Source organism: Listeria costaricensis, assembly GCF_900183385.1.
In the GTDB taxonomy this organism is placed as follows: Bacteria; Bacillota; Bacilli; order Lactobacillales; family Listeriaceae; genus Listeria; species Listeria costaricensis.
Genome location: NZ_FXUT01000003.1, coordinates 335 through 58,005, shown reverse-complemented (window position 1 = coordinate 58,005; position 57,671 = coordinate 335). Strand labels below are relative to the sequence as shown.

54 protein-coding genes, 2 tRNA genes, 1 pseudogene and 1 riboswitch (1 of these 58 cut by a window edge) are annotated in these 57,671 nt (G+C 44.0%); of the genes and pseudogenes, 19 read left to right on the top strand and 38 right to left on the bottom strand.

Features of this window, described 5'->3' with window-relative positions; genetic code table 11:
• Positions 1-28 carry the 5' end (the start) of a hypothetical protein gene (locus tag CS921_RS02985; RefSeq protein ID WP_099221572.1) on the bottom strand. Its footprint begins 815 nt before the window's first position, so 28 of the gene's 843 nt are visible here — the first part of the coding sequence; the start codon lies at positions 26-28; its stop codon lies off the left edge, out of view.
• A 133-nt stretch (positions 29-161) separates the two neighbouring features.
• On the opposite strand from CS921_RS02985, the gene CS921_RS02980 reads away from it, so the two are divergent.
• A complete protein-coding gene (locus CS921_RS02980) occupies positions 162-725 on the top strand; it encodes a DUF420 domain-containing protein (RefSeq protein WP_099221571.1) in 564 nt (187 codons plus the stop codon).
• Between the two features lie 85 nt (positions 726-810).
• Here CS921_RS02980 and CS921_RS02975 read toward each other — a convergent pair whose 3' ends face one another.
• From CS921_RS02975 to CS921_RS02965, 3 genes are all read right to left on the bottom strand, one after another.
• Positions 811-1,704, bottom strand: a complete 894-nt coding sequence (locus CS921_RS02975) for an alpha/beta hydrolase (protein ID WP_099221570.1) — start codon at positions 1,702-1,704, stop codon at positions 811-813.
• Positions 1,705-1,804: 100 nt separating this feature from the next.
• A complete protein-coding gene (locus CS921_RS02970) occupies positions 1,805-2,512 on the bottom strand; it encodes a metallophosphoesterase family protein (protein ID WP_099221569.1) in 708 nt (235 codons plus the stop codon).
• A 63-nt stretch (positions 2,513-2,575) separates the two neighbouring features.
• Entirely contained in the window at positions 2,576-2,779 is a 204-nt protein-coding gene (locus CS921_RS02965; protein WP_099221568.1) for an Lmo0654 family protein, read from the bottom strand.
• Between the two features lie 142 nt (positions 2,780-2,921).
• Between CS921_RS02965 and CS921_RS02960 the strand changes: the two genes are divergently transcribed.
• The 3 genes and pseudogenes from CS921_RS02960 (at position 2,922) to CS921_RS02950 (ending at position 5,393) form a co-directional block, all read left to right on the top strand.
• Positions 2,922-3,665, top strand: coding sequence for a hypothetical protein (locus CS921_RS02960; protein ID WP_162921673.1), 744 nt, complete (start codon positions 2,922-2,924; stop codon positions 3,663-3,665).
• A gap of 97 nt (positions 3,666-3,762) precedes the next feature.
• A pseudogene (locus CS921_RS02955) lies at positions 3,763-4,819 on the top strand (DUF975 family protein).
• Positions 4,820-4,865: 46 nt separating this feature from the next.
• Positions 4,866-5,393, top strand: a complete 528-nt coding sequence (locus CS921_RS02950; RefSeq protein ID WP_099221566.1) for a GNAT family N-acetyltransferase — start codon at positions 4,866-4,868, stop codon at positions 5,391-5,393.
• Between the two features lie 85 nt (positions 5,394-5,478).
• On the opposite strand, the gene CS921_RS02945 is transcribed toward CS921_RS02950, so the two are convergent.
• The 3 genes from CS921_RS02945 to CS921_RS02935 form a co-directional block, all read right to left on the bottom strand.
• Positions 5,479-6,135: a GntR family transcriptional regulator gene (locus tag CS921_RS02945; protein ID WP_099221565.1), complete on the bottom strand. Its 657-nt coding sequence runs from the start codon at positions 6,133-6,135 to the stop codon at positions 5,479-5,481.
• A gap of 389 nt (positions 6,136-6,524) precedes the next feature.
• Positions 6,525-7,169, bottom strand: a complete 645-nt coding sequence (locus tag CS921_RS02940; protein ID WP_099221564.1) for a GntR family transcriptional regulator — start codon at positions 7,167-7,169, stop codon at positions 6,525-6,527.
• 21 nt (positions 7,170-7,190) lie between these two features.
• Positions 7,191-8,144 (bottom strand): magnesium transporter CorA family protein, encoded by a 954-nt coding sequence (locus tag CS921_RS02935; protein WP_240422290.1) that lies wholly within the window; start codon positions 8,142-8,144, stop codon positions 7,191-7,193.
• A 106-nt stretch (positions 8,145-8,250) separates the two neighbouring features.
• Between CS921_RS02935 and CS921_RS02930 the strand changes: the two genes are divergently transcribed.
• On the top strand, positions 8,251-8,535 hold the full coding sequence (locus CS921_RS02930) for a hypothetical protein (RefSeq protein WP_099221563.1): 285 nt from the start codon (positions 8,251-8,253) through the stop codon (positions 8,533-8,535).
• Positions 8,536-8,886: 351 nt separating this feature from the next.
• Here CS921_RS02930 and CS921_RS02925 read toward each other — a convergent pair whose 3' ends face one another.
• Positions 8,887-10,587: a molecular chaperone HscC gene (locus CS921_RS02925; protein WP_099221562.1), complete on the bottom strand. Its 1,701-nt coding sequence runs from the start codon at positions 10,585-10,587 to the stop codon at positions 8,887-8,889.
• A gap of 180 nt (positions 10,588-10,767) precedes the next feature.
• On the opposite strand from CS921_RS02925, the gene CS921_RS02920 reads away from it, so the two are divergent.
• The gene (locus CS921_RS02920; RefSeq protein ID WP_099221561.1) at positions 10,768-11,421 is read left to right on the top strand and encodes a LysR family transcriptional regulator substrate-binding protein; all 654 of its coding nucleotides are present in this window, start codon (positions 10,768-10,770) and stop codon (positions 11,419-11,421) included.
• A gap of 140 nt (positions 11,422-11,561) precedes the next feature.
• On the opposite strand, the gene CS921_RS02915 is transcribed toward CS921_RS02920, so the two are convergent.
• Positions 11,562-12,953, bottom strand: coding sequence for a branched-chain amino acid transporter BcaP (locus tag CS921_RS02915; RefSeq protein WP_099221602.1), 1,392 nt, complete (start codon positions 12,951-12,953; stop codon positions 11,562-11,564).
• A gap of 200 nt (positions 12,954-13,153) precedes the next feature.
• On the opposite strand from CS921_RS02915, the gene CS921_RS02910 reads away from it, so the two are divergent.
• A complete protein-coding gene (locus tag CS921_RS02910; RefSeq protein ID WP_240422289.1) occupies positions 13,154-14,977 on the top strand; it encodes an LTA synthase family protein in 1,824 nt (607 codons plus the stop codon).
• A 61-nt stretch (positions 14,978-15,038) separates the two neighbouring features.
• On the opposite strand, the gene CS921_RS02905 is transcribed toward CS921_RS02910, so the two are convergent.
• The gene (locus tag CS921_RS02905) at positions 15,039-15,755 is read right to left on the bottom strand and encodes a DUF2238 domain-containing protein (protein ID WP_099221601.1); all 717 of its coding nucleotides are present in this window, start codon (positions 15,753-15,755) and stop codon (positions 15,039-15,041) included.
• 190 nt (positions 15,756-15,945) lie between these two features.
• Positions 15,946-16,590: a redox-sensing transcriptional repressor Rex gene (locus CS921_RS02900; RefSeq protein ID WP_099221600.1), complete on the bottom strand. Its 645-nt coding sequence runs from the start codon at positions 16,588-16,590 to the stop codon at positions 15,946-15,948.
• A 344-nt stretch (positions 16,591-16,934) separates the two neighbouring features.
• On the opposite strand from CS921_RS02900, the gene abc-f reads away from it, so the two are divergent.
• Complete coding sequence (abc-f, locus tag CS921_RS02895; protein WP_099221559.1) at positions 16,935-18,890, top strand: ribosomal protection-like ABC-F family protein; 1,956 nt, start codon at positions 16,935-16,937, stop codon at positions 18,888-18,890.
• A gap of 74 nt (positions 18,891-18,964) precedes the next feature.
• Here the strand turns inward: abc-f and tsaD are convergent, their stop codons facing one another.
• From tsaD to crcB (CS921_RS02850), 10 genes are all read right to left on the bottom strand, one after another.
• On the bottom strand, positions 18,965-19,990 hold the full coding sequence (gene tsaD / locus CS921_RS02890; protein WP_099221558.1) for a tRNA (adenosine(37)-N6)-threonylcarbamoyltransferase complex transferase subunit TsaD: 1,026 nt from the start codon (positions 19,988-19,990) through the stop codon (positions 18,965-18,967).
• Positions 19,987-20,433, bottom strand: coding sequence for a ribosomal protein S18-alanine N-acetyltransferase (rimI, locus tag CS921_RS02885; protein WP_099221557.1), 447 nt, complete (start codon positions 20,431-20,433; stop codon positions 19,987-19,989). The genes tsaD and rimI overlap by 4 nt, the downstream gene beginning before the upstream one ends.
• On the bottom strand, positions 20,430-21,122 hold the full coding sequence (gene tsaB, locus CS921_RS02880) for a tRNA (adenosine(37)-N6)-threonylcarbamoyltransferase complex dimerization subunit type 1 TsaB (protein WP_099221556.1): 693 nt from the start codon (positions 21,120-21,122) through the stop codon (positions 20,430-20,432). The genes rimI and tsaB overlap by 4 nt, the downstream gene beginning before the upstream one ends.
• Positions 21,119-21,580, bottom strand: a complete 462-nt coding sequence (gene tsaE / locus CS921_RS02875) for a tRNA (adenosine(37)-N6)-threonylcarbamoyltransferase complex ATPase subunit type 1 TsaE (protein ID WP_099221555.1) — start codon at positions 21,578-21,580, stop codon at positions 21,119-21,121. The genes tsaB and tsaE overlap by 4 nt, the downstream gene beginning before the upstream one ends.
• A 235-nt stretch (positions 21,581-21,815) precedes the next feature.
• Positions 21,816-22,292 carry a hypothetical protein gene (locus CS921_RS02870; RefSeq protein WP_099221554.1) on the bottom strand — a complete coding sequence of 159 codons (477 nt, stop codon included), beginning with the start codon at positions 22,290-22,292 and terminating at the stop codon, positions 21,816-21,818.
• A gap of 15 nt (positions 22,293-22,307) precedes the next feature.
• The gene (locus CS921_RS15505; protein ID WP_162921672.1) at positions 22,308-22,658 is read right to left on the bottom strand and encodes a hypothetical protein; all 351 of its coding nucleotides are present in this window, start codon (positions 22,656-22,658) and stop codon (positions 22,308-22,310) included.
• A 160-nt stretch (positions 22,659-22,818) separates the two neighbouring features.
• Positions 22,819-23,937 (bottom strand): Lmo2079 family surface lipoprotein, encoded by a 1,119-nt coding sequence (locus tag CS921_RS02865; RefSeq protein WP_099221553.1) that lies wholly within the window; start codon positions 23,935-23,937, stop codon positions 22,819-22,821.
• Between the two features lie 208 nt (positions 23,938-24,145).
• Positions 24,146-24,511, bottom strand: a complete 366-nt coding sequence (locus CS921_RS02860; RefSeq protein ID WP_099221552.1) for a hypothetical protein — start codon at positions 24,509-24,511, stop codon at positions 24,146-24,148.
• 92 nt (positions 24,512-24,603) lie between these two features.
• Positions 24,604-24,963, bottom strand: a complete 360-nt coding sequence (gene crcB / locus CS921_RS02855; protein ID WP_099221551.1) for a fluoride efflux transporter CrcB — start codon at positions 24,961-24,963, stop codon at positions 24,604-24,606.
• Positions 24,960-25,343, bottom strand: a complete 384-nt coding sequence (crcB, locus tag CS921_RS02850) for a fluoride efflux transporter CrcB (RefSeq protein WP_099221550.1) — start codon at positions 25,341-25,343, stop codon at positions 24,960-24,962. Before crcB (CS921_RS02850) ends, crcB (CS921_RS02855) begins: the two co-directional genes overlap by 4 nt.
• A 61-nt stretch (positions 25,344-25,404) precedes the next feature.
• A riboswitch (Fluoride riboswitch) is annotated at positions 25,405-25,466 on the bottom strand.
• A 143-nt stretch (positions 25,467-25,609) separates the two neighbouring features.
• Here crcB (CS921_RS02850) and CS921_RS02845 point away from each other — a divergent pair.
• Positions 25,610-25,693, top strand: a tRNA-Leu gene (locus tag CS921_RS02845).
• Positions 25,694-26,127: 434 nt separating this feature from the next.
• On the opposite strand, the gene CS921_RS02840 is transcribed toward CS921_RS02845, so the two are convergent.
• From CS921_RS02840 to CS921_RS02830, 3 genes are all read right to left on the bottom strand, one after another.
• On the bottom strand, positions 26,128-27,177 hold the full coding sequence (locus CS921_RS02840) for an ankyrin repeat domain-containing protein (protein WP_099221549.1): 1,050 nt from the start codon (positions 27,175-27,177) through the stop codon (positions 26,128-26,130).
• Positions 27,178-27,201: 24 nt separating this feature from the next.
• Positions 27,202-27,951: a chitin disaccharide deacetylase gene (gene chbG, locus CS921_RS02835; RefSeq protein WP_240422288.1), complete on the bottom strand. Its 750-nt coding sequence runs from the start codon at positions 27,949-27,951 to the stop codon at positions 27,202-27,204.
• 117 nt (positions 27,952-28,068) lie between these two features.
• A complete protein-coding gene (locus CS921_RS02830; RefSeq protein WP_099221548.1) occupies positions 28,069-29,052 on the bottom strand; it encodes a helix-turn-helix domain-containing protein in 984 nt (327 codons plus the stop codon).
• Between the two features lie 174 nt (positions 29,053-29,226).
• Between CS921_RS02830 and CS921_RS02825 the strand changes: the two genes are divergently transcribed.
• From CS921_RS02825 to CS921_RS02815, 3 genes are all read left to right on the top strand, one after another.
• A complete protein-coding gene (locus tag CS921_RS02825; RefSeq protein WP_099221547.1) occupies positions 29,227-30,528 on the top strand; it encodes a PTS sugar transporter subunit IIC in 1,302 nt (433 codons plus the stop codon).
• A gap of 36 nt (positions 30,529-30,564) precedes the next feature.
• Entirely contained in the window at positions 30,565-32,826 is a 2,262-nt protein-coding gene (locus CS921_RS02820) for a family 78 glycoside hydrolase catalytic domain (protein ID WP_099221546.1), read from the top strand.
• Positions 32,827-33,181: 355 nt separating this feature from the next.
• A tRNA-Leu gene (locus CS921_RS02815) sits at positions 33,182-33,266 on the top strand.
• Between the two features lie 152 nt (positions 33,267-33,418).
• Here the strand turns inward: CS921_RS02815 and CS921_RS02810 are convergent.
• Together CS921_RS02810 and CS921_RS02805 are read right to left on the bottom strand one after the other, a co-directional pair.
• Positions 33,419-34,006, bottom strand: a complete 588-nt coding sequence (locus CS921_RS02810) for a hypothetical protein (RefSeq protein WP_099221545.1) — start codon at positions 34,004-34,006, stop codon at positions 33,419-33,421.
• 34 nt (positions 34,007-34,040) lie between these two features.
• Positions 34,041-34,559, bottom strand: coding sequence for a hypothetical protein (locus CS921_RS02805; protein WP_099221544.1), 519 nt, complete (start codon positions 34,557-34,559; stop codon positions 34,041-34,043).
• A gap of 218 nt (positions 34,560-34,777) precedes the next feature.
• On the opposite strand from CS921_RS02805, the gene CS921_RS02800 reads away from it, so the two are divergent.
• Both CS921_RS02800 and CS921_RS02795 read left to right on the top strand, forming a co-directional pair.
• Positions 34,778-35,107: an AbrB/MazE/SpoVT family DNA-binding domain-containing protein gene (locus tag CS921_RS02800; protein WP_099221543.1), complete on the top strand. Its 330-nt coding sequence runs from the start codon at positions 34,778-34,780 to the stop codon at positions 35,105-35,107.
• A complete protein-coding gene (locus tag CS921_RS02795; protein ID WP_099221542.1) occupies positions 35,097-35,384 on the top strand; it encodes a type II toxin-antitoxin system RelE/ParE family toxin in 288 nt (95 codons plus the stop codon). The genes CS921_RS02800 and CS921_RS02795 overlap by 11 nt, the downstream gene beginning before the upstream one ends.
• A 166-nt stretch (positions 35,385-35,550) precedes the next feature.
• On the opposite strand, the gene CS921_RS02790 is transcribed toward CS921_RS02795, so the two are convergent.
• Together CS921_RS02790 and CS921_RS02785 are read right to left on the bottom strand one after the other, a co-directional pair.
• On the bottom strand, positions 35,551-38,358 hold the full coding sequence (locus CS921_RS02790) for an alpha-L-rhamnosidase (RefSeq protein WP_099221541.1): 2,808 nt from the start codon (positions 38,356-38,358) through the stop codon (positions 35,551-35,553).
• 18 nt (positions 38,359-38,376) lie between these two features.
• Complete coding sequence (locus tag CS921_RS02785) at positions 38,377-40,083, bottom strand: glycoside hydrolase family 3 protein (RefSeq protein WP_099221540.1); 1,707 nt, start codon at positions 40,081-40,083, stop codon at positions 38,377-38,379.
• 177 nt (positions 40,084-40,260) lie between these two features.
• Here CS921_RS02785 and CS921_RS02780 point away from each other — a divergent pair, with 177 nt between their 5' ends.
• Positions 40,261-41,256: an AraC family transcriptional regulator gene (locus CS921_RS02780; RefSeq protein ID WP_099221539.1), complete on the top strand. Its 996-nt coding sequence runs from the start codon at positions 40,261-40,263 to the stop codon at positions 41,254-41,256.
• 43 nt (positions 41,257-41,299) lie between these two features.
• Here the strand turns inward: CS921_RS02780 and CS921_RS02775 are convergent, their stop codons facing one another.
• Positions 41,300-42,508 carry an MFS transporter gene (locus CS921_RS02775; RefSeq protein WP_099221538.1) on the bottom strand — a complete coding sequence of 403 codons (1,209 nt, stop codon included), beginning with the start codon at positions 42,506-42,508 and terminating at the stop codon, positions 41,300-41,302.
• Between the two features lie 124 nt (positions 42,509-42,632).
• The gene (locus tag CS921_RS02770; protein ID WP_099221537.1) at positions 42,633-45,050 is read right to left on the bottom strand and encodes a glycoside hydrolase family 2 TIM barrel-domain containing protein; all 2,418 of its coding nucleotides are present in this window, start codon (positions 45,048-45,050) and stop codon (positions 42,633-42,635) included.
• A gap of 186 nt (positions 45,051-45,236) precedes the next feature.
• On the opposite strand from CS921_RS02770, the gene CS921_RS02765 reads away from it, so the two are divergent.
• The gene (locus CS921_RS02765; protein WP_162921671.1) at positions 45,237-46,238 is read left to right on the top strand and encodes a helix-turn-helix domain-containing protein; all 1,002 of its coding nucleotides are present in this window, start codon (positions 45,237-45,239) and stop codon (positions 46,236-46,238) included.
• 83 nt (positions 46,239-46,321) lie between these two features.
• Here CS921_RS02765 and CS921_RS02760 read toward each other — a convergent pair whose 3' ends face one another.
• Complete coding sequence (locus CS921_RS02760) at positions 46,322-47,848, bottom strand: flavocytochrome c (protein ID WP_099221535.1); 1,527 nt, start codon at positions 47,846-47,848, stop codon at positions 46,322-46,324.
• A gap of 304 nt (positions 47,849-48,152) precedes the next feature.
• Between CS921_RS02760 and CS921_RS02755 the strand changes: the two genes are divergently transcribed.
• Together CS921_RS02755 and CS921_RS02750 are read left to right on the top strand one after the other, a co-directional pair.
• Complete coding sequence (locus CS921_RS02755; protein WP_162921670.1) at positions 48,153-48,857, top strand: EAL domain-containing protein; 705 nt, start codon at positions 48,153-48,155, stop codon at positions 48,855-48,857.
• Between the two features lie 25 nt (positions 48,858-48,882).
• Positions 48,883-49,968: a GGDEF domain-containing protein gene (locus CS921_RS02750; RefSeq protein ID WP_099221533.1), complete on the top strand. Its 1,086-nt coding sequence runs from the start codon at positions 48,883-48,885 to the stop codon at positions 49,966-49,968.
• Between the two features lie 149 nt (positions 49,969-50,117).
• Here CS921_RS02750 and CS921_RS02745 read toward each other — a convergent pair whose 3' ends face one another.
• The 5 genes from CS921_RS02745 to CS921_RS02725 form a co-directional block, all read right to left on the bottom strand.
• Positions 50,118-51,011 (bottom strand): ROK family protein, encoded by an 894-nt coding sequence (locus CS921_RS02745; protein WP_099221532.1) that lies wholly within the window; start codon positions 51,009-51,011, stop codon positions 50,118-50,120.
• Positions 51,012-51,128: 117 nt separating this feature from the next.
• Entirely contained in the window at positions 51,129-52,379 is a 1,251-nt protein-coding gene (locus CS921_RS02740; RefSeq protein WP_099221531.1) for a hydroxymethylglutaryl-CoA reductase, degradative, read from the bottom strand.
• Between the two features lie 114 nt (positions 52,380-52,493).
• A complete protein-coding gene (locus CS921_RS02735; RefSeq protein ID WP_099221530.1) occupies positions 52,494-53,318 on the bottom strand; it encodes an aldo/keto reductase in 825 nt (274 codons plus the stop codon).
• Between the two features lie 106 nt (positions 53,319-53,424).
• On the bottom strand, positions 53,425-54,099 hold the full coding sequence (locus tag CS921_RS02730; protein ID WP_099221529.1) for a YajG family lipoprotein: 675 nt from the start codon (positions 54,097-54,099) through the stop codon (positions 53,425-53,427).
• Between the two features lie 24 nt (positions 54,100-54,123).
• A complete protein-coding gene (locus CS921_RS02725; RefSeq protein ID WP_099221528.1) occupies positions 54,124-54,810 on the bottom strand; it encodes a YjjG family noncanonical pyrimidine nucleotidase in 687 nt (228 codons plus the stop codon).
• Positions 54,811-54,904: 94 nt separating this feature from the next.
• Here CS921_RS02725 and yeiL point away from each other — a divergent pair, with 94 nt between their 5' ends.
• Positions 54,905-55,531: a transcriptional regulator YeiL gene (gene yeiL, locus CS921_RS02720; RefSeq protein ID WP_099221527.1), complete on the top strand. Its 627-nt coding sequence runs from the start codon at positions 54,905-54,907 to the stop codon at positions 55,529-55,531.
• A gap of 47 nt (positions 55,532-55,578) precedes the next feature.
• On the opposite strand, the gene CS921_RS02715 is transcribed toward yeiL, so the two are convergent.
• Positions 55,579-57,240 (bottom strand): peptide ABC transporter substrate-binding protein, encoded by a 1,662-nt coding sequence (locus CS921_RS02715; RefSeq protein WP_099221526.1) that lies wholly within the window; start codon positions 57,238-57,240, stop codon positions 55,579-55,581.
• 207 nt (positions 57,241-57,447) lie between these two features.
• Positions 57,448-57,671 (bottom strand): signal peptidase I (gene lepB / locus CS921_RS02710; protein ID WP_099221598.1); only part of this gene is annotated, 224 nt, incomplete at its 5' end.

Below are 57,671 nucleotides of genomic sequence, written 5' to 3'. Positions count from 1 at the left end.
CGAGAAAAGGGATACGCCAATTTTTCATTTATATCATCTCCATATCTGCTCTATTCCCGTTTCGTTGCTGGAAAAACACGGTTCAATTTTTCGCTATCGAAAGTCGGCTCATGTATAATGAACGTGAAAGAACCAAAATAGATTTAGGGGGCTATTTTTTCATGGAGCAAAAGAAGGAGAACTTGTCAAAACCTGCAACGGATAAAAACTATTTTTGGCCGATCATGATTTTCTCAGTGGTGGCAGTCGTTATTATCTTGCTGTTATTTTTCTCACCGATTGGCTATCAGGGAGCCGTCCATTTTGACTTGACGATTTTCCCACGCATAAACGCAATCTTTAATAGTTTTACATTTGTCTTTTTATTGATCGCACTTTGGGCCATTATTAAAAAGAAAAACATCAACATGCACCGCGGTTTCATTCTGGCGGCTTTTACATCGACGTTATTTTTCCTCGTGTCCTATTTGACGTTTCATTTCCTCTCTGCTGAAACCAGTACGTTCGGCGGCACGGGCATTGTTCGCCCTATTTACTTTTTCATTCTGATCACACACAGCTTTTTGGCAGCAATCGTAGTCCCGCTGGCATTATTTGCGCTCGTTTGGGGCTGGACGATGCAAGTCGAAAAACATAAAAAAATCGTGCGCTGGACAATGCCAATCTGGCTGTATGTCAGCCTAACGGGCGTACTCGTCTATTTGTTTATGGCGCCTTACTACTAAATAGAATAGAGAGACAAAAAGAGAATCCCCATCAAGCAAAGCCGCCATTTTCATGAGGGCTTTGTCGAGATTTGGGATTCTCTTTTTATTTCGCATGTGGGACTGTTTGGACATTCAGCGCATCGCTGCCATCCTTATCTTCCAGATTCCACAGAAATTGGCTGACGTAATAGTCCACTTTTGTATTTTCATGAAGCCCGCTATGGGTGACATCGGGGCCTGTAATCAATTTTTCCTGATAGCTACCTTTTGGAAAGAATTCCTTTAAAAAGAATACACTGTCCACATTCACCAAGCCGTCTGAATCGGTTCCTGTTTTTTCTCCCGCAATGGCTAGGACTTGCAGATTTTTAGGTAGCTTGTTTTTATTTTTCACAAGCGCCTGAAGGGCATCTGAGCCGGCTTTCAAATCATGTGCCGCTGGATCTTTCTGCAACTGAAAATAATCCGCTTGATCGATTCCGCGAAACGGTGAAGCAATGGCGATAAATTTTTGTGGCACCGGATAATTCGCATCTAGCTCTGTATTCTCCAAATAACTGAGAATCGCAAGGCCGCCCATAGAATGTCCGACTAAGTTGACTGTTTTTATATGCTCATTTTCTCGTAAATACCTCATCACATCTTGGAGCCACACGGTTTGCCGCGCCAAGCTCGCCCGATTATCTTCAAAAACGACTTGAATGGCCGAATCTCCCGGCGTATTAGGATTTAGCGTACCTTGAATACTCAAATTCCCACTTTTCCCTACATAAATTTGCATCGCCGCCTGATTCACATCAAATTGCTCACCTAATCTGTCCAGCATATGTCCAAAAGAATTGGCCGTCCCTTTGTAACCATGAACAAACACCGTCGGAATAATATTTTCTTTCGCCTTGGCCTGTTCCTGCTGGTCGTAATAAGAAAAAATCCAGCCGATTAAAAGAACCGCGATTGTAATGACTGTAAGTACGGAAAAAAGAATCTTCTTCCGCACAGACTCCACTCCTTTTCCCTGACTTTAAAGGTCTATTCTACCAAAGATCTGCCAAAATCGTTATCAGCCGATCGTAACAAATTCCAGCCCGTCAAAAGGCTCATTTCAGAGCGGAAAAGCTTCCGGTAATGGCTTCCTTTTCCACCACCACTGCATTGAGCGTCCCCCCAAACACAGCGCCCCCATCGATATTCAGCTTGGTTCTATCCGGCGCGACCCACAAATGACTCGAACCATCCTTATGTAAATTTTGAACAGGCGTATGCCCAATAATAAAAACCCGACCCGTCCGATTTTTCCCAAACAAGAAGGGCTCCCGAATCCAGTAAAAATCGTGCGGATCTGTATCATGCCAGTCCTCCTTGGTTAAATCAACTCCCGCATGGACAAATACATATTGCTCTGCTTCAAAATAAAGCGGCATTTGCTTGATAAAATCAATTTCCTCCTGATTTTTAAGTAAAATAAGATCCCGCAGTTCTTCCGGTGAAGCAGCATTTTTAAAATCCGGTCCTAGCAACGTCTGAATCGTTTCCATGCCGCCTTGACTGCTATAATAAGACATTCGTCGGGCCGGCTCCTCCAACCAGTCGAGCAGCATAGCTTCATGGTTCCCGCGTACCGCCACAACATCATTTGCTTGGGACAATTCCCGAACGAAGCGAATGACACCGCCGGGATTCTCCCCCCGATCGATCAAGTCACCAACAAAAACTAATTTTTCACGGTCTCGCTGCCAATTTTCAAGCAATTTGATTAACAAACCTAGCTCTCCATGAACATCTCCAACTGCAAAAATCGGTTTCATCCCTGGCGCCCCTTTCTATGTAAAATAAAAACGTCCAAAGATAATCCCGGACGTTTCAATTGTTTATTCTACTTCTTCAAATTTCTTGAGACGTTTCTCAACATCCTTGATTTCTTTTCGGATTGCATCTAGGCGAACTTCAGCTGTATTGATCGGCCCATTTTGGAGTTGCGGATCCTCAAATTCGTATGACTCGGCGAGTACTTCCTGATATTCTCTGCGCAGTTCAATTAAACGTTCTTCTAAATCTTGTCGATCATTAGCCATTCTATGAGCACCTCTTTCTTTAAACTGTTTGTTCTTTTCCCGTTTTTTTCCTTTTTAATCCTCTTTTTATCCAAAAAATCATTTACTCCACTATCTACTCATGGTATCTTAGACCTATTAATCAAAAAAGGAGTCATGCATGATGAATATTGACCAGCTTAGAATGGCTGCAGGAAAATCGCTGAAAGGAAACTGGGGGCTCGCGATTGGTTCACTAATGCTAACCGGAATTATTTACACAGGGGTACACTACCTCTGTTTGTTCATTTTTTCCTTTTCCACCGTTCTGCGTATTTTATTCACCCTTCTGCTTGTTTTCCCGCTGTATGTAGGCTTGTTCTTTCTTTTTCTTGAAATTGCACGTGGCAAGAAGATTGACATTGGCCATCTATTTATAGGATATCGACATTATTTCCGGATTATTTTGACTGGCATTTTAATGATTTTATTGATCGGACTTTGGTCGCTTCTTTTCATTGTACCTGGTGTGATCAAATGTTTCAGCTATTCACAAACTTTTTATTATTTACTGGATGAACCAGATTTGAGTCCACTCCAAGCCATCAAAAAGAGCACGGAATCCATGCAAGGATCGATTTGGTTGCTTTGCCGACTTTCTCTCATTACTTATGGCATCTGGTTTTTAATACCACTCATCTTTTATTTTGGCGGTCTTATCGCGCTCAGTCATCAGTCTGGTTATCTGTATGCTTCGTCAGTTGATCAGCAGCTGTTTTTCATGAGTTTACTAATTTTGATACTTGGCAGCATCGTTCAACTCGTGCTGTACCTGCTTTTATTCCCGCGTTTCTTAACAGCACTCGCTCATTTCCACTTAGAAACGGCTCAAATCCCAGTCCGAGAACCAGCTCCTTCTACAGACTGAAATTTCTACAGTTAACCGGGTTTAACTGTATTCTAGAGTGAAACTATGCTATTTTTATTACAGGGGAAAATTTAAAATAAAGGAGAATGAAAGAATGATGATGACAAATGCTCAAATTCGTCGCACTGCGAAGGATTCATTGCGCGGCAGCTGGGGGCTTGCCATTGGCGTAATCTTACTTAATTATTTATTTAACAACGGTGGTAGGCTCGATTGCTGGCTGGATTCCAGTTGTCGGCTGGATCGCCATTTACTTTGTTGAAGCGCCACTTGCAGTTGGCTTAGTCTGGTTTTTCCTTGCAATAAGCCGGAAAGACAAACCAGATGTCAGCTACTTATTTAGCGGATTCCGCAGCTACTGGCGGACACTTGCAGCTTATGTTTTAGTAGCCATTTTTACCTTCCTATGGTCCCTTTTACTAATTGTTCCAGGTATTATCAAAATGTTCTCTTACTCTCAGACATTTATGATTTTGCGGGATAATCCAAACATCTCCGCACTTGATGCCATTACAGAAAGTCGCCATATGATGGACGGGCGTAAAGGGAAATTTTTTAGTCTCTCTCTTTACTTCTTACTTTGGTATCTCATTCCCGTCGTTGTTTTGATTATTGGGCTGATCATGCTGTTCAGTAGCGTTTTCACTGGTTATGATTACGGTTATAATTACAGCTATAGCATGCATGATGTATCAGCAAGTATGAGTATGATTTCAGGTGGTCTGCTCGCCGGCGGGCTTATCATGGTGCTGCTTGGTGGATTAGCCACTCTTGGCATCTCACTCTATGTACTGCCATACATGATGACGGCTTGCGGGGTCTTCTACGATGATTTAACGAACACCCTTTATACAGAATATGACGATTTTCATGATGACTTTGCACCCACACCAGAAACTACTTCATATGGGGCAACTTCCGACTTTAACGCGGCTGAGGATCCTTTTGAAAATGATCAGCATCCCGATGGTTTTGGCCCGACGAATGAGAAAGATCCATTCGATGAAGCAAACACGACGGCACCGGCTGATGAAGTAGTACAGGAGGAACCAAAACCAGTCATTCCACCTGAATTTACAACACCAGAAGGAGAACCGGAAATCGGTGAGTCCAAAGAAGAAAAACCAGAAGACGATCCTTCTGATAAAAAATGATCGATGAAACGGGGCGCAACTTTGCCTCGTTTTTTTAGGAGGAAATATGCCTGAAGAAATCCTACTTTTAGATCACAAAAAATTTTATATTCGCCAAGCCAGCCCGAAAGATCAGCACTCACTGGAAGAATTACTAACCGCAACCGCTCGCTTTCTTCAAGCAGCCGGGTCGACTCAGTGGCAAGATGTTCTAGCCGGGCAGGATCGGCATGGGCTCTCGCTCAGTATCACCAAGCAAGAAGTCTATCTCTGCCATTCGGAAAAAGGCGCGCTGGCCGCAGCACTCATTATTCGTGAAACGCCTTTAGAATGGGATTCAAACCTTTGGGAGGACAAGATTTCTGATCCAGCTGTATATCTACATCGCTTGATGGTGGCTCGTTCATTTGCCCACCACGGACTAGGGGAAGAAATGCTTCGTTTCGCCTGCCGCTTTGCCTTGCAGAAGAAAATTCCCTATGTGCGGCTTGATTGCTTAGCAGAAAATCCCTTTCTTTGCTCGTTTTATGAAGCAGCCGGTTTTACTTGGATGGGACGGAAAAAAGAGTATGCCCTCTTTGAAATCAACTATTAAAAAAAGACGTTCAAGATGCGGAAATCATCTTGAACGTCTTTTATTTGGTCTTAAGTTTCTTTTTATAAATGATGAACGCTACTGCTTAACGAAATGCGTTTACGACAAATTCGCCGAGTAGTTTTTTTATTTCAGCATTGGCTTCTTGGAAAGCTTGTTTATCAAGCAGATCTACGATTTGATTCAAATGCTTGATCGTACGGTCCCGCATATCCTCATTAATCTGATTAATCGACTCAACCGCAAAGTAAGTAATATTGAAAAATACCTTCTTCGCCATATCTTTATAATACGGATTACCAGAATGAGCAATCAAACGTAAGAAAAATTGATGTTCATTGAATAGATACTCATCTAAGTCTTTCAAATACGAAGCACGGTCCATACTTTGTATACAGTTTCTCAAATCTGTTGTACTAATTTCCGTCTCCATTTGTTCAATTTTTTCCAATGTTGCTTTAACAAAAAGTTCAATTACTTCAAGCAGCTGAACATAACGGGTAGAATCAACAAGCGAATCTTTTACCACTACCCCACTATATGTGCGGTAATCAAGGACACCTTCTGCTACCAAAGCCGTGATTGCTTTGCGGATCGGAGAGCGACTAACTCCAAGCTCTTTGGAGAGCCGTTCCTCGGTAAGATGTTCATTAGGTTTTAATTCACCTGTCTTGATTTTTTCAATGATGCTGAAATAAACAACTTTATCTAAGGTCTTATAATCACGTTTACTTTTTAACATTTTTACGCTCCTTTAGGTGGTGAACTTTTTCATCATTATATCATATGGTACCTTGCAAATATACCTCTTTTTTTATCATAAATGATTATTTTATCGTTTGCTATACAAAAAAGTTTGAGATTTTTATTAATGAAGAATCGCGTATTTTCAAAAAGTAATATTGCTTTTTATTTGTATTTTCTTATGCTGAATCCTTGAAATAACTAGCTTTTCCACAGCAATAATGTGCACAAAAATAAACGTATGAATTCACATTAGAATCACTTTTAACGTAATCTTGTACACATTGTGTATTTTTAATGTATTTTTTGTTTAAGATTTCTTTAAGAAAAATAGCACGGGAGGAGTTTTGCATACATTTTAATCGAAAAAGCGCTGGGATTTCCTGTTTAATAGCGAAAAGTGCGAATAATATAGCGGTTAATTAACATTTCCACAGTCTCTTCTGCAAGCTGATAGTTCTTATTGATCAGAGCGTGATTGATCGTTTCTAAATAATGAATCGTTTCTTCCGCCAAACTGACCGGAATGCTCCGCAACTCTTTTCGTGCTTTGCGATCAAATTCTTGTTCAACAGACAAAACCCACTCAGCCGCATACTGATTTTGCATTAACCGAATCAAAGTAAAAAAATACTTAAATAACTGACTGATAAATTTTTCTTCATCCTGCTCTTTGATGGCATCTTGCATGTACTGCATGATCTGCGTCATCTCTTCAATTGGAAAGGAGCCATTTTTACGTTTGAATTTTTCGATCGTTTTGAGCATTAGGCCCTCACTAAACTCAATCAAATCCAAGTAGCGATCCACGGTCATATCACTTGGAACGACAACCGCCCCTTTATGCGACTGAATTTCGACCAATTGCTCTTTTTCTAGTATTTTTAGTGCATGTCTAACAGGCGTTCGGCTGATACCTAGCTGGGTAGCAATTTTCGCTTCTGGAATGTGCTCGCCAACATGATAATTCCCTTGCAAAATCTGGTCTTTGATAAATTGATACGCACGTTTTTCATAAGTTAGTTTTTTCATATTTATCCCCCGAATTCATCTTTAGAAATAATTTTTCCGCCAAAAAACAATCGTTACACATGCAGTAATTAAAAAGGTAAACAGCATAATTCCATTAAAAGCATGCGCATTATCTGCAAATGGAAGCTTCACATTCATGCCATAAATACTTCCCACAATCGTAGGCAATGACAAAATAATCGTAAAGCTGGTCAAAAATTTCATGACGATATTTAAATTATTGGAAATAACAGACGAAAAAATATCCGACATGCCGCTGATGATTTGCGTATAAGTATCTGTCATCGCAATCGCCTGCTTGTTTTCAATGACTACATCTCGCAATAAATCATGGTTTTCCTGATTCTGCATGAAATGCTCCACATCTTGCATTTTGTCTAGAATTGCTTTGTTGCTTTGGAGCGCTGTTGCAAAGAAAACCAGACTCTTCTGTACAGCCATAAACGCATACAGCTGCTCATTTTTCATCGACTGTTTAATTTTCCCCTCTAACTTGTTTGTGACTCCGATCAACTGATTCAAATATTTCAAATAAAAATAAGAGACTGCATATAGAATTTGTAGTAGGAAGCGTGTATGACTAGCTGTATCATACTGCTCGATCTTAGAAGCAATAATGCTTTCAATGACAGGACTTTCCTTTAATGAAACGGTCACAATGACTTCTTCTGTCAAAATAATCCCAATTGGCATGGTTTCATACATCGGAAAGCCGAGTTCATCCTTCGTTTCAAAGGGACAGTCGACAATAACTAAAGAATGACTCACAGCCTCTGCTGCCCGTTTTAATTCGATTCGCGATCTTTCTTCTGTATCCAGAGCATCACGTATATATCCATGCGGAATGTCAAATTTCTGGCTGATTTCTTCAATTTCTTGTTCAGTCGGAGCTACCACGTTCATCCATGTTCCACTTTCCAATTCTTCCCTTTTCATTATGGTACCGTCTGACATTGACTTATAGTACTCAATCAAATCGTTCCCTGCTTTCTGCTTTTATTATTTCAATCTTTACAATAGATTTCATTTATGTTACAATAAACAAAATCAGAAATATTTTCGTAACAAAGGAGTGAAGAAATTGATTCTATCAACCATGTATGTATCTGGGGTAGGACTAGCCTTATTTTTCTGGCTTGTTTCGTTTATTGTCGCAAAGCTGGGTGGATATTCTCCTTTTTGGGTTGGCTTCATCGCCAATTGCGGTTTGTTCTTATTATTCTTTATAGCAAAATCAGCTTTTCCAGCAGAAGAAGTCGTCGCCCTTCAACAAATTATACTTGGCATTGGAACAATCATTCTTCTTTGTCTCATGTTCTTTTCCAGTCGGTTTTTATTTAAAACAGCTGTCATGAGAAAATCATGATTACTTCTGCTTTTTCCCTTAATTTTCCAATTGAAAACCCGGCTCTTCTGTCGTTGATACAAAAAAGTGGTAGGTAGCCCAAGTGTATTCTATTCAAATTATAACAAAACTTCTTTCGCAAATGGAACACTTTCACGAAATAGTTGCTTTTCTTTTAGATATAAAAAGACTGTAGGCCAGATATTCTCATCCTTGGTCTACAGTCTGAAACCTGACTTTTTGCGAAGTTGGGTTTTTTATTTATCAAGTGAAAATCGTTATCTCGTTTGGAAACCTGATCCACCAAATGTTTCGGCGAACAAATAAGAATACTAGCGAAAAGCTTGATTTACCTAGCTTCCATAATCGTTCTTACCAAAGCATCTGGCTTTCCATGGTATCCAGTTTCTTTTTAAATTCAGCAACCGCTTTTCTGATTTCGCGCTCATCCTGTCGATCTAGGAGCATCTCAAACTCTCTGATCAATTGCCCAATAATCTCTCGTTTCTCTGCCAGAACTCGCTGATAAAGCACTTCTGCTCTGGCCAATAGGTAAAGGTTCTCCTGTTTGTCTCGTGGATGAACTTTGAATGCCGCTAATTTTTCTAACTGTTCATCTAATTCTTTTTGTGATAAATTCGTTGAGCCGTTTTGCAAAACTAATCGTTTAGTTTCACCCAGTAGAGGCAATGTGACAAGCACTTCAAGCACGCCATTTTTATCATATGTATAGCGAACATCAACTGGATAGCCTGCTGGAGATGCTGGTGGCAACTTGACCTCAAGTTCTCCTAATTTCAGATTGCCATCTGTTTTACGGCTTTCCCCCTGAAAGATTTGGATTCGCAAGCATTCTTGATTATTAAATATGCTCACCAATCTTTTTACTTTACTAACTGGTATCGGAGTATTTCGGTCAATAATCGGCAAATAAACATTTTCTTCAAATTTGCCTTGCGATAGTTGCTCTACGACCTCTGTACCAAGAGTGTATGCACAGACATCCGTCATAATAAAGTTTTCCACTGAATGATGACGTTCCTTAAGCGCTATTTGAACGGCTGTCCCCAAACCGACTGCTTGATCTGGATTGATGTACATAAAGGGCACTTTTCCTAAGAAACGACTGGCAAAACTTTTGACCACTTGCATTTTCGTTGCTCCACCTATTAAAATAATCTGATCCAGATCTTGCGGTTTAAAACCGGCATCATTTAATGCCTGAACGATCGGCCCACGCATTTTTGCCAAAAGCGGTTCTGAAATCTCTGCAAACAGTTCTTGTGTCACAACCATTTCATATTCTTTCTTTGCAATTCTAGCTGATATTTTAACTTGTGGCAGCTCTCCTAGTCGTTGCTTGGCCTCTTCAATCTGACGCAAAAGCTGTGCCTTCTCTTCCAGTTCAAGCATAGAATCGCTCAACTGATGATATTTAAGGAAATAATGAAATAGTGCTTTTGTAAAATCTTCCCCACCCAAAAAGTTATCTCCTGAAATGGCCACTACTTGCATAACGCCTTCAAACATTTCAATGATGGATACGTCAAACGTTCCTCCGCCTAAATCAAAGATAGCCAGCACCATATCGAGTTCTTGATCATGAATGCCATAAGCAATAGCCGCTGCGGTAGGTTCACTAATCAATTTATCTACTTTTAATCCCGCCAAATAGGCTGCATCTAATGTTGCCTTTCGTTGCGTGTCATTAAAATAAGCTGGGACACTAATCACAGCATCTTCACAGGGGTGTTCTAGAAAATTTTCTGCATCCTGTTTTAAAGTTTTTAAAATGATCGCCGACAAATCCACAGCTGTGAAAGTATGCTCCCCTAGTAGATAGTTTTTTTGTGTGCCCATTTGCCGTTTAAAAGCAGCTACTGTTTTATCGGGATGCGTTGTTAGCCTCTCTTTAGCAGTTTGTCCGACTAGAATCACGCCATCTTTATCCACTCCAACTACTGATGGCGTCAATACCTCTCCAAACACATTAGGAATCAATACCGGCTGATCCCCGTCCCAATATGCGACCAAACTATTAGATGTTCCTAAATCAATTCCGATTGTTGTCATTATTTTGCTGCCTCCTTGTTGCGTGTTCTATTCAAATTATAGCAAAATTTATTTCACAAATGTACTATTTCAGTAAGAACGCCACTCTTTATTCCTACTAAAAAACCTGACTTCCATATTTCGTGAAAATCAGGCTCATCATTATTCAATTGGTACTAAAGAGCAGCGGAAATTATTGATATGGTTGATAAGACTTCTGCTGAATTCAAATCACTTGATGAAATATCTGGTGGTGATATTAGAATTGGGTGTGCAGAATCTGCTGGTATGAATCATTTTATCAAATCAACTCGAGCCCTCCAAAAAAAGCATCCGAATATTCGGTTTCATTTTTATAGTAGTGCTTCAGATGCCATTACCGAACGGATTGAAAAAGGACTACTTGATCTGGCGGTCATTGTAAAACAAGTTGATTTATTCAAGTATAATTACTTAACGGTGCCGCATTCTGACCGCTGGGGTATTTTAACAAGAGCAGATGACCCACTGGCTACACAAAAATCAGTCACTGTCACGGATTTGCAAAACCTGCCTTTGATCGTTTCACGACAGGGTATGCAGGAAGCACTTCTTGACTGGTTTGGCGAACAGTCCTCCAATCTGCATATTGCTGCCACATATGATTTACTTTTTAACACGACTATTATGGTCAGGGAAAACCTTGGCTACCCTCTGGGATTTGATGGGCTTGTAAATACTGGAACAGACAGTGATTTACGCTTTATTCCACTGGAACCAGCACTTCACTCACCCATGCACATCATTTGGAAAAAGTATCAGGTATTCACTCCTGTAGCAAAGCTCTTACTAGCTGAATTGAAAGAGTGCATGTAACGAGTCTGTATACTTGTAAATTTGGGTTCTAAACTGTACAAAAAAATGTGGAGCGATGATTGGTCGCTCCACATTTTCTATTTATTGGTTATCATTTCATTATTAGGACACATCAGCATAAAAAGCATGCGGACTTCTACTTACTTTTTATTAAGTGTACTATGTCGTCGGCCATAGGTAAAATAAAGAATCAGACCGAAAGCAAACCAGATTGCAGCTGCAATCCAAGTGACAGCAGCCAGTTGTGTGATCATAAAGGCGCACAGCAAGAAGGACACGATTGGAAGCACGGGATAAAATGGTACTTTAAAGCCGTTATGGTTGATTGATTTATTTTTACGTAGTGAAATGACTCCTAGTGAAACGAACATAAAGGCAAGGAGTGTTCCGATATTGACCATTTCTGCCAATTTGTCGAGCGGAATGAAGCCGGCACAAATTGCCACGATGATGGAATAAACCCATGTGTTTTTAATAGGTGTCTTCGTTTTTGGATTTAGTTCGGCCATACTTCTTGGCAACAATCCGTCACGGCCTAGTGCATACACTAGACGAGTGCCCCCATACATCATCACAAGAATGACGGTTACCATTCCGACAACTGCTCCTAGCGATACAAGTCCTGCTGCCCAGTCCTGATGAATGATTTGAAGAGCAAAAGCGACTGGATCGGTCACATTCAATTCTGTATATGACACGATTCCGGTCAATACGATTGAAACGACGACATATAGTAAAGTACAGACAAATAGCGAACCGATGATCCCGATCGGCATATTGCGCTGCGGATTTTTTACTTCCTCAGCTGCCGAGGACACCGCGTCAAACCCTAAGTAAGCGAAGAATACGGTCGCTGCCCCGCTTAGAACACCGCTGAAACCGTATGGCATGAACGGCTGCCAGTTAGAAGGTTTAACATAGAACATTCCCACTAGGATAAAGAGCAGGATGACACTGACTTTCAAGACGACCATGACAGCATTCACTTTTGTCGACTCGTTGACACCTTTTGTCAGTAAAATCGCGATGACAAAGACTATGACAATAGCTGGCAAATTGATGTACGTTCCCGCGTCCGGTTGGAAAGGCCCTGAGAGTGCTTTTGGTATTTCCAAGCCAAAACCGGATAAAAAGGCATTCAGATAAGACGACCAGCCACTGGCAACAGAAGCTACGGCCAGTCCGTATTCTAATAGAAGCGCCCAGCCAAGAATCCAGGCGATTAACTCTCCAAAGATGACATATCCATATGTATAAGCGCTCCCCGCCACTGGAATAGAGGAAGAAAATTCTGAATAACACATGGCTGCAAGGGCGCAGATGATTGCCGCAATGACAAATGATAGCACGATCGCTGGTCCTGATTTCGTCGCTGCAACTGTTCCCGGTAAAATAAAGATCCCTGTCCCAACGATAGCCCCGACACCTAAAAATGTCAGGTTTAGCGGGCCTAGTGTTTTTTCCAGATGCACTTTCCCATTTCCTTGATCCATTAATTCTTCCACAGTCTTTTTGCGAAGAAGTTGTTTCATTGACATATGTATTCCCACTTTCACAAAATGTATGTTCACTATTATACTCTTTATCCCTTTAAAGGTAAATACTTTTAAAGCATAGTATTGAGAATCTACCTCTCATTTGTTTGCAGAATAAGGGGGATTGTTGTAAAATGAGCCATAATGGGAATTTTTTGCTTGCTTCCATTAAATTGTTTGAGAAAGAGGCAAGAATTGTGTTAGTTATTTATTTACTGTTTATTGTTGGCGAATTTGCACTGGCCTATTGGCAGGTTTTCCCTGATCCTAGTATTTTCAGTTTTATTGCGGACCTTCTTTTCGTGCTGATTCCACTTTCGCTTATACATAGTTTTGCACCGAAAAGAGCCCATGTTTACTGGTATGCTGGGCTGACAGCGTTTATCGGCGTGCTGATGCTGGTATTCGTTCTTTATAACCGCTTCTATAATGAGGTGGCTACTTATCACAGTCTTTCTTTGATCGGTGAAGTGGGTGTTGTCAAAGACAGTGCCACAAGTCTTCTACAAGGAAGCGACTGGTTGTTCCTTCTGAATCTGCTGCTTTTCCCACTTGTACTTTTCCTCGATTTGAAAAAAGGCTACCGTCCTAGAACTTTTAAAATCACACGTCAAAAATTGGGTATTATTTTAAGCGTCACGGTTGTTGCACTTGGTTTTTTCACCTATGATATGATGAGCAAAAATATTATCAGTGATGCCAAACGGGCGGAAAAAATGGGCTTCTTTACTTACAATGTTTCTACGGCACTCACTGGAACTGCTCATGTGAAGGCGGCTGACATTACGCCGGCCAATATTCGCGACATTAAGGGTGTTAAAACGAAGAAGCATCCGAAATATTTTGGTGATGCCAAAGGAAAAAATCTGATTGTGATCCAGCTGGAAAGTTTTCAGCGGAATCTGACGGGCTTAGAGATCAACGGGCAAGCTGTCACACCAACGCTCGACAAGTTGGAAAATGAGACGCTTTATTCGGATGATTTTTTCCAAACGGTTTCAAAATCCAATACGGCGGATGCGGAATGGTCGGTTTATACATCCACTTTTCCGAGCGGCTATTATACCAATACGCAAACCTATAGCGACCGAGTGATCCCATCCTTGCCGCGTCTACTAGGGGAAAATGATTATGAAACGGCGACGTTTCATACCAATGATGCTTCCTTTTACAATCGGGACGAATTTTATCCGGCGGTCGGGTTTGATAAGTTCTATGATGCCTCCTTCTTTGGGGATGAGGACAAAATTGGTTTTTCTGCCAGTGATGAGGTTCTGTATGATAAGACTTTCTCTGTGTTGAAAGACCATTATGACAAGGATGAAAAATTTTATGCACAGTTGATTTCTGTCAGCAGTCACATGCCGTTTGAAATTCCAGAAAGTAAACAGTCGCTCACACTGCCGAGCGATCTTGAGGATACGGAGCTTGGTAACTACTTCCAGGCGATCCATTATGCCGATCAGCAGTTGGGTAACTTTATTGAGAAGCTTAAGAAATCTGGAATTTGGGATGATTCGGTGGTTGTAATCTATGGGGATCATCATATTATCGACACGACGGAGCTTCCGGCCAACCAAACGAAATATGTCAATCATGATTCAGAACTAAAAGCTCAGCCGGCCGATGATTACCGGATTCCTTTCTTCATTCACTATCCGGGAATGGAGGATACGGGGAAAATTGATAATATCGGCGGCGAAATCGATGTCATGCCGACTGTCCTCAACTTGCTTGGTATCAAAGCGGATGATCAGATCATGTTTGGTGAAGACATTCTCAATACCAAAACGAACTTCGTGCCGGAACGCTATACCATGCCTGAAGGAAGCTACTTTACCAACAGTTACATGTATGAGCCTGATGAAAGTTTTGAAACGGGGAAAGCCACGAATTATGACGGCACCAGTCATGCTTTATCTGATGATGTGAAGGAAAAATTTGACGCCAGCCGAAAACTGCTCCAGTATTCAGATAGCTATGTGGATAATCTGCCTAAACAAAAAGATGAAGAGAAATAATAAAAAGCCCTTATCAAGAACCGTTTTAAAGCGGCACTTTTGATAAGGGCTTTTCTTGTATCTATTTCTTTTTCCAGTCTTTCCGGTGAAACTCAAATTGCTTCATCCATGGCTTGCCTTTTTTAAGGGCCAGATAGCCAATAATCGCAATGGCGAGCGCGCCGAGAATATCGACAATAATGTCTCCCATCGTATCTTGAAGCACTGCTCGTCCGACAAGCGGCGTTCCTCCTGATGTATCGTAGCGCTGCATGTTTAGACCGAGGAGCCCGTCAAATGTATACTCATACACTTCCCAGAATGCCCCAAGCGTGACGGCAAAGCAGAACGCGAAAACAGCTAGGAAGCCAGGTTTCATTTCTTTGACTACTCTCCCATTGGCATTCAGAATACTGATGAAAGAGAAACCGATCGCCCCGAGCATTGCACCGCTGAAAATATGTAGAATTTTGTCCCAGTGCGGCACAATGGAATAGAATTGCTGAATTGTCCCCAGATAAATCGCGCCATACAGGAAGATGACAAATAAGATATACACAAGTCCCGGTATCTCAAATTTGAACCGTCTGGCAAGGATGGATGGTAAGGCAAGAATCGCCATACCCAAAATAATTTCAAGCAGCAGGAATAGATAATCGCTGCGAAGTGTCACAGATGGTCCTGTGGCTGGTTGCTTGACTGGTGCAGTGAATACTTCAAAAAGTGTATAAAAAAACGAAATTCCCATTGAAACAAAAATAAATAGTGCGATCCACTGCGTCCATTTAAGCCGCTTCAACATTTCCCCTCACTCCTATTCTAATGATGAACTAAAAGCCATTATAACAGAAACTTCTCTTTTTTCTATCAGAATAGGCCATTTTCAGTCCAAAGTATGAGCTTATCTGCCTCTTCCATACCCGAAATTCAGCATGCCCAATCCATAAAAAAAGATCTTTTCTCAAAAAGAGAAAAGATCGAGTGAATGATCAGTTTTTGGACGGATAATTTTCCAAGAAGTAGATCAGTGTTTGCAGCTCTGTTGTCAAATCGATATGGTGAACCCGCACTTGCTTCGGTACGCTGATACGTGCCGGCGTAAAGTTCAAGATTCCCTTGACATCCGCTGCGAGTAGCTTGTCGACGGTTGCCTGCGCTTCATCAGAAGGAACGGTCAAAATGACGACTTCCACATGATTGTCACGCAAAATCTCTTCCATGTCATTCAAATGGTAGATTGGGATTTCCTGCTGAACGCTCCCCACTTTTGCCGGATCGACATCAAATGCAGCGACGATTTTAATATTGTTGTTTTTCATGAAATTGTAATGCAATAGCGCTGTACCAAGGTTACCTACCCCCACGATCGCAACATTGGTTTGTTTATCTTGGCTAAGTGTTTTACTGAAGAAATCCAGTATGTATGACACATTATAGCCGTATCCTTTTTTACCGAGCGCGCCAAAGTATGAAAAATCACGGCGAATCGTTGCAGAATCAACTTTCACTGCTTCGCTAAGTTCGGCAGATGAAACACGTTCTTTTCCCGACTCGTGTAAATATTTCAAATAGCGGTGATAGAGCGGCAAACGCTTGGCTGTAGCTTGTGGAATCTTAGTCGTTTCTTCCATCATAACTCCAATTTCCCTTCTTCCTAAAAAAATAAATTCTTTTGATTGCTTATGGATGCAAGTAATGAAAGCTGTTCTCACATTCACATGCTTGCCTTCTTACTATAAACATTTCACAAGCAATGCACAATCTTTTTGCTCATTGATCAGTTAAAATTTTTGCATAGATGCTACTTAACGTTAGCTATTACAACAATTTTAACTTAAATTCACAAATATTGCTACTAATTTCACATGCTTATTTCACAATCCTGCTCCCGATTTCGTGAATGTGCGATCATTGCAAGCTTCCGGCCTTTACGATACACTTATATATAGAATGAAATGAGGACTAGGAGCTTAAAACGATGATCTTATTGCAGGTTCAACAAATTACAAAATTCTTCGGTGCAGAGCCGATTTTGGAAAATATTAAACTGGAAGTGAAAACGAACGACCGGATTGCACTTGTTGGGCGCAATGGTGCGGGCAAATCGACACTTCTTAAAATTATTGCTGGACAGATGAGCTATGACAGCGGCCTGATTTCAAAGCCAAAGCAGGTTGAGATTGGCTATCTGGCGCAAAATACGGGGCTTGAATCCAGCCGGACGATTTGGAATGAAATGCTGACGGTTTTTGATTCTTTACGGCAGATGGAACGGGAATTGCGGAAGGTGGAGGAGCGTCTGGGTGATCACGCGTTGTATGACTCACCGGAGGCCTATCAGCAAATCCTTACGACGTATGACGAGATGCAGCATCGGTTTAAAGAACTTGGCGGCTATCAGTACGAGGCGGAAATTCGTTCGGTCTTGCATGGCTTGCGGTTCTATCAGGCGGATTTTGATAAGCTGATCGCCTCACTAAGCGGTGGACAGAAGACGCGACTGGCACTGGCCAAGCTACTTCTTTCCAAGCAGGATGTGCTGATTCTCGATGAGCCGACCAACCATTTGGACATTGAGACGCTACGCTGGCTGGAGACCTATTTGCAAAACTATGACGGTGCCCTTTTGATCGTCTCGCATGACCGTTACTTTTTGGACAAGGTGGCCAATCAGGTATATGAAATCAGCCGCCATAAAATTGATCACTATGTGGGCAATTACAGCCGCTTCTTAGAGCAGAAAAAAGCCAAATTGGAGCAGGAATGGAAGGAATTCGATAAGCAACAGACCAAGATTGCCAAACTAGAGGATTTTGTAGCGCGCAACATTGTGCGGGCCTCGACGACCAAGCGGGCTCAAAGCCGGCGGAAGCAGCTCGACAGGATGGAGCGTCTTGACCGACCGCAAGGGGATGAAAAGGCGGCGCGTTTTGGCTTTCGTTTTGAGCGCCCGACTGGGAAGGATGTTCTGGCGGTGCAGGACCTCACGATCGGCTATTCGGACCGGCCGGAAATCGCGACAAATATCCGTTTTTCTATCAGCCGCGGTGACAGTATTGCGCTTGTCGGCCCGAATGGAATTGGCAAATCGACGCTGCTCAAGACGCTGACGGGTGACTTGCCGGTACAGGCGGGCAGTTTTACCTTTGGAACGGGTGTCCAGATTGGCTACTACGATCAGGAGCAGGCCAAATTGACATCGGGGAAAACGGTCTTGCAGGAGCTTTGGGATGATTATCCGGAACGAACGGAGCAGGAAATTCGGACGACGCTTGGCAACTTTCTGTTTTCCGATGATGATGTGCTCAAGATTGTCCACTCGTTAAGCGGCGGTGAAAAAGCCCGGTTGGCACTGGCCAAACTGACCTTACTTGGCGCGAATGTCCTGATTCTTGACGAGCCGACCAACCACCTGGATATTGAAAGTAAGGAGGTCCTCGAAGCGGCGCTGATCGACTTTGAGGGGACGATTCTTTTCGTTTCCCATGACCGCTATTTTATCAACCGAATTGCCACCAAAGTTGTCGAGCTGAGTCAAACGCAAACGACGGTTTACTTGGGTGACTATGATTATTATCAGGAAAAATTGGCGGAAGCGGAGGAGCTAAAACGGCTGGCGGAGCAAGAACAGGAGGCGCTTGGGCTGACTTCTGAAAAGGAGCCTTCCTCGAGCAAAGCGGCCTATAAAGAGAGCAAGGAGGCGCAAAAGCAGGTTCGGAAACTGACGCGGAAATTGGAAGAGTTGGAACTCCAGATGGAAGAAACGGATGCCAAAATCGGCCAGTTGGAAGAACAGTTGACGCTTCCGGAGGTTTTTAATGATCACGAAAAGAGCTATGCGATCACCGAGGAGCTGGATGTTTTGAAGGAGGCTTCTGGCGCGCTGATGGAGGATTGGACGATTGTCAGCGAGGAACTGGAAGAGCTTTCCTGAGAATAAAAAATACCCCATAGATTTGAAGGGCTTGGCCGGACTTGGCAAAAGCGCTCCATCTATGGGGTGTTTTTTTAGATGTCATCGAACAGCAGGCCGGGTTCGGCATTCATGGCGAGGCTCGACCGTTTGCCTTCTTTAAAGGAGGCTGTGCCGGCAGCGGCGATCATGGCCGCGTTGTCACCGCAAAGTGAAAGCGGCGGGATGAGCAGCTCGACATTTGGGAGTTCGGTTTCTGCTTCTTGGATGAGGGCTGCACGGAGTCCTTGATTGGCTGCGACACCGCCTGCTAGAAGGAGCTGCTTCACCTGATACTCTTTAGCGGCACGAATCGTTTTGGTCACGAGGACATCGACGACGCTTGCCTGGAAGCTGGCTGCCATATCGGCGGGATTCGGTTCGAGATTTTTCTGGCGCATATTGTGCAGCTGATTGATAAAGGCTGACTTTAGACCGCTAAAACTGAAATCATAGCTGGGGTCGTCGATCATGGCCCGCGGGAAATGGAACGTGTCCTCCCCTTCTTTCGCCAGCCGATCGATCTGAACGCCGCCAGGATAAGACAGCCCGAGCGACCGTGCCACCTTGTCGTAAGCCTCGCCAGCTGCATCATCACGCGTTTCTCCGATAATTTCAAACTGGTTGTGCCCGCGCATCAATACGAGTTCCGTATGCCCACCGCTGACAACGAGTGCAAGTAGTGGGAAAACCATCTCTTTTTCAAACCGGTTGGCATAGATGTGTCCGGCGATATGATGGACCCCGATAAGCGGTAAATTGTGCGAGAAAGCAAGTGTTTTGGCCGCATTGACACCGATAAGCAGTGCGCCGACGAGTCCTGGACCTTCTGTAACGGCAATGGCATCCAGATCGTCCAGCTCGACTTCTGCCTGCTCTAGTGCTTCTTCAATAACCAGTGTGATTTGTTCGACATGGTGACGCGAGGCAATTTCCGGTACGACACCGCCGAAGCGCTTGTGGCTTTCGATTTGAGAAGCAACCACATTTGATATAATTTCGCGCCCGTTTTTGACAACCGCAGCAGCTGTTTCATCACAGCTGGATTCGATTCCGAGCAGCAAGGTTTGTTTTTTTGTCATGATAAATCCACCCACATTACCAGCGCATCTTCCGCATTATCCGGATAGTACCGTCTGCGGAGCGCTCCATTTTGAAAATTTAATTTGCGATAAAGATTTTGTGCCCTTGTATTGGAAACGCGGACTTCAAGTGTGACGCGTAAAACGCCCTGTTCGGATGCTTCGCGCAACAGTTCTCGTAAAAGCGCTTCGCCAAGATGCTGTCCCTGATAGTCCGGTTTCACGGCGATATTGGTAATATGCCCTTCGTCCAGCACGCGCCAAATGCCTGCATAGCCGACGATTTCGCCGTCACGTTCGAGCAGCAAATAGTGCGCATATTCGTTGGTTTCAAATTCACTTTGAAAGGCCGCTTCTGTCCACGGAGTCGAAAAGACGAGCCGCTCGATTGTGGCAAGTTCCGAAGCATCCGCAAGTCCGGCTTCACGGAAAGAAAAACTCATGATTCTTTCCTCGCTTCAAGCCATTTACTTTCTGCTTCCGCCAGTTTGAGATAGGTCGGTACAAAAGTATGGACTGGAACGCCTGCTTTCTGCTCGGCCAGCCAAGTTAAGGTGCCTGCCCGGGCGTAGGCGTATGGCGGTTCGGACAGAGTCGCCCGTTCACCAAGCGCCGCTATGATTTGTTCACGGAAAGCGGCGGACAATTGCCCGATGAAAAGGACCGGCTGTTTCTTTTCCTCCAAATAAGCAAGAAGTTCTTCAAGCGAAATATGTTGATCTGCGTGGACACTCGCTAGACCGCTCGCTGCTGTTTCATATACGCCGGCATAGACATTTCCTCGACGCGCATCCATCAGCGGAACGATCTTCCCATTAAAATAGCGACCAGATGCAGCCAGCACCTCTAATGACGAGATGCCCACCAGCGGAATGTCCAAATCCCAGGCAAGTGTTTTTGCAGCCGTCACCCCGATTCTCAGTCCAGTATAAGAGCCGGGTCCTTCGCTAACAGCTATTTTTGTTAAATCACGAGGCGTGGCGCCGCATTCTTCCAGTAATGTTTGGATCGCTGGAAGCAGTCGCACACTGTGATTCTTCTTTAGATTCGTTGTGTATTCCCCTAAAATCGTCCCCTCTTGGTAAAGGGCGATCGACATGGTGTCTGTTGAGGTATCAATCCCAAGTATCATTTTTCCAAAACCTCCGTTACGAGTTGGCGATAATGCGCCCCGTGTGCATCAAATTCAAGCTCTCTGGTTGTGTCGCCTGTTCGGCTGATCGTGATTTTCAAGAATTCATCTGGTAAAAGGTCGGCGATAAACTGTGCCCATTCGATCACTGTGACGCCATTCCCGTCGAGATATTCTTCAAAGCCCAGTTCGTCACCGCCCAGTTCTTCCAGTCGGTAAACATCCATATGATAAAGCGGGAGCCTGCCGCGTTTATACTCGCGAACGATGGTAAACGTCGGACTTTTGACCATCTGCTCGATATCCAGCCCTTTAGCGAGTCCTTTTGTAAAAGTGGTTTTCCCTGCCCCAAGATCTCCTTCAAGCAAGATAATATCGCCTGCCTGTAAATGCTGCCCGATTTTTTCGGCAATCGCCGTTGTTTCCTGCTCACCGCTTGTCGCTTTGTTCCACTTCATTTTCTTCACCTATCCATTATTTTCTTCCCATATCATACCATAAAGCGCGGGATAGTTGAATAAAAGCAAGTGCATAAAAAAGCCGAAACCCGTTTATTAGAGATTTTGGCTGGATGGAGGTTTCTTTATTATGGTAAATAAGAAAAGAAAATCTATAGGACGACTTTTCCTTTCTTATTTACCTTCCAAATTATTCTCTTTTAATATAGGAATTTTTCATCTATCTCTAAAGAAATTAACTTCTAAATTCCGAGGGTACCACATAAATACATTTAAGTTTCATATATTCATCTGTTCCACAAAAGATATTTTCATTTACTTTAGTTAATATATCCTGTACATCTAAATCTGTTCCTAATTGGATAATTCCTTTTTCCTCATCATATTTGATAATTAAGGGAGCAAAATATTCTTGTATTTCGGGAATCTTACTTAGAAGATCATACACTTGGTTTTCTTGATACCAATCTATATGGTCTTTTTCCAAATAGAAGCTTCCCTCTTCATAATCCTTCATAAGAATTGTCGTATGAATAGCATTCACAAGCGGTAAAAATCCCTGTATGCTTAGAAGACGTCCATTCTTTTTATCAATTTCTAATTCAAGAGTATCTACCATTAACGAAAAAGTTGGTGTCTCATCTATCTTTCCTTCATAATATAAACTATGATTTTCGAATTCATAAATCATCTTACTTTCTATTTCTTTCACTTTAATTCTCCTTTGTTATTGAGATTTAAATACAAAATGCCAAACCGTATTGCTTTTGGGGTCAATAATTAATTCATATGTTCCTTTGCTCCCATTAAAAGTTCCTTTGACTGTCCAAGATAAAGCACCCGTTCCACGAGGATCTGGCATCGGAACTGTGCTTTCAATAATTTCATTTATAAGTAATTTTGAATCTTGATAGGGTCTACCAGTATGACTCTGAACAGTCTTGCTGAATTTCAAGTTTTCTACATCAATTCCATATGATTTTGCTATATTATATTTTCCATTTATCCCTGATCCAGCTCTTCCTCTCATTGCTGAAAAAGATAGATAAAAGCATGTAAGTAAAATTACTCCACACAAAGACTAATGAATCATCAAAAATTAATCAGCTTACCTTTTCCAAATACGTTAAATCTATTCTCATCTCTCTAGTCAAAAGACAGTCAAACACAAAAAGACACCTACAAAGTGTGTATTACCAGCACTTCTCGGCGTCTTTCTTTTTATGGAGTTGGATGAATCAAATCCCAGTTCCACTGAAATCATATTGGCTTGTGTCAAGATCGCCGCCGTAAATCATTTTGATGACGACTTCCTGTACGATTTGTTGGAATTCATCATTAGACAAAATTTGGTCGTCTTTTGGTAGGTCGGCTACTTTTTGGTAGTCCAGATTTTCAACGCTCATGGTGAATCCGACTGCTAGAGAAGAATCTTTTTTGTCAGAAATGTTCGTTTTGATATTGACTTTCTTGAAGCCCTTATCCTTATCTGGTGTTAGTTCCACTTTGATTTTGGCATTGGTGGATTTGTTTTCTTTGAGTGCTTTGTTCGCTTCTTTCAGGCCATCAATGATATTTTGATACTCGGTATTGAAATCTGTCACTGCCCCTTGTGATTCGAGGATCGTTTTCATATCTTTTTTCACACTGTCTTTGGCAAAAAATTTCTCAAGCTCTTCTGTAAAGGACACTGCATCGGCTTTATTCAGCGTCACGGAAATGACACCATTATCGTCCTCTGTAAAACGATCTTCTTCAAACTTGCCGAAATAGTCCTTCATCATGGTAAGCATTTGTTTGCGTAAATCTTCGCTCGCCTTCAGTACGGAATCCGATACTGGCTCCGTCTCTGTTCCCGATAGACTTGCAAGCTCTGAGCTACTGAGATATTTATTTTTCAGATCGGGATGTTCGGCAATGACTTCTGAATAGGCACCATTTGTTGCTTGGTCAAGCAGTGTCTTCAAATTGTCATCCGGCTCAACCAGATCTTTTAACGCGATATACGCCTCGCCTGTTTTATCATTGGTCAAAACGTCCAGCCCGGCTGTAAACTGAATCAGTCCTTTGGAACCAAGTGATAATTCAGCTTCAGAACGTTCAGCTTTTTTATCTGTCGAAATTTGTGCGCTGAATGACATGTCTTTCAACATATCCGCTGTCGTTTTATCGGAAGCTTCCATACCAGTAAAACCTAATTCGTCCATTTTGAGCGTGACCTTTTGTGTACTTTGATCTGGTAGTTCGTTACTGCTGTCAAAAGCAGCGATAAATTTTTCCTGCGCCGACTCCCCACATGCCGCAAGAATCATCACCAAGCTGAAAAGCATGGCGATTAATAACCCTTTTTTCTTCATCCTGTTCCCTCCTACATGATAAATCGATTCCTCTTAAACCTAGCACATCTCTAAGATAGAAACAATATAGATGCCAAATTGTAAGAAAATGGACACAATTAACCAGTATTTTACTCGTAAAAGAAGAGGTTAGAGCGATAAAAAAAGACCTATCCACATGGCCGCGCCACTTTGAGAAGAATGGCGGACGATACGGATGGGTCTTATTTTATTGAAGCGTCAATGTGAGTGCTGGTGTGGAAAGCGTTCCGGGAGAGGGGGAAATCACTTTGGTATCAGCTGAAAATGTAGCAGTAAAATTTTGATCATTTTTAAGTGCGGTTGATTTGATGGTTTTTCCTGTTTGATCTTTAATCGTCGTACTGGAATCAATGTTGATCGTCAGCGAACGGGTGTCTTTTTCTGCCTCTCCGTTCCAGCTCAGCGTTCCTTCAGCCTGAAAGCTACCAGTATTTTGAAGAGTGGATGCGTCGGTTATTTTTCCGGTAAAAGAGACGGCTGGAACCGTTTCATCATTGCCGCAACCCGTTAGAAGGACGACCAAAATCATCAATGGAATCAGGAGCTTTTTCATGTGTTATTCCTTTCTAGGTTCGTTCTGTTTTTATAAATATAGCACGCGACTTGTTTCGGCTCAACACCTTTTTGACTAATCTTAAATAAATCTTATACAAATTGGCCGAGAAAAAGACCGAGTGCTGCACAACCCAGTCCGAGTCCAAAAGAAAGCAGCAGGTAGCTGGACATGACGGCGGTTTTCTTTTTGAGGTGCAGCTCAATATTTTCTACTTGAAAGGTTGAGAAAGTCGTATAGCCGCCCATAAAGCCCGTTCCAAGCAGGAGCTGCCATGTTTCACTTGCCCCGGATGAAATCAGGAATGCTAGCAAAAATGAACCGGTTAGATTGATGAAAAATGTTGCCACTGGAAAATTGGTCGGCCACTTTCCTTTTATAAATGTAGACAAGCCGTAACGGGTCATCCCGCCAAATGCCGCCCCAAGTCCGACTAATAAAAATGACATCATGCCGCTCGCCTCCTTGCCCGATATTTCGCTGCGACTAGATAGCCAAGCGCTGCCATCAATAGACCGCCAATCAGGCTGATGAGCATGTAACTGATTGCCGTTCCGTAATGACCAGCCATAAGCAACCGAATATTATCGACGCTGAAAGTTGAGAACGTGGTAAAAGCCCCGACAAAGCCGGTTCCCATTCCGGCTACGAGTGCCGCGGGAATTTTTTCATTTTCAGCAAGAATCTGATTGACGATTGCAAGCAAGAAACAGCCGAGCAGATTGACTGTCAGTGTGGCTGCCGGAAAAGTCGCTGCCGGCAAGATCAAGCTAATTGCGTAACGGCTCATACCGCCGAGCGCACTGAAGACGCCCACATATAGGTAGAACATGTTTTTCCCTCCAAACAAAAAACTCCTGTTTAAAAAAGCCTAGTTCATCGTGGCTACGCTTCTTTAAACAGGAGTCATCAGCTAAAAATAGCGGTTATGGCGAACTCCATCGCCTTTCGTTACTATTACTATACACTGGCGCGGGTAAATTTTCAAGATGAAGGCAGATGGGGATTGCGGCGGAAAACTTTTTTTGAAAATTTGACCAAAATCGCTTTACAAGTGGTGTTATTCTTACTATAATAGCAATTGTGAGTATTCATATCGCGGTCGTGGCGGAATCGGCAGACGCGCTAGGTTGAGGGCCTAGTGGGCATTAGCTCGTGGAGGTTCAAGTCCTCTCGGCCGCATTTAGAATGAGAACGGGTTTGGAGATTTGGAAAAATCTTTCAGACGCGTTTTTTTGTTTGGTGGGCAGAGACTGGGCAGGGTTTTTATCTTACGCCTTTTAGAGCCGCTCTTTAATAAAGTTCCGTTTTGTTGTATATTACTTTCAAGGTGTTGGCAGGGATGAATCTAATCACTCTTCTGTAGAAATGAAAATCAAGCTAAAAATGCGTCAGAGATGACGTGTTTTTTATTGCTCATCAGCCTCTTCAAACCTAGCATCTTTTTACTATCAAATTATATTTCATTCTTGAAGCCTGCAATAAAAGACTCTGGCACACTAAAAAAAGGACCTAAAAATCAAGCGGAAAATTCATTTTAAGAAATTGTTCTGCTACTATTTTTAAATCCTCTTTTTTATTAGCATTCCTTTATATATCTATTTCATTTCCCTAGCCTATCTCTGATATTCCACTTTTCCTAGTTGCATCGGTGCTGGATTAGCTAGTACCCAGATAACGGCCAGTTCGCACAGGCGTGTCAGGGATTCATCGGGTATTTGGCTGCCTGCTTTCGTGATTTGTTGGGCTTCTTTTAGCAAACTTTTTTCCAGCGGCTCGCCCATTTGGAAATAGTGAGGCAAGGCGGTGAGCATTTTACGGTAATCGGCGTTCCAATTGGCTCCGCCGTTTCGTTGGAGTTCATCACTGACGCGACCTGTGATGCGGATTGCTTCTCCTTGAACTGTTTGGGCCGGGCCGCTTGAAGGGATTAGTAGCGACCAAAGTGCCTGATATTGCTCGTTCCACTTGCCAGGTGCCACTTCGATTGGCGAATGTCCATCATGAATATTTCTTCGCGGAACTGGTGGGACTTGAAAAAGGTCATATAGTCGCGTGAGTGCCGCATCGGTTTCAGGGAGCAATTCCGTATTGAAGCCTGCGCGGTGGAATTCAAAATTTTGGCCGATCCGCTCGACTGATGCTTTCATTTTTTCTGTGATGGGTGTGCCAGCTTTCAAAAGTAATGCTGAAATCGGGACAAGCTGAGGGATATCAAGATTATTGGCTCTTGCCAGCGCGCGCTCGAGTGGGGTCTCGTTCATTTCATTTTTAGCAAGAGGATTGGCACCAGCATCCAATAACTGCTGAACCATTTGCGCGGAACTTTCTGCAGCCATATGAAGCGGCGTATTTTTGTATCTGTCTTTTGCTTCAATACTAGCGCCCAGTTCAATCAAAAGAGCAAGATCGCCATACCGATATCCGGCATGATGATGCAGCGGGGTTCGCTGATAGTAATCTGGTTTATTGATATCTGCCCCATTTTCTACAAGCCATCTTGTCAGTTCAGCCGGAATTTGAAAAAAGGTCAGCGCAACTTCTTTATTGTAGCCGTTTGTCGCATCCAGTTCGCACTTGTCAAAAACGGCTTTCAGTTTATTCATGTCCCCTTCCGCAAGCATTTCTCGAAAATCTTTCGGCAGGGTTTTTCGTTTTCTAACCATGCTGGTTCCCCCTCTCTCGGTTGTTTAGTGAATATCGCGGTAATTGATCAGTTCAATGTCGGTTTCGGCGATTTTTTGCTTGGTGGCGGTGCTTGTTAATGTGGCAAATTCGACGAGGCGCTCTTCTAGATAGCTGGTCGACTGTTTGAGTTCTGGGTCGATGTAGGCTGGATGACATGGGAGCTCCCCGGTTGTGCCAGTCTTGCTGAATTCTTCCAACAGTGCATGCAGATGGCTTTCTGTGGCCGTTTCTCCGTAAAAGCCGTGCAACAGGTCGTCTGTATGGGCTACTGAATGGTAAGCAGCTGTATTTTTATCCATGGGCAGACGCAGCGGCAGGTCATACTCTTCTGCCAGGCGGACGGCTACTTGGATGATTTTTTCGTGGCCATGAACGTCATGATGCGAGTCAAGGTGGGTTGGTTTTCTGCCTGTATCCATGAATTTTTGGATTTGAGCCTGCCATTCCGTGTAGACTTCGTCCGGGTCGACAAAGCGGGCAAAATCATGCTGCGAATGAAGAATACCTTTTTCATCAACGAGGGTTTTAGTATGTTTTGTAATCGGACGGGCGTTTTTTAGTGTCAGGGTCAAATGCACACCGATACCCAGATTCGGGAAGTCTTGGGCTGCCTGCATAGCATGTTCAAAATGAGGCGATACGGTCAGCGCCGTGGTCGATTGGACGATTCCTTGTGTATGCGCATCCAAAATTCCGTAGGTCACGCCTCGTGTATAGCCGAAATCGTCTGCATTGATAAGTAGTTTACTCATAATCAAAAAGGCCTCCTTGAAAGTATTGTTTTCTTCTTCATTGTAACAAATATTCCTTTTACTTGTCCTATATATATTCATATGGTCTCTCCCGCAGCTTTTGGTCTGACGGACTTCTTACTGTCTCTTTCGATATTCCTGCGGAGTGCACTGCATGTAAGTATAGAAATTTTTATAAAAGCTCGTTAAGTTTTTAAAGCCTACTGTTTCAGCGATTTCATAAATGGGCAGCTCTTTGTTGTTTAGCAAAATCACGGCATTTTTCATTCGTTCCTCATTTACAAGCTGCTTGAAGGTCTTACCAGCATATTTTTTAATGAGCTTGCTTGTATAAGACGGATCGTAGCCAAATTCTCGACACATCACTTGTAAATTTCCCAGCATGTAGTACTTTTTAATATAGTCTAAAATATCATCGAGCAATTTTTGGTTTTTAAAAATGGTTGCGGATAAGTTCGTGTTATATTGAAATTTCCGAACCAGATGTGTCACCAAAATCATAATATAATTGTCAATCAAATCATTGGAGCATATTGTAAAATCATAATGTTCACAAAGGATATTTTGAACACAATTATGAACTAGATGATCCTTTTTCGTATGGAAGACAAGGTAATGTCCGTGCGTCTTCTGCCTGTTCATCAATTCAAACATAAATTGAGACATCAGAGCATCATTCGGTAAATGATTAATAAATTTTTTTGAAAAATAATCCTCTCCTAAAATAATATTAATCCCTAAATCTTGCGCGCCGGTTGCTTCCACACTATGCGGAACGTGCTTATCAAAAATAATAATGTCCCCTTCTTGCAGTTCGACCTCATCACCACCGACTAAAATTGTTAGTTTTCCACTGTAACAATATGTGATGAGAATATAATGAAAAATATGCATGGGCACCTTGCCGTTATTCCTTTGATGAATGTCAATAATGTGATGCCGATTTTGGAATTCTCGGTCATTATGAAAGACAAATAAACAATCATCTTCATATGAGACCCTTTTTTTGCTTTCTAAAAAATACTGATAGATTTCTTGCGTAGTATGGTTGGACAATGTTCGCTCGCTATAAAGCAGTTGTTCTAACTCTTGATAGTTCATCATTTCCCCTCCTTTTTGTGAGTATACATCAAAACTTGCAATGATACATCAAAAAGTCTAATTTTGATAGTCACTAACACAAATAGACGCATTGTTCCCTCAAAATGTAAGCGGTTATAATAAAACTTGTATACAGAGCTCTGTACAAAAAAATACAGATAAGAGGGGTTTAAAATGAAGAGAATTCCATTTCTTGAAAAACTTCAGGAAAAGCTAGGTGCTTTTGCCAGTAAAATCAATAAAAATATTTATGTTCTAGCCATTCGTGATGCCATGATGGCCTATATGCCTTTTACATTTATCGCTTCAATCTTTTTAATTATTGCCTATCCGCCTGTACAAGGAATCGCTGACTTTATTACCAGTGTTATTGGTGTGGAACAAGAAGTTTGGCAAGCAAAATTGTTATATATCAACAGCGTTACCTTAAATATTAGCGGACTTCTCGTTACAATATCTGCTTCTAAAAGCTTGGCAGATCGGTTAAATATTAATGCTATTCAAGTGATCTTGACTTCCGTCGTCTCTTTCTTACTACTAACACCCCAAGTATCTACAGAAACGGGCGATGCAATCGAGATTGTCAAAATTGGCGCTCAGTCGATCTTTCTAGCCTTTGTGGTTTCAATGCTGTCGGCCAAGATTTATCAATTCATTTCAAATAAAGGGTTTAAAATTAAAATGCCATCATCTGTCCCGCCGGCAGTTTCAGCGCCCTTTGAATCCATTATCCCATCATTTTTTGTAATTACTTTATTTTGGATTATTCGCTTATTATGTGAAGGCATCTTCAACAGCAATGCGTTAGATTTGATTAATTATGTATTAGGCATTCCTTTGACAACGTTAGGCGGCTCCTTATTTGGGATCGTCGTTGCTAAAATTTGCGAGCAGCTTCTCTGGTTCTTTGGGATCCATGGCGGTTCCTTGGTTAGCGGTGTTATGACGCCTATTTTACAAGTATTAGAAGATGGCAATAAATCGGCTGTCATTGCGGGCGGAGACCCTGTCAATATCATCTCGAACAGCTTTTTCACTCATTTTGCTGGCATTGGGATTGTGGGGGCAGTGATTGCGATCTTCATAGTTGCCAAGAGTAAACGTTACAAAGAAATGGGGAAAATTGCAGGCGTTCCTTATGTTTTCAATATTGGTGAGCCAGCACTATTTGGGATTCCTTTAATGCTGAATGTTACGTACTTTATTCCATTTGTTTTCGCCTGTGCAGTCAACACGATTATCGCATATATTGCCTTTGCTATCGGCATTGTTCCTCTTCCATCCGGGCTGGTGCAGCTACCATGGACAACGCCCCTCCTTTTAAGCGGATATCTCGTAACAGGAAGCGTGATGGGGGCTATATTGCAGCTTGTCGAGGTCGTCGTAGCAACACTCATCTGGATTCCATTCATCAAAATAGAAGATAGAAAGATCGTGTCAGAGGAACAAGTGGATACTTTTGCAGAAGAAAGCTAATCATTATCTATAAAAGGAAAAGTTGGGAGATTTTGTATGGTTACTGAAAATCAAAATTGGCAATTTAAAGGATGTTGGATACGAAATGAAAAACGTGATTATGGTGAACACGACGCACTGTATTATCAAGATTATCCAAATCCTGTCATCAAAAAAGAATTCGAATTAAGTCGTATAGAGGATCTTACTTTATACATTGGGGCGCTTGGCTACTATATTCTCTATATTAATGGCAAGCGTATAGGAGATGCTGAGCTAAATTGTGATTGGACCACATTTTCGTCAATGGTTTATTATGATGCCTATTCCATCCACGATTATCTCAAGGTTGGCAAAAATCAGCTAATCATTGAGCTCGGTAACGGCATGTACAATCCAGCTCCACTAAAGCTGTTTGGCAAGTATAATTTGCGAGAAACATTATCCGAGATTGGTGAACCGAGTGTGATTGTTGATATTGCTAATAAAGAATGTGTTTTGCTCTCCAGTGATGATACGTGGCTGGTAGGTGAAGGTACGCTGCTTTTCAATAACCTCTATTTGGGAGAAAAAAGGGACTTCACACGCTCCCCTCAAAATTTTCATCCTGTCTGCATCGATTCAAGAAAGCGGCACCTAGTTCCAAGTTGCATTCCTAAAATCAAAAGAATAGCAGACGTAAAGCCCACTGCCATCTATGAGACAGAAGCAGGAATCATCGTTGACTTTGGTGAGATTCTCTCAGGTTTTCTTACGCTTGAAGTGATGGCAGATGAAAAGCAAAAGGTGGTCATTCATTACAGCGAGAGCAAGCGAGATGATCAGCTTCATTATGATAGTAGTCTAGCAGGAAGCGTTGGACTGGAAATTCATGATGTGGTGATTGATGGTGGACCGGGCAGTCCCAAAAAAGCGATTCAAACGGATTTTTTCATTTGTAAATCCGGAAAGAATACATTTACCAATACTTTTACCTATCATTCTTTTCGCTATGCAGTCATTACAGGCATTAAAAAGAACGCCATCCGTAAACTCCATGCCACCTACGTTCATACGGACTTATCTATTACGGGTTCGGTTCAGGTTGACCATTCATACCTGCAGGCACTTTTTCAGATGGCAAGCCGCACGAAACTCAATAATGTGCACGCAGTGTTTGAAGACTGTGCACGTGAGCGGCTCGGCTATGGTGGGGATATTGTCGCTCTGGCAACCTCAAATCTAAACCTTTTCGACTTAGAGCGTTTCTACAAAAAAACAATTATCGATTTCAGATTAACGCAAACGGAGGCTGGCGGCATTGCGGAAACCGCGCCTTATATGGGCATTCAATCTAACGGGACGGCGGATCAGGAAGGACCTCTTTTGTGGCAATTCGTCTATCCCTATCTAACTTACAAGCACTATCAGTATTACGGCGATCGTCAATTGGTTGAAACCGAATATCCCTATCTAAAAAAACAAATGGACTATCTGTTATCCATTGAGTTGGATACTTTGGTACATTGCTGCATAGGTGATCACGGTAGCGTGCTCATTTCTGGACAGTTTAAAAAGCCAACACCAGATAAGCTCTTTGTTGGCTACTGTACCGTTTTGCTATTTTTGCAGTACCATCTTCTGCTAACCGATATTGTATGTCAGGATACTTCCCCTTATCAAGCGAAATACGAAGAACTTAAAGAGCAAGTTATCCGTCGCTTTAAAAATGAAGATGGCTCATTTGGAGATGGTACACAAACGAGCTATGCATTCGCAGTTGCCTTGGCACTAGAGGATCCAGCCCATTTAAGTGCTTCATTAGCTCATAAAATACGAGAAGACGGGCTTTTTACAACTGGTATATTCGGCTCTATGCTCAGCTATGAATATCTAGCCAAATACCATCATGATGATGTCATTGAAAACTGGCTTTTAAAAGAAGACGGGATTTGTTTTAAGCAAATGGTCGATTCTGGAAACGGTGTTTTTGGTGAATTATTTGTCGGCGAACAGGCCTCATTAAATCACGCCATGTTTACAAGTTTTCAGCAGTGGTATTATCAAGGTTTAGCTGGGATTAAAATTTGTGACAATGCATCAGGCTACGACGAGGTACTCTTTGATCCCTATTTTTCAAAAAAAATTCCCGCGTGCAACTGTGCGATTCAAACCAAACATGGTCTCATCCAATCACACTGGAAAAAAGAAGGTTCGTACATTGTCTGGCACTTACAAATCCCTGCTGAAATACAGTATAAGATCTCACTTAGATATAAAGAAGTCAAACGTATAAAAACTAACACTTCTCTGACGATTTATGCAGCTTATGAGGATTAAGCAAAACTGAAACAAATCGTCATTTAAGCAAATAAATAAACCTAAAAGCAAGCTATTGCACCCTTCAAGAAAATAAATTTTGCATGCTTTTAGGTTTATTTTAAATGATAGTCCTAATCTCTTAATTTTAAAAAATGCCTAGTTTGATTCATCACGGTTTTTCGCCTATCGTTTGAAGATTTTCGTTTTTTACAGCTAGACTGCCACTTTTAATTCTTATTTTTTTAGCAGACACATTAATCAATTTTTTGAATTTCCTTAGTAAATATCTTAGTTGTATTTTCTCTAAGATGCTTTCTTTTCTGCTTTGACAAGTGCCAGAAATCGCGCTATAATGATTTTTGTTGGGTGTTTTGCGGTCGTGGCGGAATCGGCAGACGCGCTAGATTCAGGTTCTAGTGGGAGGTAATCCCGTGGAGGTTCAAGTCCTCTCGGCCGCACTTAGAGTAAGAACGGGTTTGGAGATTTTTAATAATCTTTCAAACTCGTTTTTTGTTTACTGGGCAGAGAATGGGCACTATTTTCCACCTACCTTTTAAAATTGCTAAGTTAGCGACTGAAATGAATGTTTCTTGGGACTGATTGCTTGTTTTTATACATTTTCTAAAATAAACGCTTCAACTAACTGCTTAATTTCGGTTTGTCTAAAAAAAGGAATTTCCAAATAAGGTACCTGATGCTCTTTGCACCAAATTCGTCTGAGCTCCATATTTTTAAGAATATTTTTAAATCTTTGAGTGGAGGCCCCTCTTTTAAAGTAATGATGGGTTCCATGATATTCGATAAAATACCATTGATCAGCTATTTGAAATGATACATCAATTCTTAACGGTTTATTGTGAGTGGTTGTTAACCCCCTAAAAGCTCTTTCGCGATAATACTCAATCCCGTTATTTGCTAAGTACTGACAAATAAGTTGTATCTGCCAGCTTGATCGTGAATTGGTCAGAGGCAGCTGCTTGTACAGTTCTTTTGCCTTTGGATGATAGGAGAGTTCCTCCACAAAGACTTTTTTCTTTCGTGTTTCATCCTGAATTGTGGCAACCGTATGGATATGTATCTTGTCCAAATCCTGATAAGGTAAATACCATTTATAAATTTTCCCTTGAGCAAATCCTTTTTTTATAAAGGAGGCATGAATCACATTGAAATTTTCTTTAACAAAAACTAACTCATTCATGAAAAATCTATCCTTTCTAAAGAGTTCTGTTTCCTCAACCCCAGCCAAGTTTCTTCACGCCGTGTTCAAAATCTGCAATAAGACTGGGGATGATTTTTTTGATTGTGGGATAATTTCGTACTTGCTTTTTCAGTGCTTCCGGGAAAAAGCGGATTAATTCGGCGCCCATCATTTTTTTCGCATAGGCAATGTTTACTTCTGGTGTGGGTTTCCGGTCAAATAGGCCATCGTCAGTGTCAGTCATCAAGGTATCCGCCGGGAATTTTTCACTTGTTAAAACGATCGTAATCATGAGCGCTGTATCATTTCTATAATAACCGCCGTGCCGATCTGTTCCCATATTGCGATTAATACGTGCTTGTGTTTGATTGCCGTACTTTTCTGATACCGTATCAAAGCAAAATAAAAAGCCAAAAGGCAGCTCTTTATATTTTTCTCCTAGGTTGTTCAGCTTTTCCAACTCCGGTGCCACTTCACTAACCCCGCTATATATGTCTGCCCGTATCACGACTGCTATAAATTCTTCCTGTTTTTTCTCATTATTCGGCTGCATTCGATTCCCCTCCGCTGATTTTACTTGGCTTGAAATTTCTTTACTGGAAATCTGCTTTTTAAAGCCAGCAACTAAAATTCCAGTTCGCTTTATTATATCATGATTTTTAGTGGGTTCTTATAATAGTAAATAGCACCTGAGTAATTACCTTGTGATTACTCAAAAATAATTGTATAATGTACTTACCAAGTAATTATTTTCAAGGAGAGTGATATAAAATGCTGACAAAGGTTAGGAAACAAGGAAATTCTTTGACCTTGACTGTCCCTAGTAAATTTAAACTTAAAGAGGGTATGTCTATGGAGCCCGAGTTAAAAGCAGAGGGAATTTTTTATAGATTTGTACCAGATAGTACAGATATATTTGATTTTGATAAGGATATTCTGCGCGATTTATTGGCCGAAAACTTGGATCCAGAAACTTTTTTATCTGAATTTGAGCGTAGAAAAAATGAAATCCCTACTATGATCCGACAACTAGCAGATCAGGCTAAAAAGCAAGAAAATGCCATGACTCGAGAGGAGCTGGCAAAAGAAATTGGCCTATGAGATACGCCCATCCTCACATGTAATAAGGTATCTTAAAAAAATCAAAGAAAAAAAGTTGAAAGAAAAAATGCTGGAAGTAATCTACGATGAAATTGCAGTCAATCCATATAACGGCATTCAAAAGAGTGGCGATCTGAATGATATATGGACAATGGGATTTAAATATGCTAAAACTGAATATCGAATTGCTTATATGATAGAAGAAAATCAGGTCATCCCTATTTTCTTGGTTGGGACACATGAGAGTTTCTATAAAGAATTAAAGCGATTACTCTAACGCGATTTCCTGTTTGTCAGCAGTCACGAGCAAGAGTTCTAAAAAGCAGAAAACTGTTCTTCTAGATTTCTGCTCTCTCAATAAAAAAGATACAGGTCAGAAAACTTTTCTATTCTGGCCTGTATTTTTGTGTAGCTGAGAAATTTATGTCCCAGCCCATTTATAGTTAGCTCCGTTCGCTTAAGATTGGGGTTTCTGCTAGGAGTTGGTTGATTTGTGCCAGCTTGTCCGGCTCGATATGGATGAACGGTAAAATTGTATTCAGTTTCGTTAGGGACATTCTGCCGAGTCCGCCTCGTGCCGCTTCTGGGTCTGCCTTGAAGAAGCCAAGTACGCCGTCGATCGCATCGATTTTGGCAACCAGTTCTTCGTCTGCCATGATGGCAGCAGCGGGCGTTTCTGCATGGTAGCGGGCAATATAGTCACCATCTGGTACGTATGAAAGCTCATAATTGCCTGCTGTCAGGTCAAAGGTGCCACCTGTGAATACTTGGTCGTTTACGTGTACTTCTTTGCCGCGGGAGCGGGGCAGCTCGACGTGGACGGTTACGCCGAATGGGACCGCTAGCTCCATTTTAATCGTATGTGCCTTATCGGTTTCGATCGCATAGGCCGCTTTCACGTCGCCATACGGGGTGTCGAAATGGCCGGAGACTTGTTTCAAATGATAATCAAAGTTTGGCGCAAAATGAATTTCTTGGCAGCCTGCATTGTGTTCACGCAAGCCAAGTAGATATTTATAGGCCCATTCCATGATGGCTCCAATGCTGTAGTGGTTGAGTGAATTCATGCCGTCCGGATGCATCGTGCCGTCTTCTTGTACGGAATTCCAACGTTCCCAGACGGTTGTGGCACCCATATTGACGGCATATAGCCAGCTTGGGAAGTCTTCCAACATGAAAATTTTCATGGCCAAGTCGTGGCGACCGTATTTGGAAAGCACCTGGCAAATGAACGGCGTGCCGACAAAGCCGGTTTTCAGATGGTCGTTATCTTTATCAAGGCGTGTCACCAGGTCGTTCAGCACGCGATTCATCTGTTCTTCTGGGACAAGTTCAAAATAAAGCGCCAGTGCATAGGCTGTCTGGGTGTCGATCGACAGGCGGCCGTTTGCTGTGATGTATTCTTTTTGAATGGCAGCTTTGATTCTTGCAGCCTGTTCGCTGAAAATTGCTTCGTCTTCTGCAAAGCCTAGTAGCGCGGCTGTTTGGGCCACAATTTGGCTGGAATGGTAGTAATAAACGGAGGCAATGAAGTCTTCATCCGTTTTCCCGGTCGGTAAGGCGGGATTTTCGCCGTCTAGTGCAATCCAATCGCCGAACTGGAAGGTGCCCGTCCATAAATCAGGTGTCTTCGTGTTCGCTGTCACCCAGTTGACCCAGGCTTTCATGCTGGTATAGTTTTGACGGAGAATCGCCGGATCGCCGTAAATGTGATACATGTTCCATGGGATGATGGTTGCTGCATCGCCCCAAACCGCGGCGCCGCCATCACTGACGCCCATAGCGGGTGCATACATTGTGACCATGCCGTCATGATTTTTTTGTTCAACCGCCACGTCTTTCATATATTTTTTGAAGAAAGCGAAAACGTCCATATTTAGGGCAGCGGTATTGGAAAATACAGCCGCATCGCCAGTCCAGCCTAGTCGTTCATCACGTTGTGGGCAGTCGGTCGGAACATCAAAGAAGTTGCTTTTTTGGCCCCAAAGGATATTTTCAAATAAGCGGTCGACTTTGGCGTGACCTGTTTGAATGCCACCTGTCACTGGCATATCTGAGTACATGACGTGCGCTTCATAATCCGCCAGTTCAAGCGGTTTGGTGTGCCCTTCTACTTTGACGTAGCGATAGCCGTAATAAGTGAAATGTGGCCGAACCCATTTTTCTTCACCGTCGGAAATATATGTGAAAGCGGCCCGGGCATCGCGAAGGTTTTCCCGATAGAAATTCCCTTCTTGTAAAATTTCACCCATTTGGAAAGTGATTTTCGTTCCTTTGGGTTCACGGTTGTAGAAAGAAAGCCAGCCAACCTGATTTTGCCCAAAGTCGAGCACCTCTTCGCCTGCTGGTGTCTGGATAAGTGTTTGGGCGGTGATTTTTTCCTGTATTTTGATGGGCAGGCTGAGACGATCTTCCAGAACCGCTTTGCTGTCGGCTAGAATAATGACGGGCTGCCAGTCGCCGGTGACAAGCGTGTCGTCTAAGTCCTCTCCGTAATAAATGGAGGAAGCTGTGACATTTCCAGCAGCCGCCTGCCACGTGCTATCGGTCGTCACGACTTCATGACTGCCATCTGCAAAGTCCAGATGAAGCTCAGCGATCACTTTGTGCTGGTCGCCGTAGATGGCTGTCCGGCCGCCTTCAAAGCCGTATTCACCCTTGTACCAGCCGTCAGCCGTGGAAATTCGCCATTCGTGTTCCGCCGGATTGGCCAGTGCTTCTGTCACGTCATAGGTTTGCACCTGAATCCATTCCTTATAATCGGTGACACCCGGCGCCAGATATTCATCGCCAACTTTGCAGCCGTCTAAATAAACTTCATACAAGCCGAGCCCCGTCATGTAGAGGCGTGCTTGCTGAACTTTTTTTGCGACTGCCAGATTTTTTTGAAATACGGTGTTCGCCAAATCTTTATTGGGATGCGCAATCCACTCTGCTTGGAAGGGCTCTTTCATTTTGCCTGTTTCAAAGAAGCTCTCGCTACGTGCTTCCGTCTCGCAAGCTTTGATCACGATTTCCACATGATAGCGGGTCCGCGGTTCAAGGGGAATCTCTACATCAAAATAGTTATTCGTATAGGGTTGCGGGGCTGTGATGTAGACGGGATTTTCTTTTTCGTTCGTCCAGATGATCAGCTGCTTGGTGATTTCTTGATAGGCAGGTGCCTCTATTTTAAATTCAATTCGCAGGTCGTCTAATTTAAAGCCGATTGGTTCGGTCATATGATTGACTAAAATTTGCTTGATTTTCATAAGTAAAAGCCTCCCAGTTTATAATTTTGTTGTAAAATCGCCACAGAACGGATCGACTGGGCTGATACCTTCAAATGCTTCTTTGCCGGTCATTTTACGTAAAACGGCTTCGATGCTTGCTTGATTGCCTGTATATGCATTGATAAAAGTGGATACATGCGGAATGTCAAAAAGATGATAGGGATTCGCCGTGGACACAAAGACGGTTGGAATGCTTCTCATAAACCATGGGGCATTGGCTGCCATCAGCTGGATCCAGTCGAGTCTTGCGGTCGTTTGATTGCTGGCTGTTTCGATATTGGCCACATAGAAAGCCAGGTCAAATTTTTCTTTCAAATCGGCGACGCCTTCTTCAAAAATTTCATGAAAATCGAGTCTGCTCGTGTCGAATAAGCTTACCTCAAAGCCCATTTCTTTCAACCGGGTTTCAAAAATCCCTGTGACCTGACCGCCTTCTTTAAAGCCGCCTTCATCTGAATCGCCCAGTACGTAGAGCCGGACTCGTGGATATTTTTCCGGTGTGAGTGGCAACAGCTGATCGCGATCTTTGACGAGTGTAACTGATTTTTTGGCAATTTCAGCGGCCTTTTTCGTATGCGCTTCGGTTTTCAGCTGTGGTTCTGCTGGGACTTGGATGCGTGCCGGTTTGTCGTCTGCTGTCATCAGACCTTGTGCCAGCTTGGTGCCGAGGATTCGCGTGACCGCTTCGTCAAGTCGCTCCATAGACAGTTGGCCATTTTGTACGGCTTGGTGGATGATCGCATAGTCTTCGTCGATATTTTTATTAAATAAAATCATGTCGACCCCTGCGTTAATCGTTTCGGGAAGCAGTTGTTCACGCGGCAGGATCGAATTATAGCCGATCATTGGTGTCGCATCTGTGATGACCAGTCCGTTAAAGCCAAGGATGCCTCGAAGCAGCTGGTCGATGAGCCGTTTGGACGAGGAGGCTGGGCGCATTTCCTGATCGGTTATTTCCGGGCTCAGTTTGCGTTCCCATGCAGGCTGCATGATATGACCAACCATGACGCTGGAAATATCGGCTTCAATGAGCGTCCGGTAAATTTCGCCATAGGAGGCCATCCATTCGTCTGCTGTTAAAGAATTGACTGATGCCAGCAAATGCTGATCGCGTTCGTCCACGCCGTCCCCCGGAAAGTGCTTGATGACAGGGATGACTTGCTGCTCCTTGAAACCCTCGATCTGAGCGGCAGCCATTTTTAAAACGCGCGCCGGGTCGCTGCCAAATGTACGCGTATTGGTGATCGGATTTCTAAAGTTGAGGTCAATGTCGACAATTGGTGCAAATGCCATGTTCACACCCACTTGATGTGCCTCATAGCCGGCGATTTCACCTAGTGTGCGGGCGCTTTCCGGGTCATCCGTCGCGGCCATTTGTAGCGGCATGCCAACCCAGGTGCCTTCCGTTACGATCCCATTGCCGCCAGATTCAAGATTGGCCGAGGTGAATAAGGGCGTTTTGCTGGCTGCTTGGGCGTTTTTCAACTCCCGACTGATTTTTTCAGCGTGATCAGGTCGATACATCATGCCGCCAGGTTGATATTTTTGAATAAAAGCAGGAATATCCACCATGTTTTCATCTTGCCCAATGACAAAGAATAGCTGGCCGATTTTTTCAGCGAGCGACATTTCTGCCCGTTTTGATTCAATATAGGCGATTTCTTTTTCAGTTAAATGATATGGTTTTTTGGTTAAATCTATCATGGAATTGCCTCCTGTTATATGCTTTTACTTCCATTTTATACTTGAAAAATCCTGCCTGCTATGGCTAAATCCGATCAAGTGTGTGTCGATTTCACAGATGTATCTCCAAACGACTTATCAAGCGACTGCTTTTAAGGTATGATAAAGAAAAATGGCTTGTATTTGGAGGAATACGCGATGAATCCTGAAATTTTGGAATTGCTGCATGCCTATAGCCAACCGAGAAATTGGCAAACGATTTCTGCGTCCTTCCGCGCGAAAGTCTCCGGCTATGTGGGCAAAGAACCTGTCTACGAATTTTTTGATACGCTGACAGATAGTCTGGCCCTCAATAATCAGTCGATTTCTGTCTCTGTGCAGCCAGTCTCTTCTCATATCCCCTATCACATTCACGACTATGTTGAAATCATTATTCCGCTGCTCGGTCACTGTACCGTCATTACGAAAAAAGAGACGCTGACCGTCAAGCAGGATGAGCTGCTAGTGATTGGCAATCGGGCCATTCATACAGTCGAACCGATTTCACCTTCCACGATTGTCGTCAATATCGCCCTCAAAAATACCGCTTTCTCTCTCAATGATCTGAATTTCATGCTTCGGGGCGGGAACTCACAATCCATTGCCACTTTTCTGTTTTCACTTCTTTCCAACGAAGCGGAACTTGAAGGCAGGTACAGCTTATTCAAAACGAATCATGAGCCGAAAATCGTCTCGACCGTCTATGATATCATCAAAGAATACTATTTTCCTGACATTCAGACGAGTCATATTATCCGCTTTGAAATTCTCACGCTTTTTTCCCGGCTGGTGCGAATTGCTTATCATACACAGCTGGAAATTGTCGACACGGAACAAAGCAAAACCGATCTGCTGATGCTCCTTCTCTACATTGAAAAAAATTATGCCGATATTACCCTGGAAGAAATGGCGCATTATTTCGGGTTCAATCCCAACTACCTTTCCTCCTATTTAAAGCGGCAAACTGGTCGAACGTTTATCAAATTGGTTCATTTACAGCGCATCAATGCAGCAGCTGAATTTCTGGTGAACACCAATGTCCCGATTGAACAAATCGCGTTAAAAGTTGGCTATGAAAACCCTTCTTATTTTTATAAAGTTTTCCGCCGCAACCTCGGCCTTTCACCTGCTGAATATCGCGAACAATATCGTTAAAAAACAGAGAGCACAACGTCACGTGTCCCCTCTGTTTTTTTATTTAGGCTTCTGCTTCGACTACTTTTGCCGCATGAACATCTTCTACACGTTTGCCTAAACGGGAACCGAACAGAAGAAGCGCTGCAACCGCACTGAGAATGATGCCGGCCATATAGGAAGAAGAACCTGCCGGAATGTTGACTGCTGCGAGTATGATTGGCGCTGCAACCCCAGCCAGTGAGCTGACAAGTGTATTCAGCGAGATCGCAATCGCAAATTGCCGTTTGCTTGATAGGATGGACAGTTCATATGGAATGGTCGCATTGATTAGCACGATTCCCATTCCAGAGAACATGTTTCCAAGAATATGCATCGCAAAGTTGTTGAAGAAAACGATGCAGATAAACGATAGTGCAAAACAGATGAAACCCCAAGCCATTGTATTGGTTTTCGTCAGCTTCCGAATATATTTCAATCCAAAGGCCGTCACGATACCGCCAACATTGCCGATAGCTGTGATCGTGGCCGTATAGGCTGTTCCATTGCCTTTTTCTGCCAAAACGATCGACAGGTTTGACATGAAAATCATCATGGCAAGGCTCGTTACAAAAGTTACGGCTAAAATCACGTACACATAGCCGTTAAGTCCTTTAAATGTTTTCCAGTAGCTTTCAGATTTTTCACCAGCGGCACCGGCATCTTTGCTTTGAATCCGTACGTCTTGCGGCACAAGGAAGAATACCAGCAAGAAAATAATTACGGAAATGCCGTATACCCAGAATAAGTTTTGCCAGTGAACGCCGCCAAGAATACCGCCGATCGCGACAAAAGCAATCATCCCGATATTGTTGACGCCAACTGCCCAGCCCATAACGGTGGCACGTTCTTCGCCTTCAAAATATTCCTGTAGTAAAACTGGTCCGATATTGCTGATCAGACCCAGACCAAAGCCGAGCAAGACCATGCAGGCAAGAATGATATTGAGGTTTGTGTTGTAAAATGCCGGAAGCAAGCCGCTAATTGCCACTAGGGCGACGGCAATCAGTCCTAAGTTTTTTCGTGTAATCTTAAAGGCCAGATAGCTGAAAATCAGTGTGGCGATTAGTTGACCCAGTTGCGGAATCGAGCTGAGCATCTGAACCTTGGAGATTGGCTCTGTCGGAAAAGATTTGGCAATCGCCGCAATGGCAGACCCGACAACAGAACCCGACATAAGAAGCAAATTCATACTTAAAATCCCAACAATTAGTGCTAATTTCTTTTTGTTCACGTTCGTTTCATCCTTTCAGAATGTGATGTTATTTAAAAGCATGCGCGCATTCATTTCACCTCTTAAGTATAGGGCGAAAATAACGCTTTCACTATATTTAAAATCCAGTTGCTATATGTTCATTTCACAGATGGGAAATAGCCAGCTCCTCGTCCGCTGACACCTTAAGAACGGTCCCTTTTTCCGCCACGACAATCGCTTTTCCAGAGAATAATGCCACGCGGTCCAAGCGTCTGTTTTGACCAATTGGATCCCCATTTCCAACACCCAAAATGCGCCCATGCCGTGCAGTTATTTTCAGTTCCTGATGGCTTGTCGGCACATGTCGATCCGCTTCATCTCTTGCTTCCAAGGCAAAAATTTGGACCGCCTCGCCTTCAAACAACGTGCGGATTTGGACGTTCGCAAGCTCACCTGCTGTCTGGCGCATGTCTCTGGCTACTTCCATTCCTTCTGTGTCAAAACCGACCACGAGGAGCTCGCCAGGAACATATGGCACATGCCACGTGTTAAAATGCCCTGCGACCAGCTGGCGGCCTTGGCTTTCCCCATTTACAAACAGTTCTGCCATGTGACAATTGCTGAAAACGCGGATTTCCTGCTTCTCTTTGGTTAAATCAAGCGCTTCGCCGTTCCAGTGCGGCATGACGTGGATCATGGGAGCCTCCGTCCATTTCGACTGATAGTAATAGTAGTAATCCTTTTCAAAACCACACATATCCAGAATGCCGAACTGGGAGCTGATTCCCGGCCAGCCAAACGGTGACGGTTCGCCCGCATAATCAAAAGCCGTCCACAAAAAGGCGCCTCCCATATACGGATGCGACTCGACAAACGCCATGACTTCCTCCGGTCGAGCGGTCCCCCCTACGCCAGGATCTCCCGGTTCCCGTTTCCCCGGTAGCACCATCGAATACAGCGAGCCAAAATTGTTCGTTTGGCATTTCGCCGCGTTGTCCTGATAGATTCCGCGTGTCGAGAAATAGGAGGCATTTTCGGCACTCATCAGCGGCAGATGTGGATAGTTTTCTTTAATCTTCTCCAGTCCGCCACCCATGACACCTGCTTCGGGATAGTTGACCCCGACCACATCGAAATGCTGGATATAGTCCTCATCGATCAGCCCTTCCGGATTGAGCAGCTCTGCCGAAACCAGCAAGCGCTCATAATCAACCGCTCGAACGGTTTGGACGATTCGTTTAGCCATGCGCGCGCCGAGGCTAGTGCTGCCGATAATTTCTTCATTAGCAATGGACCAGAAGCAGATCGACGGATGCATGCGACTTCTGGTGACCATTTTTTTGAAATCAGCAAGGCGCCACGGACTGGACTCCAGAATACGGTTTTCATTCATCACAATGACGCCCAGCTCATCACATAGCGAAAGCAGATCGCGGGAAGCAAAATGGTGGGCGCTTCGATAACTGTTGGCACCCATGGCTTTGATCTTGTTGAGCTTGAAGCGAACGAGGTCTTTGGAAAGCGCCGTTCCCACGCCGGCAAAATCCTGATGCTCACAGACGCCTTTTAAGAGATAGCTTTCCCCGTTCAAGTAAAAACCCGTCTCGTCGTAGCGAACCGTCCGAACGCCAAATTTGACGGTCACTTCATCGATGACCCGGTCATTTTGGCGCAATTCTACCCGGATGGCATATAAATGCGGATTTTCCGGCGTCCAGCAGTCCGGTTGATGAAGCGTGAAGCCCCCTGCCAGTGTGACAGACCCGCTTGCAGCCGTTTCACCGGATTGCTCAAGCAAAAGGGTTTCATTCATGTGGAGCCGGACAGTAAAGGCCTGCTGTTCTGCCGTATCATTTTGGACGGTCAGCTCCGTGCCGACTTCTGCCACATCAGTCCCTAGCTGCTTGGTAAATAGATATAAGGCATCCGCGTCGAGCCGCAATTCCGGTAAAATCAGCAGGTCGACATTGCGGTAAATCCCGGCGCCTTCGTACCACCAGCCTTCGCCACCAGTCGTCGTGTCCACTTTGACGAGCAGCACATTGGCACCTTCTGAACCGGTTTGAAGCATTTCGGTCACATCATAGTCGAACTCCGTGTAGCCGCTTAAATTTTCACCCAGATACATGCCATTCAGCCAGACATTTGCCTTCCGCATCACGCCTTCAAAACGCAAGATGAGTCGCTGCCCCCTCGCAAGTTCCTCCGGCAAATCGAACGTCTTGCGGTAGTAGCCCACACCCTCTTCCTTTGAACCGCTCATCAGGAGTGCTGGATCATTGGTAAAGGCCATATTCTGCTTCCAATCATGCGGCAGGTCGACGTTTTGCCAGTCTATTTCTGCCGCTTTTGTTTCTAGGTCGGTTCCGGCGAGCATGCGCAACCCTTGATCAGGCTGCCCCTGTGAAATCAAACGCAGGAAATGGTCGCCTCCTTTACCAATCGGAAGTGGCATACCTTCTTCGGTCGTTGCGGAGGTCAAGCCGCCGATTGCTGCTGCTTTTTTGACTGTTTTCATTGGTTCGCCAAGCTCGCCTAGATGAAAAAGCCAGTTATCATTTAAAGAGCGTTTCTTTCTCATGCTCCCCCTTCTTTCTATTCAAATTCTTTTGATCGCCTTAAGTATACGAGCAAAATTTGCCACAGGTAATAGCAAAAAACGACATCCCCTTATCAAACACTTTGAAAAACCGACTTTTCATAAGCGCTTACATTTCTTCTTATCTTCATTCAGGTTACAATGAAAGATGAAAAGAGGTGGGAAGTATTGAAAAAATCACTACTCGACAAAATGAAAAGTATTGAGCTTCAAACAGCAGCCGTTGAAAAGCACACCCTTGCCGCCAAAGCCCCGATTTCGATGTTCTTTAAAACGGCACAACCCAAGACAATTCTTTATACCTCGATCATTGACGGCCAAATTGATTTTTTCACGGGCGACAATATCAACATTCCGCATCAGCACGACTATTTTGAGCTTATGTATGTTTTGACGGGCACCTTGACCAACTATATTGAAGATAAAACGGCTTTCTACCAAGCGGGAAGCGGCTGTCTGATGAATCGGCAGGTCTCCCATTTTGAAGTGCCTGATCCCGGCTGCACGGTCGTTTTTATCAATTTTTCTGTGAGTTTTTTGGAAGAAATTTTTCAAGCGGCTTTTCCTAAAAATCATCCTGCAGAGCAAGAAATGATCGTGCGTTTTCTGCAGGCCAATATGCAGGATCAGAAAGAATATCAGCGCAGCTACATTGAATTCAACCGCCTGACAAGTGAAAATGATCCCGTGCTGTTTGTGTTGCTTGACTCCTTGCAGCAAGAAATTGCCACGAAAAAAATTGGTGCCGCTTTCTTACAGCGTGGCCTTGCACTGCGCCTGTTTGATGCCTTGCAAAATCGCCAGCTCGTCAGCACAAGGCTTGTCAGTCTTGATTTATCAAAAGAAGCCTTCTTATGCCATCAGGTTTTGAATTTTATTGAGAAGCAGCATGGCATTCTCTCTCGTTCGGAACTGACCACGGCTTTTCATTACAACGATGAATATCTGAATCGCATCGTCAAAAAGCAGACCGGTGACAGCATTATGAAGCATTCCAAACGGGCCAGACTCGAGCTGGCAGTCAAGCTTTTAACAGAGAGCACCTGGACGATCCGGCAAATCTCTGAGGCGATCGGCTTTCAGTCAGAAGCCCACTTTTATCGCTTCTTCAAGGAAAACACCCACCTGTCGCCCGGTGAATTCCGCAAGCAGCATTCCTCCGAAAAATGATCCCCTGCTCGCGTCATTATAGCCACAAAAAAAAGAAACCCGGCTGCGCTTAGGCACGTACCGGATTTCTTTTTTGTGGTTATTTATTGATTAGCTTTGACATATTCGGCTGATTTGTCACCAGCTTGACGACCGAAGATGATAATATCTGCGACCGAGTTACCGCCAATTCGATTGTCCCCATGCAGGCCGCCTGTCACTTCTCCCGCCGCATAGAGGCCTTTGATCGGCTGACCATCTTTATTCAGCACCTCTGTGTTGGGATTGATTTTCACGCCGCCCATTGTATAGTGAATACCAGGTGCAATCTTGATCGCGTAGTAAGGCGCTGCCGAAAGTGCATTGTCCATACCTGTCGCCCGACCAAAATCCGCATCACTTTTCGCTTCAACCGACTGATTCCATTTGTCGAGCGTCGCTTGCAGATTTTCTGCCGGAAGCCCTGTTGTTTTGGCTAATTCATCAACGGTTTTCGCTTCTTTTACAAGCCCCATTTTTTCATACTGCGCAACCGCTTTGACACGATCTTTCACACCGGAATCAAAAATCAGATAGGCATCTTTGTCCTGATTCTCATTGATCGCTGCGGAAACTTTATCACGTGTATCCATTTCATTCACAAAACGTTCGCCGTCCTGATTGACCAGAATCGCCCCTTCACCACGAACCGCTTCCCCGATCAGATACGACTTGCTTTGTTCAACAGTCGGGTGGATTTGAATCTTATCCATGTCAACCGGAACGCCGCCCAGTTTTTCGATCATCTTGATGCCATCCCCTGTCGAGCCTTCCTGATTCGTCGTCACCAAGTCTTTCAATTCCGGACGCTCTTCACCGATCATTTCCATGTTGGCCCCATAGCCACCAGTAGTAACAACCACCGCATCACTCTTGATTTGTTTCGGTTTGCCATTATCAAGCGCCACTTTCACGCCGTTTACTTTACCATCTTTTTCTGTAATTTCTTTTACATTCGCATTGACAAACATTGGAATTTTTTGTTCCTGTATGTTGCGAACTAAGCCGTCAACTAAATAGCCACCAACTGCCGAGCCATCTTCCGGACGGTGTGTCCGTTTTTCACTCATGCCGCCAGTAATAGTAAGATTATTTAAACGAATGCCCATCGAATCCAACCAGTCGATCGCATCGGCCGAATGATCCACAAAGAAACGCAATAATTCTTGATCGTTGGTTCCGTGGCCCCCTGCAAGTGTTTCTTCATAGAATTTATCATTGCTGTCTTCAATGCCTTGTTCTTTTTGGAACTTGGTCTCCGATGCGTTCATACCGGATGAAGCTTTCAGCGTATTTCCCCCTGCTATCGGCATTTTTTCAAAAATAACCGGATTCATTCCCTTTGCTTTCGCTTCCAGTGCAGCGGACATGCCGGCACCGCCTGCGCCTACGATAATAATATCGTATTCATCCTTTAATTCACTTGGATCTGTGTAAGATTTCTTAGATGCGCCAGATGTCGCCTCTGTTTTTTCTTTGTCGCTGTCTGCCTTTTCTTTGGATGCAGAATCCTTATCGTTACTGCCGCAAGCCGCAATGACCAGCATAACAGATAAAACGAGCGCTAAAACTGCCAAAAACTTTTTCTTCATTTGTTTCCTCCCATTTTTCCTTTTTTCCCTATTAATCCCTTTACGTCCCTCAGTATATCATCAAGCTCACTTATTCACAATATCTTTTTGGAATAATTTAGTGAAATTTTTTATCGTTCTATCATTATAATTTAACAAATATAAAATTTTATTTCTCATTAAACATAATAAGAGATAAATCCATTAAAAAAAGTAAAAAACAAAACATTCGCTTCTATTTTTAATCTGACATATACTTTTTATACATACGATCATTCAAGTAGGGTATAGAAAGTAAGTAGTTTATTTTAAGGGGGAAATGGAGATGCACATGCCATTTCAGTTATTTTTTCAACCGAAGATTGATACCCAGACGAATCATTTGATCGGACATGAGATTTTACTGCGCAACAAAAGCAGCCAGCCGGTTTTTCCTGACACACATTTTCACTCCATTATCGCAAGCAAAGAAACCCACGCAGATTTTCTTCATTGGTTTAAAAAAGAACTGCTTCGTTTGCTCGCAACGTATTCTCAGCATGTTTTTGCCATCAACTTCTATCCAGAACAGCTTCTCTACGCCGAAACATTAGACTTGCTGGAAGAATTGATCGACTATCGCGACGTTTTGATCATTGAAATTACAGAGGATATTTTTTCTCCTAGTGATCGGGCAAGAGAAAATTGGCTGCTGATGCAAATCAAAAAAATCGACCAGATGGGGTTCCACGTGGCGCTCGATGATGTGGATTCCGGGCAAAATTCATTGGAACGAGCGGCCAGCTATGCGCCCTACCTGAATCGGATCAAATTTTCCTACATCAAATGCCTGCATGACGGCGTGAAACCACAAACGATCTTTCGCTTTATTGAGGCCTGGAAAGATTTTACCCGAGAAAACCAGCTGGACTTTGTGATTGAAGGAATCGAAAATGAGCAAACCAGTCGACAGTTAAAGCAGATGGGGCTCTTTCTCCAGCAAGGTTATTTTTTCGGCAAGCCTTCTAGACAAATCAAGGCAAAAATATAAACCCCACCCGAAAGGAGGTAAATCCATGCTATTAAATGCTGCCATGAGCGTACTCGCCAACATCACCATTATGATTACAGCCTGTTATTTTATTAATAAATTAGTGCCGAACATCCGCCATTATACCTTTACATTAGACCGAAAAATCGGCTTGCTGCTGATCGCTACTGCCGCCAACTATGCGATTATGTATTTTGCCATTGACTTGCCGGACGGTGTGCGGATCGATCTCCGCTTTGTGGTCATTATTCTTTTGGCCTATCATATCGGTCCCGCTGCCGCCATTTCCTGTGCCTTTCTGACGGGGCTGTTGCAGTTCAGTTTTGGCGTTAATCCGGTTAGTTTTCAGTCGCTAATTTTTATTTTGACGCTTGTATGTATACTATCCATCATTGTTCAAAAGATACGCGGAAAATATTCCCAACTCTTCGTTCTGCTAATCCTAAATTTGGTGAGTGTCTCGCTCAGCCTGATTAATTTCTTGCTTTTCTACGGGCTGCATTCTCGCGTGATCTGGATTCCCGTTTTCACCGCTGTTGTCTCTTCCTTGGCACTTGTTCTGCTCAATTTTATTATTTCGGATATGGAGCACGGGAGGCGGCTGGAACTTCAGGAACGCGAATATGCTTACACCGATTTTCTAACCGGGCTGTTCAATGTGCGTGCCTTTAGTCAAAAACTGCATGAGCTCGTGGAAGATGAGGCTACAACGAATCTCACCTGTCTGATCATCGATATTGATCATTTCAAACGCATCAATGATACCTATGGTCACACGATAGGAGATGAAGTATTAAAGGAAATTGCCCATACCCTGATGAAAATTTCGCCGAATTATCAGCATATTTTTCGCGTTGGCGGCGAGGAATTCTGCATTCTGTTGCCAAATTCCACTAAAGAAGTCGCCAAACAGCTTGGTGAGGCGCTTCGTGCGGCCGTTGAGAAAAAACAAATGGATGTCGGACTGAAAGAGCCCATCCAAGTGACCATCTCGGTGGGAATCGCTTCATGCAACGGCGTGCGCGACATGATGCCGCAGCTTTACCAGCTGGCTGACAAGGCGCTTTATCAAGCCAAGCAAAGCGGACGCAATCAGGTGATTCAATTTTAAAAAGGTTGGGATATTGGAGACGTTCTAACTAGCCCCATTGAAAAATAAAAGAGCCGAAAATCACGATCGCACGCCATTTCAAAAAATGGGGGTCGTTTGATTCTCAGCTCTTTTTTCATGCTGGCCAACGCTAAGCCGCGCGCACTCTTTTAAAGCTCGTCAAAGTGCAGTAGATAGTGATACAGCGCGCCATAAAGATTGGCATCATTTTGAAACTTGCAGGCCACGATTTGCGGGCGCGCCATGTGGAACGGATTTTTGGCTTTGATTTCATTGACAGCATCCAGAATACCGCTTACGACAATTGGTTGCGCACTGATGCCCCCGCCGATCGCAATGATTTCCGGATCCAGCAGATACTGGATATTCAGAATTTGCGCCGCCAGATCAAGCGCATAGCTGCGGAAAATCGCACAGGCCTCCTCGTCACCTTGATTGATCAGTTCAAAGGCCCGCACCCCGTCCGTCAAATCATCCAGCTGCTTGGCGCGGGCGATCCGTTCGACAAGTCTGACTGCCGAACCCGTCATACCGAAAAAGTCTGGCCGAAAAGTTTCTTTATCAAGCCCCGTCATCATGTAGCTGACTTCACCTGCATACAGATTCTTACCGCTGTATAATTTGCCGTCCAAGATGATTCCGCCGCCCACACCGCTTCCAAGTGTCAGCACCACCGCATTTTGATAGCCTTTGACAGTCCCCAGCCAAAGTTCCGCAAGCGCCGCACATTTGGCATCATTTTGGATGACGACCGGCACGCCGCATGCCACACTCAACCTCTCCGCCAAATGCTGTTTATGCATAAACGTCAACGATCCGCCGTAGTAAACAATCCCATTTTCCGCATCAATAATGCCCGGACAGCTGACTGCAATGCCTTTTACCGCGTCTTTATATTGCTCAAATTTTTCCGTCATCTGGGCAATCAGCTCTTCCGGACTCTTGGCATTCGTTGGGAATTTCCCCTTTTCCTGAATGATTCCCCCGCCGTTCATCCGTGCAAATTTAACAAAAGTTCCGCCAATATCGAATACCATATACATGTTCATCTCTCCCATCGTGAAGTCTTATTACCAGTATACCGCTTTAAAAATCCAAACTTCAAGCCTAAAAAAACAGCCGCCGCTCCCGATTTTACAGGTGCAGAGACTGTTTGTGTGTTATTTTTTTACTAACTTTTGGGCGGTAGCTAGGTCGAGGCGGCCCGTCTCGATTAATTTATCGGCCAGTTGCTGAATCTCCTCACCCTCTGCCCCGGCCATCATCGCCAGCGTCCGCGCCTGAAGCGACATGTGACCGCGCTGAATCCCCTCTGTGACCAGTGCGCGCAAAGCGGCAAAGTTTTGCGCCAAGCCGACAGCGACCATCAGCATGCCCAGCTCTTTCGCCGACTCTGTCCCTGTCAATTTTTGCGCGAGGCGGCTCGACGGATGGACACGGATCGCCCCGCCAACCGTTGCAACTGGCGCCGGAAGGGTCATTGTACCTCGCAGAAAGCCGTCTTCCGTGCATGACCACTTGCTCATCGGTTGATACTGGCCGCTTCGTGCCGCAAAACTATGGGCTGCTGCTTCAATACTCCGCCAGTCATTGCCGCAAGCAAGCAGGAAGGCATCGATGCCATTCATGATTCCCTTATTATGGGTGGCTGCTCGGTAGGGATCCATGGCGGCAAACTCATAGGCACGAATCAGGCGGTCGCGGACTTCCTCCCCACGCCAGTCTTTGCTTGCAAGCAGCGCCGGATCGATCTCACAGCTGACCGTTGCAAGTGCCTGATCGGCCAAATTGGAGAGGATGCGCATTTCGGCACGCCCGCCGGAGAGCCGCTCGACTTCTGCTGACACGGCCTCTGCCATGGTGTTGATCATATTGGCACCCATTGCGTCACACGTGTCGACCAAGAGATGGCAGACGAGTAGCTCAAATGCGCCTTCGCGTTTGTAAACCTCCACGTCACGTGCCCCGCCGCCGCGCTTTTCAAGACTTGGATGGGCCGCATTGGCAAGTGCCAGAAGCTGCTCCCGATTTGCCAAAATGGCCGCACGAGCCGCTTCAAAATCGGGCACATCCAGCACTTCGATTTGTCCAATCATCAACCGTTTGGGGAATTCCGCCCGAAAGCCGCCGCTCGCCTGGATGGTCTTATTGGCACCGCTTTGAGCCGCCACGACAGACGGTTCCTCGACAACCATGGGAATCAGATAATCCTTGTCATTCATTCGCATATTTAAACCGACACCGAACGGCAGCTCATACGTGCCAATCACATTTTCGATCATATGCTCGGCAACCTCTTCCGATAAAGCCGGTTGACTCAGCGCCTCGATTTCAGCCGGGTCGATCCCGCTTACTTCCGCTAAAATTGCCACTCGTTCCGCTCTTGTTTTTTTATAAAAGCCCTGAAACATGCCACATTCTCCTTCTCACTGTTCTTCTGCTACAAATGATAGCGGAATCCGCCTCGCTTTGCAAATCTAACCAAATAAAAAGCCCGGCAGCCGTGGCTACCGAGCAAGACTCGATTAAAAATTAAAATTATCCGGATCCGGGCCTGTCCGCGTGTTTTGATTGAGCGCATCGATCGCAGCCATATCTTCCGCGTGCAGCTCAAAATCATACAAATCGGCATTTTGCTGAATGCGATCCTCGTGCACCGATTTTGGAATCGTGACAATCCCATGCTGCAAGTCCCAGCGAAGAATCACTTGCGCCACCGATTTGCCGTACTTGTCCGCAATTTTTTGCAGCTCTGCATTTTGAAGCAGCTGCCCACTGCCAAGCGGTGACCAGGCCTCGACGACAATATCGTGTTCCTTGCAGAAAGCTCGAAGCGGCTCTTGAGACAGAAGTGGGTGCAGCTCGATCTGGTTGACCATCGGGATGATTTCTGCATCCGCCATCAGTTCCTTCAAGTGATGCTCATGAAAATTACATACGCCGATTGCTCGAACCTTTTTCTCCTGATAAAGCTTTTCAAAGGCACGCCAAGTCTCTTTGAATTTCCCAGCGACCGGCCAGTGAATCAAATAAAGATCCACATAGTCGAGCCCGAGCTTTGAAAGACTCGTTTCAAAGGCTTCAAGAGTGGACGCATAGCCCTGATCCGCATTCCAAAGCTTCGTCGTGATGAACAACTCGTCGCGCGGTTTGCCAGATTCGCGAATCGCCTGCCCAACGCCTTCCTCATTCCGATAAGCCGCCGCCGTGTCAATGCTGATATACCCCGCTTCAATCGCCCATTTGACCGAATTCACGGCTTCCTCTCCGTCCTTGACCTTCCAGACGCCAAAGCCAAGACGCGGCATTTCCACGCCATTTGCCAGTGTTACTGTGTCTTTGATTCCCATTATTCAGCCTCCTCCAAATTCTCTTTCCCCTTTACTATACACCTTGGAGTGCACTCTAAAGCAACTAATCGGCTTACGCAAAAAAACTGACCACCTTTTCAGATGATCAGCGCTTGCCGTTTCGTCTATGCCGCCGCTTTCGGACCAGCCAGACGATCAGTAAAATGAGGAAAGCAAGGACGATTCCTGCTGTAATCGCGATATTGCGGATATTCGGCACGGCCAGGTCAAAATAAAGCGTAGTCGGTTTGTCGAGCGGCACATGCCAGGTCAGCTTACCCCCATCCGTCTGGTCGGCATTGCTGTCAGTCACCGTCGAGATTGGCAGCTCTAAAATGAAGGTGTAATCGACCTGCTTCAGCAACTTGCTGGAGATTTTCTCGCCGTAAGGTGTCCCACTCAGCCACTGCGGCACGTCGACATTTGCCTGCACATGGTAGGTGTTAAAGAAAAATCCTTTTTCTTCCTGATAGTTCAGTCCGTATTGCGCGGCTTTCTTTTCATAATCTGAAGGTTTTTGCGTTTTGTCCGGTTTGAAGGTTTTATCAAGCGTGTAATGCCCGCTCCCCTTCTCCGTCACATGAAACCCCTGCGCCTCTAGTTTCTCAGTCAGCTGATCTAAAAATGGTTCCACGAGCGCAGCCCCCGCCGTCCCGACTTGAATATCAAACCGCAGATCTGTCGTGCCGTCCAAATCGATTTTCACCGTATTCGTCACCTTCCCACAACCGCCAAGTGCCAGCAGTGCCACCAAAATTAGGGGCATGAGCCATTTTTTCATGTGCACACCTCCATCTCAATAATCCTACAGGCCGAGCACCTGATTCAACTCCTGCAAATGGGCAATTTCATAACTCGGCCGGATATCCGTGCCATTTTTCTTTTGCTGCGGGTTGAACCAGACCGTATCGAGTCCGGCATTTTGCCCGCCCTGAATATCGCTTGTGATCGAGTCGCCAATAATCAACGTTTCGGCGCGCTGAAAATTTGGAATTCGCGCAAAACAATAATCAAAATAGGCCGCCATCGGTTTTTGATAGCCCGTATCTTCGGAAACAAATATATCTTCAAAATAACGCGTCAGATTGGCATCATTCAAACGCTTATACTGGGTTTTCGATACCCCATTTGTCACGATATACAGCCGGAACTGCTCGGCCAGCTGGGGAATCAACTGCTCCGCCCCCTCGACAAAAGCATGCCCGTTCTCTAAATGCTCTCGATACTGCCGCTCCATCCAAATACCGTCCACTTGCCGCCCGTAGCTATGGAATAACCGACTGAAGCGCGTACTCAAAACCTCTTCCCGACTGATCTCTTCTTTTTCAAACGCCTGCCACAAGCCTTGATTGATCGCCTTATAGCGGGCTTCTATTTCTTCTGTGAGCGGCAGACCATTTTCCTTAAATAAAGCTTGAAGCGCCTCTTTCTCCGCCAATTGAAAATCAAGCAGTGTATCGTCCACATCAAATAATAACGTTTGGTATCGCATTTTTTCCGCTCCTTTAGAAACCTTTTACAAGCATCTTAGCACAGCTTTCCGTATAATAATAGGAGAAATCTCACCTTTTATTGGAGCTGATCACATGAATCAACCTTTAAAGCCAGAACTTTTTTCCTTTGATGTACAGCCGTATGCCCAATCGGTGCACGTAAAAAAGGCCGCTAAAATCATGACCACTGGGGAAAAAGTGGAGCAGCTTTATTATCTTGTCAGCGGTCAGGCCAAGATTGTCATGTTCCATGAAAACGGCAAGCGCTCTGTCGTCGACTTCCTGCAATCGGGCAGCTTTATCGGCGAGATTGAGCTCTTGCAGAACACCTGTCCCACCAAAGATGTCATTGCCATGCGGGATTGCCAACTGATCGCCCTGCCGCTCGCCATACTGCGTGACCAGCTTCTAAATGACCCACTTTTTCTGCGCGCACTCTGCCTTCAACTTAGTCATAAAGCCTTAAAACGGGCAGAAGAAAATGCTGAAAACGGTTCTTCTTCCTTCCGAAGCCGCTTGGCACGCTTTATTCTAACCATGTCCGAAAATGGCATCTATCAAGTGGCCCACACCGATGCAGCGGATTACCTCCACGTCAGCTATCGTCACTTTTTATATGTGTTTCATGATTTTCTCGAGCAAGGCTTGCTTCAAAAAGAAGGCAAAAGCTACTATCTTGCCTCCCCTGAACAAATCAGCCAGTGGGCCCACCCGCAGTAAAAAAACACGCCCGACCAGCAAGCGGTCCTAATGGGCGTGTTTTGTGCTTATTTTTTCTCAATCCACTTATAGCTGAACGGTGCACCGAACAAATGGTGAACGACACCCGTCAATTCCGGCTTTTGCAGAACGGCCAGCCCTGATTGATAAAGCGGTGCGATCCCAGCATCATCCAGCAAGACTTTCTCCGCGTCGATCATCGCCTGCCAACGCTCTTCCGGCTGTGTCACCAGCTCAGTTGAAGCTTTGGTCATCAGCTGATCAAACTCTGCATTCGAGTAACTTGCACGGTTATAATTATTGTCGGTCATTTGAGTCGATAGGAACGTACTTGGATCCTGATAGTCCGGACCCCAACGCGTCAATTGCAGCGTATAGTCCTGATTTTCATCCAGCTGCAACCGGTTCTTATAGGGAACGGTTTTAATATCGACCGTGACACCATCCAGCTGCTCTTGCAAGGTATTTTGGATGAACTCGCCAGATTTTTTATTGAAATCCTGATCATCAACAAGCAGCTCAATCGTGATTTTATCGATGCCAAGTTCTTGCTTAGCCTGTTTCCAGTAGTCTTTGGCAGCTTTCTGATCGTTTTTTTGATAAGTCCCGCTCTCAGTCCGGAAATCTTCTTGCGTTTCAGGATTGAATGTAAACTTGGCGGGCACATAGCCTGTTGCCGGCTGCGAACCATTACCGAGCACCGTATCGACCAGCTGCTGTTTATCAATCGCCAGCGCAAAGGCCTTACGCGCATTCGCATTGGCAAAAATTGTATCCTTACCATCTTGTTTTTGATTGAATTTCAGATAGTAAACAAACGACTCCAGCTCTGTTTGGTAATTGTCGTCACTTTGTTTCTGTTTCGCATAATCCCCCGTCAAATTCGCCCGATCCAATTTACCCGTATCAAAAAGGTTTACCGCAGAACCCGGCTCTTTCACAACCTGCACATTGATCGCATCTGTTTTGACACTGCCCTTGTCCCAATATTTGTCATTCTTTTCAAAGCGCCATGTTTTGCTAGTATTTTTCCAGTCTTTCATCACAAAAGCGCCATTATAAATCATATGCTCGCTGTCTTTCGCATAATTTTCCCCTTGTTTTTCCACATATTCTTGATTTTGCGGATAGAACGTTGGGAAAGTCAGCAGCGACTGGAAGTATGGAACCGGTTGTTCAAGCGTGATCTCCAGCGTTTGATCATCGAGCGCCTTGACGCCAAGCTCTTCCGGTTTCTTTTCACCATTGATAATCGCTGTTGCATTTTTCACCACGCCATCAAAGATGACCGCATATTCAGCAGCAGTGGCCGGATCGACAATTTTCTGCCACGCATAGACAAAATCATTCGCGGTAACGGCCGTGCCGTTCGACCATTTGGCATCATCTCGCAGTTTGATCGTATAGACCGTCTGCGCATCATTCAATTCCGGCTCACCAGCTGCCACACCCGGCTGCACCTGATCGTCCTGATCCAAATAATAAAGTCCTTCAAAGACTTGATTTTGAGCGGTAAAACTTACACCGTCCGTCCCTTTTTTGGAATCCATCGACGGAATCTCTGCCGTTTCCATCAGATTGACCTCGTTTTTATTTCCCCCTTTAGAGCCTGTCTTCACCTCTTCGCTTGAACTGCTACCGCCACATGCCGCAAGCACCAAGCTAACAAGCCCAATCAAAAGCCCTACTACCCAAACCTTTTTATTCATATTTTCTCCCTCTTTCTTTTGTTATAAAAATCTGATAATTCCCCTCCCGATAGATTTCGGATTTATCCAATCACTCGGAATTAAAATTCTAATCATATTTTTCTGTGTATTTAATATATTAACACATCACTTAGAAAATACAAGTTTTTTTATCGAAAATAGTCGATCCGCGACATAAAGCTGCTTGATTGCCAACAAAAAACCGCTTCAGCTATGCCAAAGCAGTTTTCCAGTAATATCCGATAAATCAACAAAACCGAATTCCCGACTGTCACGCGAATGGTTGAGGTTGTCGCCAAGAACGAAAACCTTTCCTTTCGGGACTCGCTCTTCGCCTGTATTGCTTTGGAGCGCGTAATCTGGCACGCTCCCTTTGAGCTCGAATTGTTTATCATCAATGTAAAGCTCGTTGTCGATAATGTCAATCGTGT

Bases quoted from the DNA above. Each gene is read 5' to 3' on its own strand.
- CS921_RS02980 (WP_099221571.1), top strand. From the start codon at position 162: ATGGAGCAAAAGAAGGAGAACTTGTCAAAACCTGCAACGGATAAAAAC.
- CS921_RS02970 (WP_099221569.1), bottom strand. From the start codon at position 2,512: ATGAAACCGATTTTTGCAGTTGGAGATGTTCATGGAGAGCTAGGTTTG.
- CS921_RS02965 (WP_099221568.1), bottom strand. From the start codon at position 2,779: ATGGCTAATGATCGACAAGATTTAGAAGAACGTTTAATTGAACTGCGC.
- CS921_RS02960 (WP_162921673.1), top strand. From the start codon at position 2,922: ATGAATATTGACCAGCTTAGAATGGCTGCAGGAAAATCGCTGAAAGGA.
- CS921_RS02950 (WP_099221566.1), top strand. From the start codon at position 4,866: ATGCCTGAAGAAATCCTACTTTTAGATCACAAAAAATTTTATATTCGC.
- CS921_RS02945 (WP_099221565.1), bottom strand. From the start codon at position 6,135: ATGTTAAAAAGTAAACGTGATTATAAGACCTTAGATAAAGTTGTTTAT.
- CS921_RS02940 (WP_099221564.1), bottom strand. From the start codon at position 7,169: ATGAAAAAACTAACTTATGAAAAACGTGCGTATCAATTTATCAAAGAC.
- CS921_RS02925 (WP_099221562.1), bottom strand. From the start codon at position 10,587: ATGACAACAATCGGAATTGATTTAGGAACATCTAATAGTTTGGTCGCA.
- CS921_RS02920 (WP_099221561.1), top strand. From the start codon at position 10,768: ATGGTTGATAAGACTTCTGCTGAATTCAAATCACTTGATGAAATATCT.
- CS921_RS02915 (WP_099221602.1), bottom strand. From the start codon at position 12,953: ATGAAACAACTTCTTCGCAAAAAGACTGTGGAAGAATTAATGGATCAA.
- CS921_RS02900 (WP_099221600.1), bottom strand. From the start codon at position 16,590: ATGATGGAAGAAACGACTAAGATTCCACAAGCTACAGCCAAGCGTTTG.
- abc-f (WP_099221559.1), top strand. From the start codon at position 16,935: ATGATCTTATTGCAGGTTCAACAAATTACAAAATTCTTCGGTGCAGAG.
- tsaD (WP_099221558.1), bottom strand. From the start codon at position 19,990: ATGACAAAAAAACAAACCTTGCTGCTCGGAATCGAATCCAGCTGTGAT.
- rimI (WP_099221557.1), bottom strand. From the start codon at position 20,433: ATGAGTTTTTCTTTCCGTGAAGCCGGACTTGCGGATGCTTCGGAACTT.
- tsaB (WP_099221556.1), bottom strand. From the start codon at position 21,122: ATGATACTTGGGATTGATACCTCAACAGACACCATGTCGATCGCCCTT.
- tsaE (WP_099221555.1), bottom strand. From the start codon at position 21,580: ATGAAGTGGAACAAAGCGACAAGCGGTGAGCAGGAAACAACGGCGATT.
- CS921_RS02865 (WP_099221553.1), bottom strand. From the start codon at position 23,937: ATGAAGAAAAAAGGGTTATTAATCGCCATGCTTTTCAGCTTGGTGATG.
- CS921_RS02860 (WP_099221552.1), bottom strand. From the start codon at position 24,511: ATGAAAAAGCTCCTGATTCCATTGATGATTTTGGTCGTCCTTCTAACG.
- crcB (WP_099221551.1), bottom strand. From the start codon at position 24,963: ATGATGTCATTTTTATTAGTCGGACTTGGGGCGGCATTTGGCGGGATG.
- crcB (WP_099221550.1), bottom strand. From the start codon at position 25,343: ATGTTCTACCTATATGTGGGCGTCTTCAGTGCGCTCGGCGGTATGAGC.
- CS921_RS02840 (WP_099221549.1), bottom strand. From the start codon at position 27,177: ATGGTTAGAAAACGAAAAACCCTGCCGAAAGATTTTCGAGAAATGCTT.
- chbG (WP_240422288.1), bottom strand. From the start codon at position 27,951: ATGAGTAAACTACTTATCAATGCAGACGATTTCGGCTATACACGAGGC.
- CS921_RS02830 (WP_099221548.1), bottom strand. From the start codon at position 29,052: ATGAACTATCAAGAGTTAGAACAACTGCTTTATAGCGAGCGAACATTG.
- CS921_RS02825 (WP_099221547.1), top strand. From the start codon at position 29,227: ATGAAGAGAATTCCATTTCTTGAAAAACTTCAGGAAAAGCTAGGTGCT.
- CS921_RS02820 (WP_099221546.1), top strand. From the start codon at position 30,565: ATGGTTACTGAAAATCAAAATTGGCAATTTAAAGGATGTTGGATACGA.
- CS921_RS02810 (WP_099221545.1), bottom strand. From the start codon at position 34,006: ATGAATGAGTTAGTTTTTGTTAAAGAAAATTTCAATGTGATTCATGCC.
- CS921_RS02805 (WP_099221544.1), bottom strand. From the start codon at position 34,559: ATGCAGCCGAATAATGAGAAAAAACAGGAAGAATTTATAGCAGTCGTG.
- CS921_RS02800 (WP_099221543.1), top strand. From the start codon at position 34,778: ATGCTGACAAAGGTTAGGAAACAAGGAAATTCTTTGACCTTGACTGTC.
- CS921_RS02790 (WP_099221541.1), bottom strand. From the start codon at position 38,358: ATGAAAATCAAGCAAATTTTAGTCAATCATATGACCGAACCAATCGGC.
- CS921_RS02785 (WP_099221540.1), bottom strand. From the start codon at position 40,083: ATGATAGATTTAACCAAAAAACCATATCATTTAACTGAAAAAGAAATC.
- CS921_RS02780 (WP_099221539.1), top strand. From the start codon at position 40,261: ATGAATCCTGAAATTTTGGAATTGCTGCATGCCTATAGCCAACCGAGA.
- CS921_RS02770 (WP_099221537.1), bottom strand. From the start codon at position 45,050: ATGAGAAAGAAACGCTCTTTAAATGATAACTGGCTTTTTCATCTAGGC.
- CS921_RS02760 (WP_099221535.1), bottom strand. From the start codon at position 47,848: ATGAAGAAAAAGTTTTTGGCAGTTTTAGCGCTCGTTTTATCTGTTATG.
- CS921_RS02755 (WP_162921670.1), top strand. From the start codon at position 48,153: ATGCACATGCCATTTCAGTTATTTTTTCAACCGAAGATTGATACCCAG.
- CS921_RS02750 (WP_099221533.1), top strand. From the start codon at position 48,883: ATGCTATTAAATGCTGCCATGAGCGTACTCGCCAACATCACCATTATG.
- CS921_RS02745 (WP_099221532.1), bottom strand. From the start codon at position 51,011: ATGTATATGGTATTCGATATTGGCGGAACTTTTGTTAAATTTGCACGG.
- CS921_RS02740 (WP_099221531.1), bottom strand. From the start codon at position 52,379: ATGTTTCAGGGCTTTTATAAAAAAACAAGAGCGGAACGAGTGGCAATT.
- CS921_RS02735 (WP_099221530.1), bottom strand. From the start codon at position 53,318: ATGGGAATCAAAGACACAGTAACACTGGCAAATGGCGTGGAAATGCCG.
- CS921_RS02730 (WP_099221529.1), bottom strand. From the start codon at position 54,099: ATGAAAAAATGGCTCATGCCCCTAATTTTGGTGGCACTGCTGGCACTT.
- CS921_RS02725 (WP_099221528.1), bottom strand. From the start codon at position 54,810: ATGCGATACCAAACGTTATTATTTGATGTGGACGATACACTGCTTGAT.
- yeiL (WP_099221527.1), top strand. From the start codon at position 54,905: ATGAATCAACCTTTAAAGCCAGAACTTTTTTCCTTTGATGTACAGCCG.
- CS921_RS02715 (WP_099221526.1), bottom strand. From the start codon at position 57,240: ATGAATAAAAAGGTTTGGGTAGTAGGGCTTTTGATTGGGCTTGTTAGC.